Genomic DNA, 53532 nt, shown 5'->3' with positions numbered 1-53532 from the left:
ACCCCCGCCCAACGACTCGCCAAACTCCTCAAGCAAGCAGCCTGACCAGATGTTGCACTAACCGATTGACAATGCCCCGAAAACGCGCGCAATGGTTGCTGTCTCGAGGACCACGTCGACCACCGCCGATCGGTGGACTAACCGTGGACGAACGTAACCGTCTCGTCGAGCGGCGCCCGGCCCGTTCGTGCGTAACCGACGGCAGGGTCCTCATACCCGATCGACATGCCACAGAAGAGGATCAGCCCGTCGGGGGGTGAGAGGATCTCCGCGACGGTCTTGCGATACACCGACCACGCCATCTGGGGGCAACTATGCAGCCCTTCGGCGCGGAGCAGCAGCATGACGGTCTGCAAATACATACCGACGTCAGCCCATTGGGGCCGGCCAAGGTCGCGGTCGATGTAGCAAAACAGGGCGGCGGGCGCGCCAAAACAGTCCCAATTCGCGGAAGCTGCCCTCTGACGCGCCTCCCAATCCTCGCGTTCAATGCCGAGTGCGCTGTAGCGCTCATGGCCGAAAGCGGATCGACGTTCGCGATAGGGGGATTTCAGGTCGGTCGGGTACATCTCGTACTCCCGCTCGTCCCATGGGTCGCGAGCGGCGACACGTGCGCCGGCGCGCTTTTTGAGCTCGGCCAGCGGCGCGCCCGTCACCACGTAGGAGTTCCACGACTGGAGGTTTGATCCGGACGGCGCCCACGCGGCGGCGGACAGCACGCGCTCCAGCACCTCCCTCGACACGGGCTGGTCGGTGAACCCGCGCACGGCTCGTCGGGTTGTGACTGCGTCGTATACGTCCATGGCCTCTTCCCCTGGTCGCCGTGCTCATTGCCAACCAAACCAGAGACCCAACGGGAGTGTTGCTTCGGCACTACATCCAGGCCGAATGTTAAGGCAGCGAGCCGCGATTGGTTTTCATGCCAGGACGGCCGGCATCGTTTCCCAGCCGCGAACTGTCGATGTCGTGGTCATCCGTGCCCGAGACATATCGATGTCCCACTCCGGGAAGCGGTTGAGCACCTCGTCGAGCGCTACGCGGCCCTCCATCCGGGCTAGCGACGCTCCCAGGCAGTAATGCACGCCAACACCGAAGCCGACATGGGCTCCCGCCTTGCGGTGAATGTCGAAGACGTCGCCGTCGGCTGGGAACTGCCGGTGGTCACGGTTTGCAGCACCGGCGAGCAACATCATGATGCTGCCGCCCGGCACGTGTTGTCCGTAGTACCGCACATCGCGCGTGAGGGTGCGCGCGATGTGTGGCGCGGGAGGCTCGAAGCGCAGCAGCTCCTCGATGGCGCCCGCAATCAGGCTGCGATCGGCGACCAGCTCCCGGCGCTGCTCGGGGTGCTCGGCCAAAACCTTTCCGGCCCAACCGATTAGCCGGGTCGTCGTCTCGGCGCCGCCGGCGGCGACCAGCGTGATGCAAATCAGCAGTTCCTCACGGGTCAGGCCCCGTCTCGTGCCGTCGAGGTCGGTGAATTCGACGCCGAGCAATTCGGTGACAACGTCGTCGGAGGGATGTTCAGCTCGCCAATCGAGGTAGTCGGCGAACAACTGCCCTGTTTCCAGCCCGGCGGACGCTGCTTTCATTTGCCCGCCGGCCTCGGTGTTGACGTGACCTTCGGCGAGGTCGAAGACCTCCTGCCGCATCTCATCGGGAATTCCCAGTAGCCTGCACACGACTCGCACCGGCATCTCGGCGCCCAGATTGGTGATGAAATCAAACTCCCCGGTGCCAACGAACGGATCGAGGCTCTCGGCACAGAATTGCCGTGCGGTGGCCTCGACCTCACGCATTTTGCGTGGCGTGAACATGCGAGAAAGGCTCTGGCGATAGATGTCGTGCAGCGGCGGGTCCTCCATGAGAAACACTCCGGGCGGAATCGGCATGTCGGCCTTGATCAACTCGAGAATGTTGCCCCGGGCAGAACTGAACGTCTCATGGTCATTCAGCGCTGCATGCACGTCGTCAAATCGGCTCAGCGCGTAGAAGTCGTGTTGTTCGTTGTAGGACAGCGGCGCCTCCTCGCGGAGCCGCTGAAACAGCGGATACGGGTCGGCGTTGAGTTCGACATCGTAGGGGTCGTAGGACAGTTCACTCGCAGTCTTGACACCCATAAACCTGCAACCCCTTCATCGGACGCGAACCGTGCTCATCCTGACGCCGCGCGGCAATTCGGTCAATCAAGCTGCGAGTCGCAGGCTGACACGGAGCGGCTACCTCTCCAACGAAGCGCCCCCGGCCAATTTGACCGGGGGTGCTTCGTTAGTTGGTGCTTCTAGTGATGGTGGTGGTGATGCCCGTGACCATGGCCGTGGTCGTCTTCCGCCTCCGCGGGCTTGTCGACGACGGCCGTCTCGGTGGTCAGCACCATCCGGGCCACCGACGCCGCGTTGACGACGGCGGAGCGGGTCACCTTGACCGGGTCGATGACACCGGCGCCGAGCAGGTCGCCGTAGGCGAGGGTCTCGGCGTTCAGCCCCTGCCCGACGGGCAGCTCGCTGACCTTGTTGACCGCGACCGAGCCGTCCAGCCCGGCGTTGGTGGCGATCCAGTACAGCGGCGCCGCCAACGCCTCGGAGAACACGTCGACCCCGAGCGCCTCGTCGCCGCTCAGCGTGCCGCGCAGTTCCTCGAGCGCCTTGCGGGCGTGGATGAGCGCCGTTCCGCCGCCCGCGACGATGCCCTCCTCGACCGCGGCCTTGGCGGCCGCGACGGCGTCCTCGACGCTTTCCTTGCGCTCCTTGAGCGCGGTCTCGGTGGCGGCACCGACCTTGATGACGGCCACGCCGCCGGCCAGCTTGGCCAGCCGCTCCTGCAGCTTCTCGCGGTCCCAATCCGAGTCGCTGTTCTCGATCTCGGCGCGCAGCTGCTTGATGCGGGCCTCGACCGCGTCCTTGGCGCCGCCGCCCTCGACGACGATGGTGTCGTCCTTACTGACCACCACGCGGCGGGCCGAGCCCAGCACGTCGGTGTCGACCTCGCGCAGCAGCAACCCGGCGTCGGGGTTGATCACCTGGCCGCCGGTGACCACCGCGAGGTCCTCGAGGAACGCCTTGCGGCGATCGCCGAAGAACGGCGCCTTGACCGCGACGGCCTTCAGCGTCTTGCGGATCGAGTTGACCACCAGGGTCGCCAGGGCCTCGCCCTCGATGTCCTCGGCGATGATCAGCAGCGGTTTGCCCGATTCGGCGATCTTCTCGAGCATCGGCAGCAGGTCGGGCAGCGAGCTGATCTTCTCCTGGTGCAGCAGGATCACCGGGTCGTCGAGCACGGCCTCCTGCGAGTCGAAGTCGGTCACGAAGTACGCCGACAGGAAGCCCTTGTCGAAGCCGACGCCCTCGGTGAACTCCAGCTCGGTGTTCAGGGTTGAGGATTCCTCGACGCTGACCACGCCGTCGGCGCCGACCTTGGTCATGGCCTCGCCCACCAGCTCGCCGATCTGCGGGTCGCGCGACGACACCGTCGCCACCTGCGCGATGCCCTCCTTGCCGGCCACCGGGGTGGCCTCCGCGAGCAACGCCTCCGACACCGCGTCGCCGGCCTTACCGATCCCGATACCGAGTTCGATGGGATTGGCGCCGGCGGCGACCATGCGCAGGCCGTCCTTGACCAGCGCCTGCGCCAGCACGGTCGCCGTGGTGGTGCCGTCACCGGCCACGTCGTTGGTCTTGGTGGCCACCGACTTGACCAGCTGGGCGCCCAGGTTCTCGAACGGGTCCTCCAGGTCGATCTCGCGCGCGACGGTGACGCCGTCGTTGGTCACCGCCGGCCCGCCGAATGCCTTGGCCAGCACCACATGCCGGCCGCGCGGGCCCAGCGTCACCCGGACCGCGTCGGCGAGTTTGTTCACGCCGGCCTCCATGGCGCGGCGCGCGGTTTCGTCGTACTCGATAACTTTGCTCATCAGGTTCCTTCGTCCCGAACGCATGCCGCCCCGGAAATCACCCGCGGTTGGATGCGGGGATCGCCGGGGCGGAACACGGTCCTTACTTGGATACGACAGCCAGCACGTCGCGGGCGGACAGGATCAGGTACTCCTCGCCGTTGTACTTGATCTCGGTGCCGCCGTACTTGCTGTAGATGACGGTGTCACCCTCCGAAACGTCCAGGGGGATCCGCTTCTCGCCGTCCTCGTCCCACCGGCCGGGGCCGACTGCGACGACGGTGCCTTCCTGCGGCTTCTCCTTGGCGGTGTCAGGAATGACCAGACCGGACGCGGTCGTGGTCTCGGCCTCGTTGGCCTGCACGAGAATCTTGTCCTCGAGTGGCTTGATGTTCACCTTCGCCACGATTGGAGCCCTCCACTAGTTAGATCGGGTCCGGGGCGTTCACCCCGGCCGGAGTTGGCGGTCGGTCCGGGGCAAGCCCCGAACCGCCCGAATTATCAGTTGATCCAGCATCCATCCGTTGCCCGAGCGCCGTCGTCGCGGGTGCCGGCGCAGGGCTTGGCCGATTGCCACCTAGCACTCTATACATGCGAGTGCTAGCACTCAAGGCCGCCCCGGTGCTTCTGCCGCATTGGGGTGTCCGCGCTGAGCGAACATCAGCTCACCTGTGCTTTTACCACCGGCAGGCCCGGGTCGCTGGGCACGTCCAGGGGCGACGGCGGCGCCCCCGCGGCCACCAGGTGCGCGGCGAAGGCGGCGATCATCGCGCCGTTGTCGGTGCACAGCCGCGGCCGGGGGATGCGCAGCGTCAGCCCCGCGGCCGCGCAGCGCTGCGTGGCGAGCTCCCGCAATCGCGAGTTCGCGGCCACTCCCCCGGCGATCAGCAGGGTCGAGACGCCCAGCGCGCTGGCCGCGCGCACCGCCTTTTTGGTGAGCACGTCGGCGACGGCCTCCTGGAAGCCGGCGGCGACGTCCGCGGTTGCGGCGTCGGGGTGGCTCTCCACGTGGCGGGCGACGGCGGTCTTGAGCCCGGAGAAGCTGAACGCGTACGCGTCGTCGGCCGGGCCGGTCATGCCGCGCGGGAACGTGATGGCGTCGCGGTCGCCGGTGCGGGCCAGGTCGTCGAGCACCTTGCCGCCCGGATAGCCCAGTCCCAGCAGCCGCGCCACCTTGTCGTAGGCCTCGCCGGCGGCGTCGTCGACGGTGCTGCCCAGCTCGACGATCGGTTCGCCGAGGGACCGCACGTGCAAGAGGTGGGTGTGGCCGCCGGACACCAGCAGCGCCACGCACTCGGGCAGCGGCCCGTGTTCGTAGACGTCGGCGGCCAGGTGCCCGCCCAGGTGGTTGACGGCGTAGAACGGCACGTCCCAGGCGGCCGCGTACGCCTTGGCCGCGGCGACTCCCACCAACAGGGCGCCGGCCAGCCCGGGCCCGATGGTGGCCGCGATGACGTCGGGCTTGTCGAGGCCGGCGGCCGCCAGCGCGCGGCGCATGGCGGGGCCCAGCGCCTCGAGGTGCGCGCGGGAGGCGATCTCGGGGACGACGCCGCCGAAGCGCACGTGTTCGTCGACGCTGGACGCGACCTCGTCGGCGAGCAGCGTGACGGTGCCGTCATCGCCGAGGCGGGCGATGCCGACTCCCGTTTCGTCGCAGGAGGTTTCGATGGCCAAGATGATCGTCATAGCGCTTCCCGCCGCATCGTATAGGCGTCGGCGCCGCTGACCCGGTAGTAGCGGCGGCGCAGGCCGATCTGCTCGAACCCGGTGCTGCGGTACAGCGCGATGGCCGCCTCGTTGTCGGTGCGCACCTCGAGGTAGACGGCGCCGCCGTCGGCGAAGGCGAGCAGCTCGTCGAGCAACCGGCGGCCGATGCCCCGGCCCTGATAGGCCGGGTCCACCCCGATGGTGTGCACCTCGTACTCGAACGGCGGGGTGCGGCCCAGCCGCGAGATGCCGGCGTAGCCGACCAGCGCGCCGCCCGCGCGGGCGGCCACGTAGTGGTTGTGCTTGGCGGCCAGTTCGCGGTTGAACGCGACCGCGGGCCACGGGTCGTCGCCCGGGAACAGCAGCGCCTCCAGCTCGGCGCAGCGCCGCGCGTCGGCGGACGTCAGCGCGCCGATCGTCACAGGCTCGCTGCAGGCCATCACCGGGGGGCCGCCAGGGGTTTGGCGTCGGGGCGGCGGAGATAGAACGCGACGAGCGGCAGCGGGCGCTCCGACCAGTCGGGTACCGCCGCGACGAGCCCGGCCGGCGTCGGGTGGACGGGCCCGCAGACGGGCAGCCCGAACAGCGCCGCGTGGTCGGGCGAGCCGGCCACCGCCCGCGCCGGTCCGGGGTCGACCTCGGCGGGGGCGTCGACCCCCGGGCCGTCCGTGCGCACGCCGTCGCGGTAGCGGGCCCAGTAGACCTCGCGGCGGCGGGCGTCGGTGACCACCAGGACGTCGCCGCCGGTGCGCACCCCGATGGCGTCCAGGCTGCACACCCCGTGCACCGGGATGCCCAGCGCGTGGCCGTAGGCGGCGGCCGTCGCCATCCCGGCCCGCAGCCCGGTGAACGGGCCAGGTCCGCAACCGACGACGACGGCGTCGAGGTCGGCCATCGTCAGGGCGGCGTCGGCGAGGGCGGCCACAACGTTGGGCGTCAGCCGCTCGGCGTGGGCGCGGGCGTCGACGGTGACCCGCTCGGCCAGCACCTGATCGGGCAGCCGTACGACGCCGGCCGTCACGGCCGGGGTCGAAGTGTCCAGGGCGAGAATGAGAGTCACGGCCGACCCCATTCCCAGGTGGCGATCCGCACGTCGGAGTGGCTAACCCGTTCCAGCCGGATGTCGAGGTGCCGCTCGGCGAGGCGTTCGGCGAGCCCCTCGCCCCACTCGACGACGACGACCGCGTCGTCGAGCTCGGTGTCCAGGTCCAGGGAGTCGAGCTCACCCAGCAGGTCGGCGCGGCCCTGGTCGAGGAGCCGGTACATGTCGACGTGGATCATCGCCGGCGCGCCGGACCGCCGCGGCGGGTGCACCCGGGCCAGCACGTACGACGGCGACGTGACGGGCCCGTCGACGTCCATCGCCGCGGCAATCCCCTTGGCCAGCACCGTTTTTCCGGCGCCGAGCGGGCCGGAGAGCACCACGACGTCGCCGGCCCGCAGCTCCCGGCCGAGCCGCGAGCCCAACGCGACGGTGTCCTCGACGCGCTCGCACGTGGCCGTGCCGCCGGGCTCAACCATGGCGCCGCAACCGTTGCTTGAGTCGCCGGTACCGCAGCGTCCACTTGCCCGGCACGGAGCGGTGCACCAGCCGGACCAGCCCGTCGTTGATGGCCTCCGGCTTGTCCAGCAGCGCCAGGTGGCTTGCGCCGCTGACGATGACCAACTCGGAGCGCGGCAGCGAGGCCGCCATCTTCCGCGAGTATTCGTCCGGGGTGAGCAGGTCGTGGTCCCCGCACGCGACGAGGGTGGGCACCTTGAGCAGCGTCCACAGCCCGGCGGTTTCGTCGTGCTTTTCCAGGGCGTCGAGGAAGCCCACCATGGTGTCGATCGGGGTGCCGTTCATCATCCGTTGCGAGAACGCGTCCAGGCTCCGGCTGACCTGCAGGTCGCTGTAGGACGCGGCGCGCAGGATCGGTCCGATCAGCGAGCGCGACACGTTGCGGCCGCGGTGCATCAGCTTGGGCGCCGAGCGGGCGGTGAACCGAAACGCGTCCAGCGCGGGATTTTTCAGGATCTCGCCCAGCGGGGACCGGGTAACCCCTTCGGCCGCGGAGGAAATGATCGCGGCGCCGACGATCCGGCCGCCGTACTGCTCGGGGAACTGACGGGCGTGCGACAGCACCGTCATGCCACCCATCGAATGGCCGACCAGCACGACCACCCCGCGGGGGCCGACCTCGGTCAGCACGCTTTCCAGGTCCTCGCCCAGTTGGGTCAGCGTGTAGGTCTCGGGCTCGCCCGCGCCGGAGCGCCCGTGCCCGCGCTGGTCGTAGAACACCATCCGGACGGGCGCACCCAACCGGTTGGGCAGGCGGGTCCTCTGAAAATGGAAGGCGCCCATGCGCAGACAGAAGCCGTGGACGAAGACCATGGTCACGTGCGCGTCCACCGGCCCGGCCTCGCGGACCGCCAGCGGCACCCCGTCGGGGGTGGTCACCACGTAGGCGCGGTCGTGGTCGATCCGCTCGAAATCCTCGTCGGCATAAGGGTCTTCGAGGGCGGTGGCGCGCTGGGTCATCGACCGGCGGGCGGAGGCTCCGACGATGGTGGCGACGGCGGTCACCCCGGCGCCTCCCGCAAGCCAGGCCCTGCCCCGCTGGCGCCTGCGGGCCCTCTTAGCGCTCAACGGTTTCGGCCTCGCGATAGGTTCTGGTGATGCGCCCCCGGGGGCTGGTGACCACTTCGTAGTGGATGGTGCCGAGCAGGTCGGCCCACTCTTGGGCGGTGGGTTCGCCGCCGGTGCCGGGGCCGAACAGGATCGCCTCGTCGCCCTCGGCCACGTCGACCGGCCCGGGACCCAAGTCGACCATGAACTGGTCCATGCAAATCCGGCCGGCGCCGGGCCGCCGCCTGCCGTTGATCAGCACCTCGAGGCGCCCGCCCAGCGAGCGGAACACGCCGTCGGCGTAGCCGATCGGCAGCAGCGCCAGGGTGGTGTCGGTTTGCGCCGTCCAGGTATGGCCATAGGACACGCTCTCGCCGGCGCGAATCGACTTCACCAGCGCGACGGGGCATTTCACCGTCATCGCCGGAACCAGCCCCATGTCGCCGAGCCCGGGCACCGGGCTCAGGCCGTACACGGCGATGCCGGGCCGCACCAGGTCGAAGGCCAGGTCGGGCCGCGCCATGGTGGCCGCCGAATTCGCCAGGTGGGCGACCTCGAACCGCACGCCCTCGGTGCGCGCCAGCGTCAGCATGTCGGAAAGCCGTTGGGCCTGAACGTCGTTGATAGGGTTGTCGGGCTGGTCGGCGTACACCATGTGCGACATCAGCCCCCGCAGCCGGATGGCGTCCTCGGCGGCGGCGGCGCGCAGCGCGCTCAGCATCGCCGGATACCGCGCCGGGGCGACCCCGTTGCGGTTCAGCCCCGTGTCCACCTTGACGGTCACCGTGGCCGTCCGCCCGGTCCGGCGCACCGCGTCGGCCACCTCGTCGAGCTGGCGCACCGAGGACACGGCGACCTCCACATCGGCCAGCAGCGCCGCCGCGAAGTCGATGCCGGGCGGGTGCAGCCACGCCAGCACCGGCGCGGTGATGCCGGCGGCCCGCAGCGCCAGCGCCTCGTCGACGGTGGCGACGCCCAGCTCGGCCGCCCCGGCGGCCAGGGCGGCGCGGGCGACCCGCGTCGCGCCGTGGCCATAGCCGTCGGCCTTGACCACGGCCATCACCTGCGCGCCGCCGGCGTGCTCGCGCAGCACCCGCACGTTGTGCGCGATGGCGCCCAGGTCCACGACGGCCTCGGCGAGGACGCCGGGCGTCAGGGATATCGGCGTAGCGACCACGCCCGCCATTGTCCCAGAACCGTTCGGGCGCGCCGATCCACGAGCCGCACCTGTGTCAACGGACACACAGGGCGTCGAGCTGGGGCGCATCACCGCCCGTCAACCGGCGGTGCATGGCCCAGGCGATCCGGGAGGCCTGAACCTTCGCATGCTCGGCCACCGGCCCGCGATACATCTCGTCCACGGTCTCGTTCCATGCGGTGAGCCAGCGGACGAAGTGGTGACCGGCCAGCGGTATCCGGTCACCGACGCGCCGGTGTGCGTTCAGCGCGCTGCCCCGGTACAGCCCGGCGCGAAACAGCACCGTCTCCCAGAAATCGCACATCACCGGCAGGTGTGCTTCCAGACCCCTGGCCCGCACGTCGGCGAACGGTTCGCGGAGCACGTCGTCGGTCAGCACCCGCCCGTAGAAGCGGCGCAGCAGTTGCTCGACGTCGGCGCGGCAGGCCAAGTCAGTCATGGGCGATCACCCTGGCGACGCACAGTTCGGGCTCGACGAACGGCTCCAGTTCCGCGTCGACCTCGGCACCGGCCAGCAGACCCCGCAGCAGGCCCAGGTGCAGCGCACACCCGACCTCGGGGTGGGCCCTGGCCAGGTCGCGCACCGGGCAGGCGCGCAGGCGGATGGCCCGCTGCCGTCCGCGCGCGGTCCGGTCGACGTCGGGGGCGAACCCCATTCGGTCGAACACGTCGGCGACCATGGCCTCCGGTCGGTCGATCGATTCGCGGGCCTCGCTCGGTGAATGCGCGGCGATCCGCGCGGCCCAGCGTCGTCCCGCGCGTTCGGCGCGGCGCCGCCGCGTGTGCGTCGTGTCGCCCAGCTCGAGCGCCAGGATCTCGGCGAGGCTCTGATAGTCCAGCCGGTCGGCAACCGCGACGTACCCGGTGCGGGGACGACCGACGCCGCTGGGCGCGATGCGGGTCCGGGCGACGGCGCCCTCGTCGCACAACGCGTCCAGGTGGAAACGCACCGTGGTGACGTGCAGCCCGATCCGCTCGGCGAGCTCGGACGCGTCGACCGCACCGCCGCGTTCCCGCACCAACCGAAGCACCCGAGTGCGCGTCCCGCGCTCGCCGTCCCGCATGGAGTCCTCCTTTTAGAGGAGATTACTCCTTTTTATTAGGTTTCAGAGGCACGTGTGTTCATCGCCATACCCCTTAGTGCGCAAAGTGCTGGGCGTCGTAGTGCCCGCCGGGCTTGAGCTTGTCCAGCGACGCCAGCGCGCTGCGGGCGTCGTCGTGCAGCGCCCGGGCCAGGTCGGCGGAGAGTCCCTCGCGCACCACGATGCGCAGCACCGAGACGTCGGTGGCGTTGTCGGGCATGGTGTAGGCGGGCACCTGCCAGCCGTAGCCGCGCAACTCGTGCGAGACGTCGAACTCGGTGTAGCCGCGGTCCTTGGCCAGCCGGAAGCTGACCACCGGGATGGCCGAACCGTCGGAGATCAGCTCGCAATGTTCGCCGTCGCGCAGCTGCTCGCCCAGCCAGCGCGCGGTCGAGGACAGCGTCTGCATCACCTGCGTGTAGCCCTCGCGGCCCAGCCGCAGGAAGTTGTAGTACTGGCCGACCACCTGGTTGCCGGGGCGGGAGAAGTTCAGTGTGAAGGTCGGCATGTCGCCGCCCAGGTAGTTCACGTGGAACACCAGGTCTTCGGGCAGATACTCCTTGCTGCGCCAGACGACGAACCCGACGCCCGGGTAGGTCAGCCCGTACTTGTGGCCGCTGACGTTGATCGACACCACCCGCGGCAACCGGAAATCCCACTTCAGCTCGGGGTGCAGGAAGGGCACCACGAATCCCCCGCTGGCGGCGTCGACGTGCACCGGAACGTCCACGCCGCCGCCGGCGGCCAGCCTGTCCAGCGCCGCGCAGATGTCGGCGATCGGTTCGAGCTCGCCGGTGTAGGTGGTGCCGAGGATCGCCACCACCCCGATGGTGTCCTCGTCGACGGCGTCGAGGACCTGCTCGGGGGTGATGACGTAGCGACCCTCCTCCATCGGCAGATACCGCGGTTCGACGTCGAAGTAGCGGCAGAACTTCTCCCAGACCACCTGGACGTTGGAGCCCATCACCAGGTTGGGAGCGCGCTTCTCCCAACCCTTTCCGACCTTTTCGCGCCACCGCCACTTCATCGCGAGGCCGCCCAGCATCACCGCCTCGCTGGAACCGATCGTGGAAACGCCGCAGGCGCTGGACGGGTCCTGGTCGCTCAGCCCGTCGGCGTGAAACAGGTCGGCCACCATGCACACGCAGCGCTGCTCGATCGCCGCGGTGGCCGGGTATTCGTCCTTGTCGATCATGTTCTTGTCGAACGTCTCGGCCATCAGCTTGCCGGCCTCGGGATCCATCCACGTCGTCACGAACGTGGCCAGGTTGAGCCGCGAGCTGCCGTCGAGCATCAGCTCGTCGTGGATGAAGCGGTACGCGGCGTCCGGGTCCATCGACTCGTCGGGCAGCCGCAGCGCCGGTACGGGCGCGGTGAACAGGCGACCGGTGTAGGCGGGCGCGATCGAGTGGGCGGGCATGGACGGGTGTTGTGGCACTGGGGTTCCTTCCGTTGCTACAGGGCGGCCAGGGCGGCCCGGATGTGCGGGACGATCCGCGACGACGACGTCGGCGCCTCACCGGGGCCCGGGTCGGCGGCGGACAGCGCCGCCGCGCGCGCGTGCACGAAGGCCGCGGCCGCGGCGGCCTCGGCGGCCGGCAACCCCGACGCCAGCAGCGCGCCGATCATCCCGGACAGCACGTCGCCGGACCCGGCGGTGGCTGCCCAGGACTGGCCGGCGGGATTCAGGTACACCGGGCCGCCGGGGTCGGCGATGATCGTCACGTTCCCCTTGAGCAGTACCGTCGCGCCGAACGTGTCGGCCAGCTTGCGGCACGCGCCGACGCGGTCGTCCCCCGGCGGGTTGCCCGCCAAGCGCGCGAATTCACCGGCATGCGGGGTCAGCACCGTCGGCGCGCTGCGGTTGACGACCAGTTCGGGGTGGGCCGCCAGGATGGTCAGCGCGTCGGCGTCGACGATCACCGGCAGGTCGGTGTCCAGCGCGAACCACAGCGCCGCGGCCCCGGCCTCGTCGGTGCCCAATCCGGGCCCGACGACCCAGGACTGCACCCGCCCGGCCGCCGCCGGGGTGGGCGACGCGATCACCTCGGGCCACTGCGCCAGGACCTGCGTGTGCGCGCTGCCGGCGTAGCGAACCATGCCGGAATGGGCGGCGACGGCGGCGCCGGTGCACAGCACCGCCGCGCCGGGATAGGTCGACGAGCCGGCCATCACCCCGGTCACGCCCTGGGTGTATTTGTCGTCGTGCGGGCCGGGCACCGGCCAGCGCGCGAGCACGTCGGCGGCCTCGAAACCCAACACGTCGGTCTTCGGGAGGTCCAGGCCGATGTCGATCAATTCGACGCGCCCGCAATCGGCCAGCGCGTGCACGGGTTTGAGCCCGCCGAAGGTGACGGTCAGCGCGGCGCGCACCGCGGGGCCGGTGATGGCCCCGGTCGCCACGTCGATACCGCTGGGGATGTCGACGGCGACGACGGGGATGCCCGCGTTGTCCACCGCGGCGAACACCTCGGCCGCCGCCGGCCGCAGCGGACCCGAACCGGAGATGCCCACCACCCCGTCGATGACGAGATCGGTTGTCGGCGAGACGCTTTCGACGACGCGGCCGCCGGCCTTGCGGAACGCGGCCAGCGCCTTGCGGTGGGTTCGCTCGGGGTTGAGCAGCACCGCGTCGGCGGCCGCGCCGCGGCGGCGCGCGAAGGTCGCCGCCCACAGCGCGTCACCGCCGTTGTCCCCCGAGCCGACGACCGCGCACACCTGCCGCCCGGCGACCCCGCCCGCCCGGACGGTCAGCTCGGCGAGGATCTGCGTCGCCAGCCCGAACGCCGCGCGCCGCATCAGCGCGCCGTCGGGCAGGCTGGCCAACAGCGGAGCTTCGGCGTCGCGGATGGCGTCAACACTGTAGTAATGCCGCATCACCGCAAGCATTCCATGCCCTAGCCGCGCCGGGCGAACGCCTCGGTCAGCCAGCCGGTCATCGCCGCGGCCAGCGCCTCGTGGTTCTCGCGCTTGACGATCTCGTGGCCGTCGTCGGCGAACAACAGGTAGCGCACGTCGCGACCGGCCCGCCGCAGCGCCGCGACGATCTGCTCGGATTCGCTGACCGGGACGTTGGTGTCGCGCGCGCCGTGCACCACGAGCAGCGGCGCGGTCAGCGCGTCCACCCGGCGCAGCGGCGACAGCCGCTCGAGCAGTTCGCGGTCGTAGACCGGGTGCCCGTACTCCGGGTAGGCGGCGTCGGCGATCCACGGCTCGGTGTGGCGGTAGAACGTGGTCAGGTCGCTCATCCCGCAGATGGTGATGCCCGCGGCGAACAACTCAGGGTGGAACGTCATGGCCGCCATCGTGAGGTAGCCGCCGTAGGACCAGCCCGCGCAGGCGATTCGGCTCGGTTCGGCCACCGCGTTGTCCACCAGGAAGCGCACGCAGTCGGCGACGTCATCGATGGCCGCGAACCGCTTCTCCTTGTTGTCGGCGTGCACGAAGGTGCGGCCCAGCCCGCCCGAGCCGCGCACGTTCGGCGTCAGCACGCTGATTCCGGCGTTGAGCAACTCCGGGAAGATTTCGCTGTAATCGGGCCGGGCCTGCCCTTCCGGGCCGCCGTGCAGATACACCAAAGCGCCTGCGCGGGGGCCGGTTTCGGCCGCCCGGTACAGCCACGACTGCAGGTTCAGCCCGTCGCGCGCGGGGACCGTCTCCAGCGTCGGCCGCGCGGACCGGCCCCTGGCGAGCGGGCCGCGGCTGGGTTCGCGATCCACGAGTTGCCATTCGCCGGTGCGCGGGTCGACCAGCTCGACGGTGCGCGGCATCGCCGGACCCTGCACGGTCATCGCCACCAGCGATCCGCCGGCGCTCAGCGACAACTCGCCCGCGACGTCGCCCGGCAGCGGAATGGGATCGGCCAGCGTGTAGTCGGTGTGATCGAGGATCTGTAACTCGCTGCGGCCCTTCAGGTTCCACAGCAGTGCGACGGTGGACATGTCGGCGCTGACGGCGAACTCGTCGAGATCGCAGTCGGGGCGCTCGGCCACCACGAAGTAGCTCACGCCGTCCAGCGTCACGATCACCTCGAGCAGCCGGGCGTGTTCGCAGCCGTTGTCGCTGATGAGCAGCGCGCGGAAGTAGCCGTCGGCGCCCACGCCGGGGTTGTACAGCCTGGTCAGTTCGCCGGTCGGGCCGTAGCGCAGGCGGCGGGGATGGTGATCGTCGAGGATCGCGCCGTGGGCCGTCACCGACCCGGGATCCGAAGGCAACAGCGCGATTTCGGTGTTCCCGTGCAACATGACCATTTCCTGGTAGCCGCGCGGCCCGACCCGGATCAGGGACGCGCCCGCCCACGCGTCGACGAGCCGGGCGCCGGAGCGGCGGTCCAGCACGGTGCAGTCGCCGTCGGCCGGATCGATCAGGCACGACTGCCCTACCCCGTCCTCGCCCGTCAGGATGGCCGCGATCCGGGTGCCGTCCCACCCGATCAGCTCGGCGGTCCCGTCCTGTCCGCGGTCGGCGCGCCAGGCCATCCGGTCCTCGGGATCGGTGGTGACGACCCAGATCTGGCGGCGGGTGCCGCCCTCGGGGGCGACCTCGCAGGCCAGCCAGTGACCGTCGGCGGAGTGGATGACCCGCGAGACCGGGCCCCGCACCGGCAGTTCGACGTTGCGCGGCGCGCTGAACTGGCGGCCGTGCAGGAAGCGCTGCACCGCATGGGGATAGCCGCCGTCGTCGACGAGGTGGGCGAACGCGGTCGCGTCGGGTGACAGCGATGCGCCGTAGAGCGCGCGGACCCCCATCGCTACCCCTCGCGCGAACCGACGCGCCGGAAAGCGGCTCGCAGGTGCGCCGGGTTCAACGCCGGACGCTTGCGCTCGCGCGCCATCGGGTAGAAGCAGAGCCCGATGAGGATCGCGGCGAAGTGACCGATCGCGGTGAAATTCAGCTCGTGCCGGTTCATCGTCAGCAGCGGGAAACCGAAGATGACTAACAGCACGCCGAGATAACCCCAGCGCCACGGCCGCGCGATGTGATAGGTCAGCACGGCCATCACGCCGACCAGGAAATAGCTGACCCCGATGTCGCGGGCGTGCACCAGGCGCTCGGACGCCTCATGCTCCTCGATCGCGTAATACAGGATGCCCTCGCTGATGTAGGTCGCGAGAATGTGAGAGGTCAATCCCACCGTGAGCCAACGCAATTGGCCGAGCCAGTGCTCGGCCGGCGCGAGAAACAGGGTGAACAGCAGCAGGTAGGGCTCCAGGTTCTTGCCGTCGAGCCACAGCAGGCTGGAAAACAGCACGTCGAGCGGATCGGTTCCCAGCGCGTGAATGTTGGTCGAACGGTGCAGCAGCACCGAGTGCAGTTGGCGGCCGGGCAGTTCGTTCTGGATGATCGTCGTGATCGTCAGGACGATCAACCACGCGTAGGTCAGCGGCGCGGTGATGACGAAGCGCCACACCGCGTGCCAGATGCGCCGCAGCCGCGTGCCCACCGATGCGTTCGCCACAAGTTCAACTGTTGCATGCCCGGCGTTGCTACGCGACGGTTACCGGCTCGGGTTTCAGATGCCGCCACCAGCAGAAGATGTAGAGGAGCATCGCGTTCACGAGCGCGACGATCACCCACAACGTGACGGTGACGTCGACCCATGACCCGATGGGCGGCGCGTCGGGCAATGCGTTGCGCAGCGGCATGATCGCGAACAGCATCGCCGCATACCACGTCGTCATCGGCGGCTGAAATTTTCGCCGGTCCAGCGCCGTCAGCACGGCGACCGACAGACCGATCGCGGCGATCGCGACCATCATGGCGACGATGACGGCGGCGAAGGCCGCCGTGCTCGGAGACCGGCGCAATTCCACCCGGTAGGGCTTGGCGAGGGGCGCGGCGATATCCGATCTGCCGCTGACGGGTATGTCGACCCGCCAACCCGGAATGCGGTCGACGAAGGTGACCGACGCCCGTTGCGGCACCGGGGAATCGCCGCGGAACAGATCGACCGTGATCGGCCCGGAGTGGTAGTGATCGAAGGGCCAATCCGACGGGTCGCCCGTGATGGTCAGCGGGACGGGAGACATGCCCGGCACCGTGCCCTTCGCCCAGCTGCGCTTGGTGGGCGTCAGCGCGGAGTGGACGGCGACGGTGAGATCCTCGGTGAGGCCGCCGGTCTGCGGGTCGATGAGGTCAGGCCCCGGCGACACGGTGACGTTGCCGTTCAGCCCGCCCTTGACCGACTGGAGCTCCTGCAGATCGATTGTGACGGTGGTCCCGTCGGTCGCCGGCTGGCCCTGGGTGATTTGCCGGGGGCAGCCGCACCCGGACCTGGAATAGAGCCCGACCGTGACGGCGTAGGTCGCCACGAAGAGCACCACCAGGCCGATGATCAGCACCCTTCCGGGGCGCCCGCCGCGCTTCGCCGAACCTTCCGCCGACAACGTGCCTCCCCGTTCGCTCGCGTGACTTGACCGTCCGGAGATTGTACGGGCTATTCGACGGTGACGGACTTAGCCAGGTTTCGCGGCTTGTCGACGTCGTAGCCGCGGGCCTGCGCGACCGACGCGGCGAACACCTGCAGCGGAATGGTGGACAGCAGCGGTTGCAAAAGCGTTGACACCGAGGGGATTTCGATCAGGTGATCGGCGTAGGGGCGCACGGTGTCGTCGCCCTCTTCGGCGATCACGATGGTCACCGCCCCGCGCGTCTGGATCTCGCGGATGTTGGACAGCAGCTTGGCGTGCAGCATGGCCTGCCCCTTGGGCGAGGGCATCACGACGATGACGGGCAGGTCGTCTTCGATCAGCGCGATCGGGCCGTGCTTGAGCTCGCCGGCGGCGAAGCCCTCGGCGTGCATGTAGGCCAGTTCCTTGAGTTTCAGCGCGCCCTCCAGCGCCACCGGGTAGCCGACGTGGCGACCCAAAAACAGCACGGTCGAGGACTGGGCGAACCGGTGCGCCAGCGCGGCCACCGGCTCGATCATCCCGAGCACCCGGGCCACCAGGTCGGGCATCGCCTCCAGCTCGCGGTACTCGCGCTCGACCTCGTCGGGGTACTTGGTGCCGCGCGCCTGCGCCAGCGCCAGGCCGACGAGATAGTTGGCGGCGATCTGCGCCAGGAAGGTCTTGGTGGAGGCCACCCCGATCTCCGGGCCGGCGCGCGTGTAGAGCACCGCGTCGCACTCCCGCGGGATCTGCGAGCCGTTGGTGTTGCAGATCGCCAGCACCTTCGCCTTCTGCTCCTTGGCGTGGCGGACCGCTTCCAGGGTGTCGGCGGTCTCCCCGGACTGCGAGATGGCCACGACGAGGGTGCTGCGGTCCAGCACCGGGTCGCGGTAGCGGAACTCGCTGGCCAGCTCGACCTCCACCGGCAGCCGGGTCCAGTGCTCGATCGCGTACTTCGCGAGCAGCCCGGAGTGGTAGGCGGTGCCGCAGGCCACCACGAACACCTTGTCGATCTCGCGGAGTTCCTGGTCGGACAGGCGCTGCTCGTCCAGGACGATCCGGCCGTTGACGAAGTGCCCGAGCAGGGTGTCGGCCACCGCGGTGGGTTGCTCGGCGATCTCCTTGAGCATGAAGTAGGGGTAGCCGCCCTTCTCGGCGGCGGCCAGGTCCCAGTCGATATGAAATTCGCGGTACTCGACGTCGACGTTGCCGTGGAAGTCGGTGATGCGGTAGCCGTCCGCGTTGATCACGACGGCCTGGTCCTGGCCGAGTTCCACGGCGTTGCGGGTGTGTTCGATGAACGCCGCCACGTCGGAGCCGACGAACATCTCGCCGTCGCCGACCCCGATCACCAGCGGCGTGGAGCGACGGGCCGCCACGATGGTGCCCGGCTCGTCGGCGTTGGCGAACACCAGGGTGAAGTGGCCCTCGAGCCGGCGCAGCACCGCCAGCACCGAGCCGACGAAGTCACCCGCCTTCTCGCCGTGGCGGTAGGCCTGCGCCACCAGGTGCACCGCCACCTCGGTGTCGGTGTCGCTGGCGAACTCCACGCCCGCCGCCTCCAGCTCCAGGCGCAGGGCCGGGAAGTTCTCGATGATCCCGTTGTGGACGACGGCGATCCTGCCGGCGGCGTCGCGATGCGGGTGCGCGTTGCGGTCGGTGGGGCGGCCGTGGGTGGCCCAGCGGGTGTGGCCCAGGCCGGTGGTGCCCGCCTTCGACGCCGGCGCCATCTCGGCGATCGCCTCTTCCAGGTTGGCCAGCCGACCGGCGCGCCGCCGCACGGTGAGTTTGCCCTGGCCGTCGACCAGTGCGACTCCCGATGAGTCGTAGCCGCGGTACTCCATCCGGCGCAGCGCGTCCATGACGACCTCGCAGGCCGGGCGGTGCCCGACGTAGCCGACAATCCCGCACATCCTGAACAGGGTAGTGCAGGCATCGCGCCGGGCCCGCCGGCACGGCCCCGACCTGCGGATACCGCACTCCGGGCGCGCCAAGAAATCGTTGAGAATCCCTCCAGGCGCGGGTCGGAGGCTATAGCCATCGACACCAGGCACGGGAGGGACCGCGGCGATGCATTCATACCGCCTTCACGAACGATCGGCGTTCATTTCACCGGATGTATTCGTGTCGTTCCCATTGGCTTCGGTCACTCAGCAACCGTCCGACTTACACTTCGAAATGTCGGGTAACAGCTGGCGACATCCCGCGGCCAGCGGAAAGAACAACGGGGGTGACGCTCGGCCTCTACCGGCGAAGATGCCTGTAAACCAAGCGTTTAGCGCGACGAGGCACCGCCGAAAATCCGTCCGGTAATACCGGCCGACGCCAGTCGTTCAACTAGTCGTAAATATCTCGCAAATCATCAGCTAGCAAATGTTAATAACAGAAATCCGGTGCCGATAAACGGCCCGTAAAGATCTTTCAGGAGGGAATCATGACCGCTGTTCTGTTCGACGAAGTGGTGACCGTCGCGACCGCGCCGCGGCCGACCGTAGCGCCCGCCCCGAAGCGGACCCCCCGCCCGGCGGCCGTCGGGGGCGACCCGATGGTCGACGCGGCCTCTCGTTTGCTGAGCATCCCGCTGCGCCACCTGTACGCGGCGCTGTGGCGGGTGGGTGTCATCGAGGTCACGGCCTAGCGGCGCGATGCGCTAACGTCGACGGGTGGCCCGCACCCGGAAGCTCGTCGCCGCCCTCAGCCGCCGTGGCCCGCACCGGGTTTTGCGCGGTGACCTGGCGTTCGCCGGTTTGCCGGGCGTGGTGTACACGCCCGAGTCGGGGCTCAATCTGCCGGGCGTGGCGTTCGGCCACGACTGGCTCGCCGGCACCGACCGCTACGCGGGCCTGCTCGAGCACCTGGCGTCGTGGGGCATCGTGGCCGGGGCGCCTGACACCCAACGCGGCCTGGCGCCGTCGGTGCTGAACCTGGCCTTCGACCTGGGCACCGCCCTCGACATCGTCGCCGGGGTGCGGCTGGGGCCCGGCAACATCAGCGTGCATCCCGCCAAGCTCGGCGTCGTGGGCCACGGTTTCGGAGCCTCGGCCGCGGTGTTCGCGGCGGCCGGCATGCCCGACAAGCCCGCGGCCGTGGCGGCGCTCTTTCCGGCGGTCACCACTCCTCCGGCCGAGCAGCCCGCCGCGACGCTGAAGGTGCCCGGCTTGATCCTGACCGCGCCGGGGGATCCGAAATCGCTGAACTCCAACGCCCTGGCGCTGGACGCGGCGTGGGAGGCCGCGACGCTGCGCATCGTGCACAAGGCCGAACCCGGCGGCCTGGTCGAGGGCCGCCGGCTGGCCAAGGTGTTCGGGCTGGCCGGCCCCGACCGGCGGACGCAGCGCTCGGTTCGGGCGCTGCTGACCGGCTACCTGCTCTATGCGCTGGGCGGGGACAAGACCTACCGCGACTTCGCCGATCCGGACGCCAAGCTGCCCCGGACCGATCCGGTGGATCCCGAGGCCGAGCCGATCGCCCTCGAGGAGAAGGTTGTCGCGCTGCTGAAGTAGTAGCGGTCCCGCGAGTTGGGTAGTCGCTCGCCATGGCGACTGTGCGGGAACTGTATGACCGGTGGATCACCGAGCTCTGGGCCGGGCGCCCGATCGCGGCCGAGATCCTCACCGCGGACTTCGTCGGCCATTGGCCCGACCGAGACGTCCGTGGCCCGGACGAAGTTCAGCGGATCGTTCGCGAGACCCACGACATGCTGGCCGATCTGAGTTTCGCCGTTCAGCTCGGCCCCTTCTCGGAGGGGGACCTGGTGGCGGGACGCTGGGTGGGGCACGGCCGCGGTCCGGACGGCCCGGTGGCGTTCACGGGCAACGACATCCTGCGGCTCAGCGGCGACGGTCGACGGTTCGCCGAGTACTGGACGGGGACCTCGACGGGCTGACGCCCGGGTAGTAACGCGGCCGACCGCGGCGCACGGGCCGCCGTCGTGGTATCTGTCGTGGATGCGAATCGGGATCGCCCTGGACTACTCGGGCGGGTTTCACGAAGGCGTCGACCGCATCGTCGAACTCGAAAAGGCCGGCATCGACGTCGCCGTGGTGGCCGAGGCCTATTCCTTCGACGCCGTCAGCCAGCTCGGGTATCTGGCCGCCAAGACCAACACCGTCGAGCTGGCCTCGGGGGTGTTTCCCATCTACATCCGCACGCCGTCGCTGCTGGCGATGACGGCCGCGGGCCTGGATTTCGTGTCCGGCGGCCGGTTCCGCCTCGGCATCGGCACCTCCGGGCCCCAGGTGATGGAGGGGTTTCACGGCGTCGAGTTCGACGCCCCGCTGGGGCGGACCCGCGAGATCGTGGAGATCTGCCGGCAGGTGTGGCGCCGCGAGCGAGTGCAATACGCCGGCAAGCACTACCAGATCCCGCTGCCCGCCGACCGCGGCACCGGCCTGGGCAAGGCCCTGCAGCTCATCAATCACCCTGTGCGCGAACGCATTCCGATCTCCATCGCCGCGCTGGGCCCGAAGAACGTCGAGCTCACCGCCGAGATCGCCGAGGGCTGGCAGCCCGTCTTCTACCTGCCGGACAAGGCGCACCTGGTGTGGGGCGAGGCGCTGGCCGCCGGGTTCGCCAAACGCGACCCGGCGCTGGGGCCGCTCGACGTCATGGTGCACGCGTCGCTGGCCATCGGCGACAAGGTCGAGGAGCGACTGGCCTGGGTCAAGCCGCAGCTGGCCCTCTACCTGGGCGGCATGGGCGCCAAGGGCCGCAACTTCTACCACAACCTGGCCACCCGCTACGGCTTCGGCGAGGTCGCCGACCGCATCCAGGAGCTCTACCTGTCCGGCCGCAAGGGCGAGGCGATCGCCCTGGTGCCCGACGAGCTGGTGCGCGGGATGTCGCTCGTCGGCCCGCGCGGGTATGTCGCCGAACGCCTGGCCGCCTTCGCCGAGGCCGGCGTGACGACGCTGTTGGTGAGCCCGCTGGCCGCCGACGCGCGCGAAGGCGTGCGCTTCGTCGAGGACGTGCTCGCGCTGCGGCCCGCCTGAGCGCTCATCGCCCCGCCTGCGGAAGCTGGTCCGCGGCGATCTCGCACGGCGTTGCTGCCTCGGTTGCCGGGGCCGGCGGCGCGGCAGCGGCCGGCGGCTCGGCAACGGGCGCGGGCGGCTCGGCCACTGCCGCCGGCGGCTCGGCCGGGGCGGCCGGCGCGCCGACCGGGACCGCCTCCCCGGCGGGCTTGGCCACCGCGGTGTCCGGGGCCTTGTCGGCCTCCTTGACCTCGTCCGGCGCCTCGGGCTTGTCCTTGGTGTCGTCGACATCGTCGGGCTGGAACGGATCCTCGTCGCCGAAGGCGTCGGCGGCGCCGTCGGGGTCTGCTGCCGAACCCAGCAGGGAGCCCATCGCCTCGACGATCCGGTTGGCCAGCCCACCCAGACCGCCCGGGCCGCCGCCCACGTCGCCCGCGGACGTGGCCGGGGCGGCACCCAGGTCCGGTAGGGGCGGCGCGGCGATCGGCGCACTCGGCGCCGGCGTCGCCGCGGGTGGCGCCGGAGCCGGATCCGCCGGCCGCCCGGGGAACGCGGCGGGCGCGACCATCGCGGGCAGCGCGGACGGCCTTGCCGGGTGCGGCTGGTAGCCGGGCCCGAGATCGCCGGGCGCCTCGAAGCGCGCCGGCGGCGCGGCGGCCATCCTGTCGATGACCATGTCGTAGGACGTGTCCACCCCTTCGACCGTCGAACGCATCGTCGTCAGCCAGTCGCCGCGAATCTCGTTGTCCACGTAGGGCTGTATCTGCTCGCGGACCACGTTTTCGGCGCCGGCCCTATCCCCCACCCCGGTGGTGACCGTCGCGGCCGCCGCCAACCACGCCGGTTGCTGCGCCCGGGCGCCGTCGTCGATGGCGATGGCGGCGGCGACCTTCGAGTCGAGCAGGTACCACAGGTTGTCGCGCAACGACTCGCACCGCTGGGCCGCCGCGCGGACTTCCATGGCCACCGCGCTCGCGGCGTCGCAATGACGCTCCAGAAACCGAACCGCGGCGTCCCCGCCCGGGCCCGCCCATGCCGCGGCCAGGTCGGCGAGCTGCGCGCGCTGCAGCCGCAGCGCCTCCATCACCGCCGCGCCCGCCGCCCGCAGTTCGGTGCAGTCGCGATCGAGCGCGCGAAGGTCGAGGCCTTCTTCGCTGTCGTACCACTCGCGAATCCGCAAGGGATGCGACGTCATTTCGGGGTATTGGTAGCCGAGCGCGTGGCAGGCCCGCACGTAGGCCTGGGTGTGTTCGACGGCGGGCCGGCCCTCGGCGAGACGCTCGGCGACGTCCAGCCGTTCGGCCACGGTCACGCGATCCGCGCCGCGGCGTACAGTTCGGCGTCGGCATAGCGGTCGAGGCCGGCGCGCAGCGCGGCGGCGGTCTCGACCGTCGCCCGCGACCACTGCGTCACCTCCGCCGTCAATCGATCCAGTTGGACGCGCAGGGCGTCGCCGCGAGCGGTGTGCGCCCGGCCCGCGCTGGCGCCGCCAAAGGCCAACCGCGCCAAGTGATCTGCCACGGCGCGGTCAAGAAGTTCGGCGGCCGCACCCAGCTGGTCGGCGACCCTGTCTACCCCCGAGCTATCGAGTCTCATGCCTAGTCCGACGCCCGCCTGGGCGCCCGGGTTCCCGCACGGGCGGATCAGCGCGCCGCGCTCACCGCTTCCGCGACCGCGGTCGCGACCCGCTGCGCCGTGCCCTCCTCGGGCGCCTCCACCATGACCCGGATCATCGGCTCTGTTCCCGAGGGGCGCAACAGGATTCGCCCGGTGTCGCCCAGTTCGGCCTCCGCGTTTTCGACGGCGGTCTGCACCGACGGCGCCGCGGCGGCGGTGGCCTTGTCGGCGACCTTCACGTTGATCAGCACCTGCGGTAGCGACCGCATCACCGAGGCGAGGTGGGCCAGCGACGAGCCGGTCTGCACCATGCGCGTCATCAGCCGCAGCCCGGTGACGATGCCGTCGCCGGTGGAGCCGACCGCGGGCATCACGATGTGGCCGGACTGCTCCCCGCCGAGGCTGTAGTCGCCGGCGCGCAGCTCCTCGAGGACGTAGCGGTCGCCGACGCCGGTGGTGCGCACCGCGATGCCGGCCGAGCGCATCGCCAGGTGCAGCCCGAGGTTGCTCATCACGGTGGTCACCAGCGTGTCGGAGGCCAGCTCGCCGGCGTCCCGCATCGCCAGCGCGAGCACGACCATGATGTGGTCGCCGTCGACGAGGTCACCGTTGGCGTCGACGGCCAGGCAGCGGTCGGCGTCGCCGTCGTGCGCCAGGCCCAGGTCGGCCCGGTGCTCGAGGACCGCCGCCTTGAGCGAGTCCAGGTGGGTGGAGCCGCAGCCGTCGTTGATGTTGAGCCCGTTGGGCTCGGCGTTGATCGCGATCACCCGGGCGCCGGCGGCGCGGTACGCGCGCGGGGCCACCGACGACGCCGCGCCGTGGGCGCAGTCGACCACCACCGTCAGGCCGTCCAGCCGCAGCGTGCAGGCCTTGGACAGGTGGCGCAGGTAGCGGTCGGCGGCGTCCTCGGCGTCGATGCGGCGGCCGATGCCGGCGCCGACCGGGCGCAACCCCGGCCCGGCCGCGACCAATTCCTCGATCCGGTCCTCGGTGTCGTCGTCGAGCTTGCGGCCGCCGGGGCCGAAGATCTTGATGCCGTTGTCGGGCATCGGGTTGTGCGACGCCGAGATCATCACCCCGAAGTCGGCGTCATACGCACCGGTCAGGTACGCCACCGCAGGCGTGGGCAGCACACCGACCCGCAGCGCGTCGACGCCCTGGCTGGTCAGCCCGGCGATCACGGCGGCCTCCAGCATCTCGCCGCTCGCCCGGGGGTCGCGACCGATGACGGCGACCCGCCGGCCCGGCCGCTCGGAACTCGCCAGGTGCCGGGCCGCCGCGGCGCCCAGGGCCAGCGCCAGCTCGGCGGTCAACTCGCGATTGGCGACCCCGCGGACACCGTCGGTGCCGAATAGTCGACCCATGCGCTAAAACCTCTCACAGTTGCCGGTCGTTCACCTAACGTGCCCGTTCCTTTCTGACCGAAACCATGCGTGCGGGTGCGCAGACACGCCGCTGACTTGTCAAAAGTTGCCAAGTTGCGGCCAGAAAGAGACGCTGATCAGCGCTTGCTGTACTGAGGCGCCTTGCGCGCCTTCTTCAGCCCGTACTTCTTGCGCTCGGTGGCGCGCGGGTCACGCGTGAGGAAGCCGGCCTTCTTCAGGGCCGGCCGGTCCTCCGGCGAGGCCAGGATCAGCGCCCGGGCGATGCCCAGGCGCAGCGCGCCGGCCTGACCCGACGGGCCCCCGCCGTGCAGCAGGGCGAAGACGTCGAAGCTTTCCACCCGGTCGACGGTCACCAGCGGCGCCTTGATCAGCTGCTGGTGCACCTTGTTGGGGAAGTAGTCCTCCAGGCTGCGGCCGTTCAGGTCGAACTTGCCGGTGCCGGGCACGATGCGGACCCGCACCACGGCCTCCTTGCGGCGGCCGACGGTCTGGATGGGCCGCTCGAACACGAACGACTCGGCGGGGCGGGCGGCCGGAGCCTCGGCCGGGGTTTCAGGGGCCTCGGGGGTCTCGGTCACCTCCGGGGTCGCCGGGGTCTCTAATGCCTCGGTTGTTTCGGTCACTGGGCCACCTGCTTGATCTCGTACGGAACCGGCTGCTGGGCGGTGTGGGGATGCTCCGGGCCGGCGTAGACGCGAAGCTTGCGCTGGATCTGACGGCTGAGCTTGTTCTTGGGCAGCATGCCGACGATGGCCTTCTCCACGACGCGGGTCGGGTGCTTTTCCAGCAGCTCGCCGGTCGTGCGCTTGTGCAGACCGCCGGGATACCCCGAGTGGCGGTAGGCCAGCTTCTGCTTCAGTTTGTCGCCGGACAGGGCGACCTTCTCGGCGTTGATGACGATGACGAAGTCACCGCCGTCGACATTGGGCGCGAACGTCGGCTTGTGCTTGCCGCGCAGCAGGTTGGCCGCCGCGACGGCAAGGCGGCCAAGCACCACGTCCGTGGCGTCGATGACGTACCACGACCGCGTGGTGTCACCCGCCTTTGGCGCGTAGGTGGGCACAGCGCTTACCTTCTTCTTCTCGAGGTGGATCCCGGGTCGAGCCGGGTGCCGGTCAGGCGTTCGCGGTGGGGGTTGATCTCGGCGACCGACATTGACCCGAGGCCCCGGCGTACCGCACGCCAACCGAGCAGCTTACAGAGGCGCGTCCCCGCAGGTCAAAATGGGATCCGACGCTCAGCCCTCCTGGTAGGACCAGGCGCGCAGTTGCGTCGCGATCTCGCCGAGCTCGCGCACCGTGCCGGCGGCCGCCCGGACCACGAAGTCGAAGCGGTCGTCCTCCGGCGCGCTGATCCACTGTCCGTTGATGGCCAGGAAGGTGCGGCAGGCCGTCCAGGCGAGGCGTTTGTTCCCGTCGACCAGCGCGTGGTTGCGCAATAGGGAGTGCAGCAGGGCCGCGGCCTTCAGGTGCAGGTCGGGGTAGGCGTCCGCCCCGAACACCGAGGCGCGGGGACGCGCCAGCGCTGATTCCAGCAGGCCGTAGTCGGCGACGACGACGTCCCGGCCGACGCCCGCCCGGGCGACCTCCATCAGGTCTTCGAGACCCAGGTACTCGGTCACGCGTCCTTGAGGCGCTCCAGGACCTCGGCCTCCTCGCGCAGCACGCGGCGCAGCGCCCCGGCGACTTTGGTCTCATGCGCGCGCCGGGCGATGTACTCGTCGATGGCCGAGAGCACGACGGCCTGCATCGACCGCCCCTCCGCGGCGGCCTGGCGGCGCAGCGCCTCGGTCTGCTGGGCGCTGGTGCGCAGCGTCATTCCCATGCGCTGATGATACCGGTTTGATACCAACTGACTGTGTGGTCCCGGCGGCTCTCCACCGCCGGGACCACACAGGGGCCAGCAGAGCTACCGTGCCCAGACGCCGGCGGCCCGGCGGTCGGCGTTCGCCATCTCCTCCGCGCCGTCGCGGACCGCATTTCCGAGGTCGACGAGTATCTCGTTCAGCGCGGTGGCCGCCTGGTGCCACTTCAGCTGCTCGACCTGGTAGGCGGCCGCGGCCTCGCGGGTCCACAGCTCCCGCAGCGGGGCGATCTGCGAGCTCAGCTCGTCGAGCGCCGCGTTGAAACGGGCAGCCGTCGCGTGGATTTCCTGGCGGATCGAGTATTCGATTTCGCCGAAGTTGTAGGACAGGACCTGATCCACGGTCGATTTCTCCCTCACAGGTTTCCGCCGGCAGCCGCGATGCGCCGGGCGTGGTTCTCGCCGGCCTCCAGCAGCGCGGCCTCGTTGTGCCGGATTGTCTCGGCGATCGTGTGCAGGACGTGGTAGAGCCGCGTCGACTCGGCATTCCAGCGATCCACCACGTCTTTGAACCGCGCGACGGCGATCCCACCCCACACCGAGCGCGGCACGGTGTTCATGCGGCCGATGAACGCCTGCAGCATCGCCCGGATCTCGTCGTTGCGCGCGTCCGTCGTGGCCGCGACCGAGCGCATGAGGGCGAAGTCGGTGCTCAGTGTGTTCGCCATATCAGATTCGACCGCGAGGGAAGGCATTCGGTTCCGTCCGATTTGTCGGCTCAACCGATCGCGTGGGCGGACCGCACCGCCTGTTCACACGCACCCCGGACGGCCTCCTCGTGGGCGGGGCGGCTCTGGCATCCGACGCTGATCCGGACCGGCCCGTCGAGCAGCACGGTCCAGCGCACGTGGTGCGTGGCGCGCACTTCGCGATAGGTCACCGCCGGGCGGCCCGCGCTGCCTCCCGAGGGATTGAAGTCGACGAACACCCCGGCGGGCTCCGCGTCGATCGCGCGTTTCAACCGCTCGGCGGTTCCGCTCAGCGTTTCGCCGGGCACCGGCGACTGGGTGATGTGCAACGCCACTTCGGGATCCGACGGGGACGTGACCTGTAGCCGGGCCGACCCGGGCCCGGTGATCACCCGCTGCGCGGGCCAGTCTGCGGGCACGGTCAGCGCCACGCGGCCCTCGACCAGAAACGTCGTGGGCGCCATCGGCACCGCGGTCGGCGGCGAGGGGCTACGGCCACCGCTGGGCGCCCCGCCCGAGATCGCCAGCGGCAGGACCGTGAGCGCGAGGGCGGCCGCCGCGAGCCCGCCCGCCGTCCGCACCCGGTATCGAACGCCCCTGACTTCGCCGCCGGCCGCCGCTTCGGGCACGGCGTCCCCCAGCGAGGAAGCCGACCGGGCCAACCGTGCCAGCCGCGCGTCTCCGATCTCGACGGCTGCGGCACCGCTCCGGCGCACGGCGGCGGCGATCAACGCCGCGAGGGCCGGCGCGCCGGTCACCGCGCTCGGCGCGTCGATCAGGATCACCGCGGCAGCCGTGCGAGCGACGGCCGCCGCGACCTCCTCGGCAACCGAATGCGTCTGCCCGACAAGCGGTATCGCGGCGACCTCGGCGCCGCTGATCGCCACGAGTCGCTCGGCGATCTCCGCCACCACGACGGCCCCGGCGTCGGCTCGGGCCTCGGGCGCCCGGGCCAGCAGCCACGACCTGGGACGGGTCAGGGTGTCATGGCCGAGGGTCTTGGCGGCGCCGGCCACCCGGTCGACGCGCGCCGACGGCCACCACGACGGGTGCACGACGAGCAGGCCGTCGCCGTCGGCGCATTTCACCGACCGCAGCGCGGCGCGCCACAGCGAATCGACCGCGACCGGGCGGCCATCGAGCAGCGCCACCCGATCGTCCACCGCGGCCAGCGCCCCGCGCACGACCTCGCCAAGCTCCTCGTCGGCGGCTTCGCTTGTCCCGCAGCATAATCGGCGGATGGTGCCCGGGCCGGCCTCGAGGACCGACCGATGGCGCGTCATGGGGACGGGCTCCACGCCACCTGTACCAGCTGCCCGGCGCCGGCGCGCGTAGTCAGCACACCACGTCCGGGAGGCATCGACCGCGGGCGGCCGCCGCCCCACGGCGCGCCCTCGGCCGGGCACCCACTCATCATCAGCGCCATGCAGCCCAGGTCGCGCAGGCCCGCCAACACCGGCTCGAACAGCGCGCGCTCGGCGCCACCGCTGCGCCGAGCCAGCACCAGATGAAGTCCCAGATCCCGTGCGTACGGCAGATATTCGACGATGGCCGCGAGCGGGTTGCCCGCCGGTGTGGCCACCAGGTCGTAGTCATCCACCAGGACGTAGAGGTCGGGGCCCGACCACCAAGGGCCGGCGCGCAGCTGCGCCTGGCCGACATCGAGCGGCGGCATCCGGCGCCCCAGCGCCTCGAGCAGATCCGGTAGCAGCCGGCCCAACGCGGCAGGGGTCATGGCGTAGCCGCCGAGGTGTTCCGATTCGACGACGCCCAATAGGGTGCGGCGGAAATCGACGATGAGCAACTGGGCTTCGGCCGCGGTCTTCGTCCGCATGATCTCGCGACACAGGGTCCGCAGCGTGGCCGTCTTCCCACACTCGTTGTCCCCGAGGATCAGCAGGTGCGAGTGTTGACCGAAATCGACTGCTACCGGCGCCAATCGGCGTTCCTCCAGGCCGAGGAGGACCCGCGCACGCAGCTGCGCACCAGCCCGGCCGAGGACGGCGTCCGCGTCCACGCGCGGGGGGAGCAGCGGTATCGGCGGGGCGTCCGTTCCACCGTGACAGACCCGCTCGGTGGGCAGAGCGATGACCATGTGCAGGCCCTCGGGGGACAGGCCACGGCCTGGGCTGTCGAGGGGTACCTGCTGCGCGCGCTTGCGATCGATCTCGGAATCCGCCGGGTCGCCCAGCCGCAACTCGACGCGGGTGCCGATCTGATCCCGCAGCGAGGGCCTGATGTCGGCCCAACGCGATGCCGACAGCACCACGTGCACACCGAACGAAAGCCCCTGCACGGCAAGGGCGGCGATCGGTGCCTCGAGTTCTTCGAACTCGTGCCGCAGGGCCGCCCACCCGTCGACGACGAGGAACACGTCGGCGGGCGGCTCCCCGTCCGGCGCTGCGCGGCCTCGGAAGCCCTCCCGTTGGCGTACCAGGGATTCCATCTCGGCGACCACACGCCGCGCCAGCTCCGGGTCGGCCCGTCCGGCGACGGCGCCCACATGCGGCCAGGCGCACACCGAGCCCAGCGCGCCGCCACCGAAATCCAGGCAGTAAAACCGCACCCGTCCCGGGCCGTGGGCGGCCGCCAACGCCGTGATGAGCGTGCACAGTGCCGTCGACTTGCCCGATCGGGGCGCGCCGACGATCGCCACATTGCCCGCGGCTCCCGACAGCTCCACCAGCAGAGGCGTCCGGCACTGCTCGAACGGGCGGTCGACGATGCCGATCGGCGCGGCGAGGCCGTCCGCCGCCGGTCGGACGTCGCGCAGCAGCGTGTCCAGGGCGGGCGCCGCCCCCAGCGGGGGCAGCCAAACCTGGTGCGCCGGCGGCCCATATCCCGTCAGCCGGTCGAGGATGGATTCCAGGACGGTCCGCGTGGCCGAGCCGTCCCCGTCAGACATTTGCGCCACCGGGCCGGTCGGCCGGGTGCTGAAGATCCGGACCGACGTCGTCGGCGCGGGTGCCGGCACCCTGCCGGACACAAATGAGCCCTGAAAGCGAATCGGCTCGCCGCTGCTCGTGCGCAGAAAGCCCGCGCCGGGCGTGCTCGGCAAGTGGTATGCGTCAAGCGTTCCCAGCACCGCCCGTGATTCGGCGGCGGACAGGGTCTTCAGGCAGATCCGATAAGAGAGGTGGGCGTCCAGGCCGCGCAGCCTTCCCTCGTCGAGGCGCTGACTGGCCAGCAGCAGGTGAATGCCCAGCGACCGGCCGAGCCGGCCGATCGCCAGGAACATGTCGGCGAACTCGGGGTGCTGGCTGAGCATTTCGGAAAACTCGTCGACGATGATCAGCAACGTGGGCAGGGCATCCAAGCGGCAGCCCGCCCGTCGCGCGCGTTGGTAGTCCGCGACGCCCGCGCACCGCGCCGCCCGCAGCAGCCGTTGCCGACGGTCGATCTCACCGGCGAGCGCGTCGCGCATGCGCGCGACGAGCGGCGCCTCGTCGGCCAGGTTGGTGACGACGGCGGCGACGTGCGGAGCCCGCGCCAAGTCGAGAAACGTTGCGCCCCCTTTGAAGTCGATGAGCAGCAGGTTCAGCGCCGCCGGTGAGTTTCGGGCCATCATCCCCAACGCGATGGTGCGCAGCAGCTCCGATTTGCCCGAGCCGGTGGCGCCCACACAGAGCCCGTGCGGCCCCTGACCGTCTTCCGCCGCCTCTTTGATGTCCAGTTCCAGCGGCGTGCCGTCGAGCGCGGTTCCGATGGGGACACGCAGCCGATGGCGGTCGCCTTGGCGGCGCCACCACGCCGGCGGATCGAAATCGGCGAGGTTGCCGAGCCCCGCTGCGTCCCGCCAGGCGCCAGGCGCCGCCGGGCCGCTTTGATGCATCGCCAGTCGGCGGGCACACGTCAGCGCGTCCAGCATGTCCATCCGGTCGGGGCATTGCAGCGGTTCGGCTTCGCCACCGCGTCGGATCGTCACCGGCAGGCCCTCCCGGCCGGGGCCGACCTCGAGGAGCGTCGCACCGGCGATGGTGCCGGTCGCCGCGGGCGCACCGAGGTCGGCGACGACGATCGCATGGGATTTCAGGTCGGCGAGCGCGCACCGCACCTCCGCCGGACTTCGATACACCATCCGGGCGGAGCCCACCGCATCGGTGGCGGCCGGATGTCGATTGTGCGGCAACCACTTCAGCCAGTCCCAGTGCTCTCGATTCGCGTCGCCGACCGCCGCGACGATCAGCAACTGATCCGGCGGGTAGCGCACGGCGAGCTGGCAGATCATCGCGCGCAAGAGTCCGCGCACCGCGGTCTGGTCGCCGTCGATCGTCACCGTTCCGGGGCCGGGCAGGACGATGGCAACCGGCGCGTCCGCGACGGTCGAGTGTGCCCGAAGGAAGCGACGCAGGGCCGTCGCGGTGACGGGATCCGCGGGCTCATGGGGTGAAGGCTCCGGGGCCACCAGTCGCGCTGGCAGCGGCTGGCTCCCGACACCGACGCGGACGACGCAGAAGTCCGGGTCGGACGCACCGCCCTCCCACATTCGCGCGCCGCCGATCAAAGTCCACAGCGTGTCGGGGTCGGGATGAGCGCGGAGCAGCGAAAGGCGCTGTGCGGCGGCCATTTCGGTGACGGCCACACGGAGTCGGCTCAGGTACCGGAGGTAGTCCACGCGGTCGGCGTCGATTCCCCGCCCCTGCCGCTGGCGACGCCCGACGGCCGCCGACACCGCCAGGGAAACCAGCGTCATCGCCGGAAACGCCAGGAGCGTCGGATTGCGAGTGAGCGTCGACCCCGAGCCAAAAGCCGCCGCCATGATGCCGAGGCCCCCAACCGACACCACGACGGGCAGCCATCCGGGTGATCGTGGCGGTGGGAAACACGGCGGCGCATCGATCGCGATATCGGCGGCCCCGACCGTCGGCGGCGGCCGCCGCGACACCGGCGCGAAACCCTGACTCATCCCGGCCCCTCCCACCGTCGGGGCGACGGTATGCAGCGCCGAAATCGGTCGCAAGTCGCCTGTGGATAGCCGGATTCCGCGGGATCGGAAACCGGTTACCGTGCCGCTGACCCGACGAAAGGAGGCGCCGATGCCGGGGCCCGATCGGGGACTGCGGCGCGTGTCGGTTCACGACGGCAGCACCGCCGTCGACTTGGCCCTGCCCGCGGGCGTCCCGGTCGCCGTCCTGATGCCGTCGATCGTCGACATCCTCGACGGCCGCGACGAATGCGGTTCGGGCGAACCGGTGGCGAGGCGCTACCGGCTGTCCCGGCCGGGCGCGGCCGCGTTGAACACCTCGACAACCCTGGCGCAACAGGGTATCCGGGACGGTGAGGTGCTGGTCCTCACCGAGTCCGCCACGCCGCCGCCCGCTCCGCGTTGCGAGGACGTGGCGGAGGCGGTGTCCGCGACGCTGGACTCGACGGCCCGGCCGCGGAGCGGCTTGCGGCACCGGCAACCGGCCCGGCTGATCGGCGCGATCGCGGCGAGCGTCCTGACCGGCATCGGCGGGCTGACCCTCATCCACACCGCGTTCACCGCCAACGTCACCGGCGCCACCCTCGGCGTCACGGCGTCGGCCGGCTTGCTGGCCCTGCTCTGCGCGGGGGTTGCGCACCGCACGCATGGGGATGCATCCGCCGGGCTCGCGTTGAGCCTGATCGCCACCGCATTCGCCGCGGTCGCCGGCTACCTCGCGGTGCCCGGCGCCCCCGGTCTGCTCAACGTGGTGCTGGGCGCGATGGCGGCGGCCGTCACCTCGGTCTTGGCGCTGCGCCTGTCTGGCTGCGGCGCGGTCACATTGACCGCCCTCGCCTGCGTCGCGACGATGATCGCCGCCGCGGCATTCGTCGGGGTGATCACCGCCGCACCGCCGCACGTCATTGGCGCGGTATCCGCGCTGACGTCCCTGGGCCTGCTCGGCGTGGCGGCGCGGATATCGATCGCTCTGTCCGGGTTGTCGCCGCGACTGCCACCCGCACCGGACGTGGACGCCAGGGCGATCCGCGCCGACACGTGGTTGACGGGCCTGCTCGCCGCGTTCGCGTGCGGGGCCGGCCTGGGCGCGGTGGTCACCGTCCTCGCCGGGGCCCCGGGGCCGCCCCGCCTTGTTTTCGGCGCCCTCACGGGCGCGTCACTGTTGCTGCGCGCTCGTCGCGGCGACGGCGGAGTCGGCCCGGTGTTCGTCGCATGCGGAACCGGAGTCATCGCAACGACTTTCGCTATCCTCGCCGCCGGTGTGCCAAGTGGAGCATGGACGGCGGCGATGACGGCAGCGCTGGCCGCCGCAGCCATGTGCCTGGGCTTCGGGGCTTCGCCGTCACCCGTGCTGCGCCGCGTCGTCGACCTGCTGGAAACTCTGGTTCTGGTCGCGATGGTGCCGGCTACGTGCTGGGTTTGCGGCGTCTACGGCGCCGTCCGCGGATTGAATCTCACATGACCGCGTCGCGCGCCGCGCGGCTCGTGGCCGTGTCGGCACTGGTAGGGCTGCCTCACCTGGGGGCCCCGGCGGCGCATGCGGTTTCACCGCCGAGCATCGACGACAAGTGGCTGCCGGGGCCGGCCCTGCCGGCGCCACCGTGGCCGACCCTGCAACGCGAGATCTGCGCGACGATGACGACGGACGCGACACAGGGCGGCGAGCTCCCACGCCTGCGCGACCTGCCCCGGGTCTGGCGACTCACCCGCGGTGCGGGACAACGCGTCGCGGTCATCGACACCGGCGTCGCACCGCACCCCAGGCTGCCCGGCGTGGTGCCCGGCGGCGACTACGTATCGACCGGCGATGGCGCCCAGGATTGCGACGCGCACGGCACCCTGGTGGCCGGAATCATCGCCGCCGCAGCCGATTCCCCGTCCGGCGGCTCCGCCGGGGTCGCCCCCGAAGCCACCGTGATCAGCATCCGCCAGTCCAGTTCGAAATTCGCCCCCGCCGGCGACCGCTCGCGCGCGGCGGTCGGCGATGTGGACACCATGGCCAAGGCGGTCCGCACTGCCGCCGACCTCGGCGCGTCCGTGATCAACATCTCCTCGATCGCTTGCGTTCCGGTCGGCTCGACACTCGACGACCGGGCGCTGGGCGCCGCTGTGGCGTATGCGGTCGACGTCAAGAACGCCGTCGTCGTGGCCGCGGCCGGCAACAGCGGCGGCGCCGCCCAGTGCCCGCGTCAGCGGTCCGACGCGACCTGGCAGACGACCACAGTCGTGGTCAGTCCGGCCTGGTACGACGACTACGTGCTGACCGTCGGTTCGGTCAACTCCGACGGCGCGCCGTCCGACTTCACCCTGGCAGGCCCCTGGGTGGATGTGGCCGCCACCGGCGAGGGCGTGAGCGTGCTGGGCGCACAACCGGTTTCGGGCACCAGCTACGCGGCGCCGGTGGTCAGCGGGCTGGCCGCGCTGATCCGGTCGCGCTTCCCGGCGTTCACCGCGCGGCAGGTGATGCAACGCATCGAGTCAACCGCGCACCACCCACCGGCCGGATGGGATCCGCTCGTCGGCAACGGCACCATCGATGCGCTGGCCGCGGTCAGCACCGACACCAGTCTCCCCGAAACCACCAGGCCGACGACGGCACCCGTGCCGATCGTCGCGCCACCGACGGCGACACCGCCGGATCGACACGCCCGTGACGTCGCATTGCGGGGCGCCGCCGTCTGTCTTATCGCGCTGCTCGGACTCCTGGCGGCCGGACGGTTACGGGCCTCCGGTAACCGTGTCGCGGGCGACTGACGCGCCCTGCCTGCTCAGTTCCGGTCCCGACGGCAGGGCCGCCAGCACGGTCCACGGGGCGGGAATCGGCGCCGGCAATCCGAGGGCACGCTCCGCGTCGTCGTCGTGGATGGCGAACCGCACCCCGGTGTCCGTGACGAGGTAGCGCGTGCCGGTGCGGTTTCCGCCGCGCACGTAAGCGCTCCGGCCGGGTGGCAGGGATACCGCGTCCAGGGCGGGGCCACGGCCATCGGCTTGGGACAGGGCCACCGCGGTGCGGCCGGGCGACAGCGGCAGGCCGCCCCCGACGAAAAACGCGGTGTCGAAATCTCCGGCCGGCGCGGGTCGCGACATGACGCACAGCGTGCCGCCACCGTCGAGTTCCGGTGCGCGGTCGGGGAAATCGGCCACCGGCAGCACGTTGGCGACCGCTGCGGCGCGGATCGCGTCGGGTGCGACGGTGACGGCGTTGGCGGTGCCTTGCGAATCGCTGAAGCGCAGGAGGTCGGCGGCGACGCGCCCGATGCGCTGGACCCCGGCGGGCAGAACGACGTAATACTCGTCGGCGTCGCCACGCGCGATGCGCAGCACGCTGCCAACGGAAAACCCGGGCATCCCGATCGCGGCGGTGCCGAGCCCGCGAATCCGTGGGGCCCGTATTGCCGGAGCCTCGGGCGCCGCGTTGAGCAACGCCTGCGAGACGATTTGCGGCGCGCGACCGTCCAGCCGGAGCGCACGGACCACCGCGGCATTGGAGAGGTCCACCACCGCGCGTTGACCGTTGAAAAGGAGATAGGCCGGCGAGCCCGACGCCGGCGCAACAAGGAGCGCGTGGTCGGATGCCAGGGGGTGGACCGCGGATGCTCCGGCGGGCCCGACGACGACGGTCGTCGCGCCGCCCCCGTCCGTGTCGCAGATCGTCCACGCCGATTCGTCCGCGCGCAGCGGCGCGCCGATCAGCTGTGGCGCGCCCGGAATGCCGAGCAACGGACCGCGCTTGGTACGGGCCACATCGGACTCCCGGACCGGCTGGGGGTTCGCGGCCGTCCCCGCGATCAACCGCGCCGACGCCAGGTTCAGCACCGGGTGCCAGGCGTCGCCCACCCGCACGTACAGGGCGCCCGATTGGCGGTCCATGACGATCCGGGCCTGCCCGAGATCCGCCTGGGGCCGCAGCACGCCAAGGAACGCGCAGCCCGCCACCGCGATGGCCGCCAGGACGCACCCGGCCCCGAGTGCCGCCGACGGGGCCCGCAGCGGTCCGTCGGCATCAATGTCCCCGCCCAGCAACGCGCGCTCGAGGCGGCGCAGCAGGAATCGGTAGCCGCTGACCTGCAGCCGGGTCGTCGGCCGGCGCAGCTGCGAACGGTCCAAAATACCCTCGAAAAACTTGTGGAATCCGTCTCCCCGCTCCAGTTAAGCCGCAGGTAGAGCGCCGCCGCACCCGTTATCCACAGGCCGACGAATTTCGATTCGCGCTGGTTGCCGGTAATATTTCGGCGTGTCTTCCCACCGCATAGGTCGCTGGGTGGGCCCGGGGGTTTCCGCAGTGCTGACCGCCGCCGGCCTGCTCCTGTCCCCCACGGCGACGCCGGTCGCCTCCGCCTTCGACTGCCCGGATGTCGAGGTCATCTTCGCCCGCGGCACCAACGAACCGCCCGGCCTCGGCCGCGTCGGTGACGCCTTCGTGGACTCGCTGCGCCAGCAGACCGGCCTGAACATCCTGCCCTACGGGGTGAACTACGCGGCCAGCAAGCTGCAGCTGCACGGCGGCGACGGCGCCAACGACACCATCGACCGCGTCAAGAAGAGCGTCGAGACGTGCCCCAACACCAAGATCGTGCTGGGCGGTTACTCGCAGGGCGCCTCGGTGATGGACATCGTGGCCGGCGTTCCGATCGGCGGCATCAACTGGGGCAACTCCCTGCCGCCGCAGTACGCCGGCAACATCGTGGCCGTCGCTACCTTCGGCGACGTGGCCGACCGCGCCGGCGGCACGCTGCCGGCCCAGAGCGCGCTGCTCGGGTCCAAGGCGATCGACCTGTGCAACCCGCAGGACCCGATCTGCCACGCGGGCCAGGGCAACGAGTGGACCGGCCACACCGAGGGCTACGTCCCGGCGTACACCACGCAGGCGGCGGCCTTCGTCGCGTCCAGGCTGATGACCGGGACCAACCCGCAGGTGCCCGGCTACGGCCCGCAGTACGCACCGCAGGCACCGGGTTACGGGCCGCAGGCACCGGGAACCGTTCCGTCGGTGCCCGGTACCGTCCCGGCGCCGAACGCGCCGAACGCGCCGGCCACGGTGAATCCTCAAGCGCCGCTTGTCTAAATCGTTACCGGGGCTTGATTTTCGGCCCGTAGCCTCGTCGTGTGAGGCTGATCCGCTTGGGGCTGACCGTCGCATTCCTCGCGGCGGTCGCGCTTTTCGTCGTCCCGAAGCTGTTGCCGCTGGCCTCGGCGTCGTGCCCGGACGTCGAGGTGGTGTTCGCCCGGGGCACCGACGAGCCGCCGGGCGTCGGGAAGGTGGGCCAGGCCTTCGTCAACTCGTTGCGCCAGGACACCCGCAAAAGCGTTGGCGCGTACGCGGTTAACTACCCCGCCAACAAGGACTTCCTGGCCGCCGCCGACGGCGCGAACGACGCCAGCAACCACGTCCAGCAGATGGCCGGCAACTGCCCGAAGACCAAGATGGTGCTCGGCGGGTATTCACAGGGGGCCGCGGTCATCGACATCGTCACCGCCGCACCGCTTCCCGGCCTCGGCTTCCAAAAGCCGCTGCCCGCCGCGGCCGCCGATCACGTCGCCGCGGTCGCCCTGTTCGGGAACCCCTCGGCCCGGGCGGGCGGGCTGATGAGCGCGCTGACCCCGGACTTCGACGGCAAGACCATCGACCTGTGCAACACCGGCGACCCGATCTGCTCCAACGGCGGCAAGTGGAGCGCGCACCTGGGCTACGTGCCCGGATTGACCAACCAGGCCGCAACTTTCGTCGCCAGTCGCGTCTAGGCCCGATGGTGGCGACCCGCAGCGCCCGGCTACGCCGCGCTCGCGATCGCCACTAGCCCGGGGTGCGCAGATCGCGCGTGATCAAAATCCGCGCGGCCAGCTGGTCGTCGGGCGGGTAATCGACGCCGACCATCGTCAGCCCGTGCGCGGGCGCGGCGGCGAAGTCGCTGGATCGGTCCGTGGCGGAAAGCAATTCGCGGCACCAGGAGACCGGGCGCCGGTGCTCGCCGCCGCCCAGCAGCGCCCCGACCAGCGACCGCACCATCGACCAGCAGAACGCGTCGGCACTGACGTGCGCGGTGATCAGGTCGCCGTCCCGGGACCAGTCGAACCGCTGCAGGTCGCGGATGGTGGTGGCGTTCTCCCGCTGCCGGCAGAACGCCGCGAAGTCGTGCAGCCCCACCAGCTCCCGCGACGCGGTGGCCATCGCCTCGACGTCCAGGTCCCGGGGCCACGCGGTGACGTAGCGCGCCTGCTGCGGCTCCGCCCCGTAGGGCGCCGTCGACAACCGGTACTCGTAGTGGCGCCGCAGCGCCGAGAACCGGGCGTCGAAACCCGCTGGGGCCCGGGCGATGTCGAGCACCCGGACGTCGGTGGGCAAGAACCGGCCCAGGCGGCGCACCAGCGGCAGGAACTCCGGCTCGCTGCGTGGGGGCACCTCCCGCTTGCGGGGGAGTGCGCGCGGGTAGGCGTTCGGCAGCGCGTCGGCGGGCACGTCGACGTGGGCGACCTGCCCGGTGGCGTGGACCCCGGTGTCGGTGCGCCCGGCCGCGCGCAGCCGCACCGGAACGCGGAAGACCGTCGTCAGCGCCTCATCGAGGACGCCGGCGACGGTCCGCTGCCCGGCCTGGGCAGCCCAGCCCGCGAATTCCGTTCCGTCGTAGGCGATGTCGAGCCGCAGACGGACCTCAAAATCCGGGTGGTTAACTCTCGTCAGCCTCGTCGTTCGCCTCGGCGGCCTCGGCCTCGGCCCTGGCGGCCACGGCCTCGTCGTGCTTTTCCTCGGCGGCCGCCTCGGCCTCCGTGGCCTCGCCGGCGTCCGCCTCGGTCTCCGTGGCCTCGGCCTCGGCCGGCTCGGTGACGTCGACGACCTCCTCGGCCGTCGGGCCCTCCGCCGCCTCGGGCTCGACCGCCGCCTGCGGCGCGGCGGCCGCGGCGACGGGCGCGTCCACCTTCTTCGACGCCTTGACCCGGCGCGCCCGGTCGGCCTCCGACGTCACCGTCTTCTCCCGCACCAGTTCGATCACGGCCATCGGGGCGTTGTCGCCCTTGCGCGGTTCGACCTTGATGATGCGGGTGTAGCCGCCGTTGCGGTCGGCGAAGAACGGCCCGATCTCCGCGAACAAGGCGTGCACCACGTCCTTGTCGCGGATCTTCTTGAGGACCTCCCGACGGTTGTGCAGCGTGCCCTTCTTGGCGTGCGTGATCAGCTTCTCCGCGTACGGCCGCAGCGCACGGGCCTTCGGCTCGGTCGTCTTGATCCGGCCGTGCTCGAACAGCGACGTGGCCAGGTTGGCCAGCAGGGCCTTCTGGTGCGAAGACGACCCGCCGAGGCGAGGGCCCTTGGTGGGCTTGGGCATTGCACTATCTCCTCAGTGGGGCCGACCCCCGTATCAGGTAGGGCCGGGACGGACTTTGTGTTAGAGCTGTTCGGTTTCCGCGTAGTCCTGGTCGTCGTAGGCGGCCTCGGTGGACCAGGTGCCGGTGGCGACGTCGTAGCCGGCGACCTCCGACGGGTCGAAGGTCGGCGGGCTGTCCTTGAGCGACAGGCCCAGCTGGTGCAGCTTGACCTTCACCTCGTCGATGGACTTCTGGCCGAAGTTGCGGATGTCGAGCAGGTCGGACTCGGTGCGGCTGACCAGCTCGCCGACGGTGTGCACGCCCTCGCGCTTGAGGCAGTTGTAGGACCGCACGGTCAGGTCCAGGTCGTCGATCGGCAGCGCGAACGACGCGATGTGGTCGGCCTCGGCCGGCGACGGCCCGATCTCGATGCCCTCGGCCTCGACGTTGAGTTCGCGTGCCAGGCCGAACAATTCGACCAGCGTCTTGCCGGCCGAGGCCAGCGCGTCGCGCGGGGTGATCGAGCTCTTGGTCTCGACGTCCAGGATCAGCTTGTCGAAGTCGGTGCGCTGCTCGACGCGGGTCGCGTCCACCTTGTAGGTGACCTTGAGCACCGGCGAGTAGATGGAATCGACCGGGATGCGGCCGATTTCGGCGCCCGAGGCCCGGTTCTGCACCGCCGGCACGTAGCCGCGGCCGCGCTCGACGACGAGCTCGACCTCGAGCTTGCCCTTGTCGTTGAGGGTCGCGATGTGCATGTCGGGGTTGTGCACGGTCACGCCGGCGGGCGGCACGATGTCACCCGCGGTGACCTCGCCCGGGCCCTGCTTGCGCAGGTACATGGTGACCGGCTCGTCCTCCTCCGAGGACACGACCAGGCCCTTGAGGTTCAGGATGATGTCGGTGACGTCTTCCTTCACGCCGGGCACGGTGGTGAACTCGTGCAGCACGCCGTCGATGCGAATGCTGGTGACGGCCGCGCCGGGGATCGACGACAGCAGCGTGCGCCGCAGCGAATTGCCCAGGGTGTAACCGAATCCCGGCTCCAACGGCTCGATGACGAACTGGGACCGGGTGTCGGTGAGGACGTCCTCGGACAGTGTGGGTCGCTGTGAGATCAGCATGGTGTTTCTTCTTCTCCTTCTCGGCACCCGCTATTTGATGCCGGTCAGACCTGAACCAGGTTGGCCCAGGGGGTCTTTACTTCGAGTAGTACTCGACGATCAGCTGCTCGGTCAGCGGCACGTCGATCTGCGCGCGCTCGGGCAGTTGGTGGATGAGGATGCGCTGGCGCTCCCCCACGACCTGCAGCCAGCTCGGGATCGGGCGGTCGCCCGCGGTCTCCCGCGCGATCTGGAACGGCACCGTGTTCAGCGAGCCGTCCCGCACGTCGACGATGTCGTACTGCGACACCCGGTAGCTGGGGACGTCCACCTTCACGCCGTTGACGGAAAAGTGGCCGTGGCTCACCAGCTGGCGGGCCATCCGTCGGGTGCGCGCCAGGCCGGCGCGGTAGACGACGTTGTCCAGCCGGCTCTCGAGGATGCGCAGCAGCTCCTCACCGGTCTTGCCGGGCTGCCGCACGGCCTCTTCGTAGTAGCGGCGGAACTGCTTTTCCATCACGCCGTAGGTGAAGCGGGCCTTCTGCTTCTCCTGCAGCTGCAGCAGGTACTCGCTCTCCTTGATCCGCGCGCGGCCGTGCTGGCCGGGCGGGTAGGGGCGCTTCTCGAACGCCTGGTCGCCGCCGACGAGGTCGGTGCGCAGCCGGCGCGATTTGCGGGTGATGGGTCCGGTGTAACGAGCCATGATTCTGCTAGACCCTTCTGCGCTTCGGCGGACGGCAACCGTTGTGGGGCTGCGGGGTGACGTCGGAGATCGCTCCGACCTCCAGGCCCGCCGCCTGCAGCGACCGGATCGCGGTCTCGCGGCCCGAGCCCGGGCCCTTGACGAACACGTCGACCTTGCGCACGCCGTGCTCCTGGGCCTTGCGCGCGGCGTTCTCCGCGGCCAGCTGGGCGGCGAACGGGGTCGACTTGCGCGAGCCCTTGAAGCCGACGTGGCCCGACGACGCCCAGGCGATGACGTTGCCCTGCGGGTCGGTGATGGTCACGATCGTGTTGTTGAACGTGCTCTTGATGTGCGCGGCGCCGTGCGGAATATTCTTCTTTTCCCGCTTCCGGGTCTTGTGCTGCCCCTTCTTGGGGGCCGAGCCGCTCGCCTTCTTCGGTGGCATTCGGTTACCTGGCCTTCTTCTTGCCCGCGATGGTGCGCTTCGGGCCCTTGCGGGTGCGCGCATTGGTCTTGGTCCGCTGGCCGCGCACCGGCAGGCCGCGGCGGTGCCGCAGGCCCTGGTAGCAGCCGATCTCGATCTTGCGGCGGATGTCGGCCTGCACCTCGCGGCGCAGGTCACCCTCCACCTTGAGGTTGGCCTCGATGTAGTCACGCAGGTGGGTCACCTGGTCATCGGTGAGGTCCCGGGTACGCAGGTCCTTGTCGATGCCGGTGGCGGCCAGGATTTCGTTGGCGCGGGTGCGGCCGACGCCGAAGATGTACGTCAGCGCGATCTCCATCCGCTTGTCGCGCGGGAGATCGACGCCTACTAGTCGAGCCATAGGTGGCGTTTCCTCTTTTTTCTAGGCGGAGGTCTGATCCCAGCCCGCTCCCGCTTCAGTGTTTGAGGCGGGGCCCGGCCTCCGTCCGGGCGTGGATGAACGGCGAATCCGCTCAGTGGTGCTGGGAGGTCTGCATTCAGTTGTCGAAACGCAGGGTGTCAGCCCTGGCGCTGCTTGTGGCGCGGATCGGGGCAGATCACCATGACCCGCCCATGCCGACGGATCACCCTGCACTTGTCACAGATTGGCTTGACGCTCGGGTTCACCTTCACGGCTGGTCGATCCTGTTCTGTCTTCTCGTCGGTGGTCGGTTCGGGCTTCTCGTCACTTGTACCGGTACACGATGCGGCCCCGGGACAGGTCGTAGGGAGACAACTCCACCACCACCCGGTCCTCGGGCAGGATGCGGATGTAGTGCTGCCGCATCTTGCCGCTGATGTGGGCGAGCACCTTGTGGCCGTTTTCCAGCTCAATGCGGAACATCGCATTGGGCAGGGGCTCGACCACGCGGCCCTCGACCTCGATGGCACCGTCCTTCTTGGCCATACTTGTCAGCAATCCTCGTCATTCGTTTCGTTCGCGTCAGCGCCCGGATCGGCGCGACATACACACCGACTTCGAAACGTGAGCCGGTGACAGGAAATTCCTAGGGACTGGGCACACAAAAAGCCGGCGCGGAAACCGCACCGTTGGTCCACGATACCTGGTAAGGGGCCCTTACCCAAATCGCCGTCAGAGAAATCCGGCCCTTCTGCACGACCTGCCAAACCCGGCCTGACAAGGGCATACTTGACGCCGATGAGCAGCCCCACAGACTCCGCGGTGCAAGCGCGCAAACCCGTCCTGCTGACCGTCGACGACGATCCCTCGGTATCCCGCGCCGTCGCCCGCGACCTGCGCCGCCACTACGGCGACCGCCACCGCATCGTGCGGGCCGAATCGGGCCCCGACGCCCTGGAGACGCTCAAGGAGCTCAAGCTGCGCGGCGAGACGGTCGCGGTGCTCATCGCCGACTACCGCATGCCGCAGATGAGCGGCATCGAATTCCTCGAGCAGGCCATGGACCTGTACCCGGCGGCGCGGCGGGTGTTGCTCACCGCCTACGCCGACACCCACGCCGCCATCGACGCGATCAACGTCGTCGACCTCGACCACTACCTGCTCAAACCGTGGGACCCGCCGCAGGAGAAGTTCTACCCGGTCATCGACGGGCTGCTGGACGCGTGGCGTACGGCGCCGGAGCGCCCCATCCCGCACACCAAGGTGATCGGGCACCGCTGGTCGGAGCGGTCCTGGCAGGTGCGCGACTTTTTGGCCCGCAACGGGCTGCACTACTCGTGGTTCATGGCCGACGACCCCGACGGCGAGCGGTTGCTCAAGGCCGCCGGCGCGGATTGCCTGCGGCTTCCGGTCGTCGTCACCGAGCGCGGCGACACCCTCGTCGAACCGACCGACGCGCAGCTGGCCGACACCCTGGGCCTCACCACGACGCCGTCGCAGGAGTTCTACGACCTGATCGTCATCGGCGGCGGGCCCGCGGGCCTGGCCGCCGCCGTCTACGGCGCGTCCGAGGGACTCCGCACGGTGCTGATCGAACGCACCGCGACGGGCGGCCAGGCCGGCCAGAGCTCACGCATCGAGAACTACCTCGGCTTCCCCGACGGGGTGTCGGGGGGCCAGTTGGCCGAGCGCGCGCGGCGGCAGGCCGAGAAGTTCGGGGCGGAACTCATCACCGCCCGCACCGCGACGGCGCTGGAGGTCAACGGCGCCAAGCGCACCGTGCGATTCGCCGACGGCGGCTCCATCGACGCGCACGCGGTCATCCTGGCCACCGGCGTCGCCTACCGCCAGCTGCCCGCCGAGGGCTGCGGCGAGTTGACCGGCCGCGGCGTCTACTACGGGGCGGCGGTCTCCGTCGCCTCCGAGTGCGCGGGCGAGGAGGTCTACGTCGTCGGCGGGGCCAACTCCGCCGGGCAGGCCGCGATGTACCTGTCCCGCGAGGCCAAGTCGGTCACCATCGTGGTGCGCGGCCCGTCGCTCGAGGCCTCGATGTCGTACTACCTGATCCAGCAGATCGAGCAGCGACCGAACATCACGGTGCGCACCTGCACCGAGGTGCGCCGCGCCGTCGGGGACGACCACCTACAGCGCCTGACCCTGGTCGACAACAGGACGGGGGACACCGAGGACGTCACCTGCGCGCGGATGTTCATCTTCATCGGGGCGGCGCCGCGCACCGACTGGCTGGACGGGGTGGTCGCCCGCGACGACCATGGCTTCGTCCTCACCGGACCGGACCTGCGCAACGTGTGCGGCTGGGCGCTGGACCGGCCGCCGCACCACCTGGAGACCAGCGTCCCCGGCGTGTTCGCCACCGGCGACGTCCGGGCGGAGTCCGCCAAGCGCGTCGCCGCCGCCGTCGGCGAGGGATCGATGGCGGTGATGCTGGTGCACCGCTACCTCGCCGAATCATGACCGAGACGCCGTGTCAGCCCGGCGAGCTGCGCAGCCTGTTCCTGTTCGAAGCCCTCTCCGACGAGCAGCTCGAAGCGTTGTGCGCCAGCGGGCACATCGAGCACTACCAGCCCGGCCCGATCTGTGTCGAGGGCGAACCGGCCACCTGCCTGTACGTCCTGATCGAGGGCGAACTGGCGATGTCGAAGCTCTCGGGCGGCCAGGAGATCGAGACCAACCGGACCTCACAGCGGGGGGTGTATGCGGGCGCCTGGCGGGCCTTCACCGGCAACCTGCAACACCAGAGCTACGACGCGACGGTGTACGTCACCAAGCCGTCGAAGTTCTTCGTGCTCGACGCGCCGGCGTTCGCCCGCTTCATGCAAGACCAGTTCCCCATGGCGGTCCACCTGCTCGACGGGATGGCGGTCGGCCTCGAGCGCACCCGGCGGATCATCGACAACCGGGAGAAGCTGCTCGCGCTCGGCCAGCTGTCCGCCGGTCTGACACACCAGCTGAACAACCCGGCCGCCGCCACCGTCCGCGCCGCCTCGGAGCTGCGGCAGCGGGTCGCCGGGATGCGCCAGAAACTCGCCATGCTCGCCGACGGGACCGTCACCCCGGAGGCGCTGCGGGCGCTGGTGCGGTTGCAGGAAGAGGTCGCGGACCAGGTGGCCAAGTCGGCCTCGGCGAACCTGACGGCGATCGAGACGGCCGACCTCGAGGACGCCGTCGGCGAATGGCTGGAAGACCATGGTGTCGAGGGCGGTTGGGACATCGCGCCGACGTTCGTCGAGGGCGGCATCGACACCGGCTGGCTGGAACGCATCGCCGCGGCGACCGAGGAGCTCGGCGCCTCGACCTCGCTGGAGAAGGCCATCCGCTGGCTGACCTACACCGTCGAGGGCGAGCTGCTGCTGAACCAGATCCTGGAGGCCAGTAAGCGGATCTCGGCGCTGGTCGCCGACGCCAAGCAGTATTCGCAGATGGACCGCGCCCCCTTCCAGGTGGCCGACGTCCACGAGCTGCTGCACAGCACGCTCACGATGTTCGCCGACCGGTTGGGCCCGCATCCAAGCAGCGACGCCAAAGTCCAGGTGGTCAAGGAATTCGACAAATCGCTCCCCCAAATCCCTTGCTACCCAGGCGATCTCAACCAGGTGTGGACCAACATCATCGATAACGCGCTCGCCGCGATGCGCGACGGTGGCGGCACCCTGACCATCCGGACCGGCCGGCAGGGCAACATGGCCCGAATCGAAATCTGCGACACCGGGCCGGGGATCCCCGACGACGTGCGCGAGCGCATCTTCGAACCGTTCTTCACCACCAAACCGTTCGGGGAAGGCACGGGCCTGGGGCTGGACCTCGCGTTCAACATCGTCGTCAAGAACCATCGGGGCGACCTGCGCGTGGAATCGGTTCCGGGCGACACGCGGTTCATCGTGCTGCTTCCGCTGGACGCGCCGACGGCCCAGGAGCCGGATCTTCCGGAATAGGGGCGTCGCGGCGCGGGTTGGGGACGACCATTCCCTATCGCTGCGGCAGCGCCACGATCTTGTTGTTGTGGCCGGCTACGTAGACCGTGCCGTCGACGCCAACCGCGAGACCCCAGGGATAGTCCAGGCTGGCGAACGGCAGGACGACCTGCTCGCTCGAGCCCGGCGAAAGCTTCAGGACCCGGTTGTGCGCGCTGTCGGTGACATACACCGCACCGCGAGTGCCCACCGTCACCCCGCCGGGAGTGGAGAGGCCGCTGAAGGGCAACGTGCTCTGGACGGTCGAGCCGCGGGCCAGCGCCAGGACCCTGTTGTTCCCGCCATCGGCGACATAGATCGTTCCGTCGTCGGCGACCACCAAACCGGTGGGGGAGTTGAGACCGGTGAAGGGTAGGACGCTTTCCGTGCTCGAGTGGGCGGGAAGGGCGACCACCCGATTCTTTTCGGTGTCGGTGACGTAGACGGTGTGGGCGCGGTCCACGGTCAGGCCGGTCGGGTTGCCGAGGTCGTTGAACGGCAGCTGAAATTGTTTCTTCGAGCCGGCGGCGAGCACCACCACCCGCTTGTTGCCGGCGTCGTTGACGTACACGGCGCCGGTGTCGTCCGTCGTCACGCCGGTCGGAAAGCTCAGGCCGTCGAACGGCAGCAAGGTTTGCTCGGTCGAACCCGCGGCCAAGGCCAGCACCCGATTGTGCAGAGTGTCGGCGACGTACACGGTGCCGCCGCTGTCCACGGTCACCCCTTCGGGCTCGCGCAAGCCGCTGAAGGGCAAGGCCGTCTCCGGGGGGCCGCCCACGTGCTCGCTGACGGCAACCAGAGCAAGCACTACGGCAACGACGGCGAGCAGGGCGGCTACCGAGATGCGCAAGGATCTGCTCACCCACCACGGCCGAGACGGCGCGACCCGTGAAGACGCCGCAGGCGCGCTCGTCGGGGACAGCCCGTCGACGGGGTTGGCGGGGTTTGCGGGGTCTTCCGTGGCGGCGTTGCGCGGGGCCGCGAGTGGCTCAACCGGGGGCGGCGAGCTCGGCGTGGAGAGGGCCTCGCGGGCGGCTCTCGCCAGCTCCGGAGCGGTGTCATAACGGTCGCTCGGCCTCTTGGCCATGCCCTTGGCGATAACCGCGTCGAAGCCGCGCGGCAGCGCCGGGTTGAAGTCCGACGGCCGTGGCGGCGGGGCGACCACGTGGTTGCCGATCTGTTGCTCCAGGGTGTAGCCGCCGATCGCGTGCTCTGCGGTCAAGCACTCATAAAGAACGCAGGCCAACGCATAAACGTCCGAGCGGGCGTCGACCGCGGGGGCGTCGGCGTCTTCGGTTTTGAACCGTTCGGGGGCCATGTAGCGGAAGGTCCCCACCATGCCACCCGTCGTCGTCAGACCCCGCCCGTCGGCGGTGAGGACGAGCCCGAAGTCGATCAGGTAGGCGTAGTCCTCGTCGTCGAGCAGGATGTTCGACGGTTTCACGTCGCGGTGCAACAGGCCGACCTGGTGTGCCGTGTGCAACGCCTTGGCGATCTGCTCGATGACGTGCACCGCCCGCGCCGGCGTCAGCGGCCCGCTGTCCAGGACGGACTGCAGATCTTTGCCGTCGATCAGCCGCATGTCCAGGAATAGCCGCCCATCGATTTCCCCGTGGGTGTGGATCGGGACGATGTGCGGACTGTTCAATCGGGCAACCGCGTGGGCCTCGCGTCGGAACCGACGCTGGAATACCTCGTCGCGGGAAATGTCGGCAGACAATATTTTGAGCGCGACAATGCGATCGATGACGGTGTCGTAAGCCCGCCACACCAAGCCCATGCCGCCACGACCCAGCACTTCGATGAGCTGGTAGCGCCCGAACGAAATTTCCTGCAGAACGCCTCCCGGAACGCCGTTTCAGCACCATAACGCGCCCTCGACAATGGTGGCAGGTATTTGGCGGGGCTGCTGCGCGGCCCCGGCGGGCGCGGGCACGCCGTGCATCCGGCCCGGAATAGGGCAGGGCGGCCGGCGGGTTGGGACAACCATGACCAAACCCAACCTCGGCCGGTTCGGCTCCTTCGGACGCGGCGTGACGCCCCAGCAAGCCAAAGAAATCGAATCCCTGGGTTACGGGGCCGTCTGGGTGGGCGGTTCCCCGCCCGCCGAGCTGGCCTGGGTCGAGCCCCTGCTCGAGGCCACGACGACGCTGCAGGTGGCCACCGGCATCGTGAACATCTGGACGGCGGCCGCCGGGCCGGTGGCCGAGTCGTTCCACCGCATCGACAAGGCCTACCCGGGCCGCTTTTTGCTGGGCATCGGCGTCGGCCATCCCGAGGCGCACACCGAGTACCGCAAGCCCTTCGACGCGCTGGCCGGATACCTGGACCAGCTCGACGAGTACGGCGTGCCAGCGGACCGGCGCGTGGTGGCGGCCCTGGGCCCGCGGGTGCTGAAGCTGTCGGCCGAACGCGCCGCCGGCGCCCACCCCTACCTGACCACCCCCGAGCACACCGCGCAGGCCCGCGAGCTGATCGGCCCGTCGGCGTTCCTGGCGCCCGAACACAAGGTGGTGCTGACCACCGACCCCGAAAAGGCCCGTGCGGTGGGCCGCAAGGCGCTCGACATCTATTTCAACCTGGCCAATTACCGCAACAACTGGAAGCGGCTGGGCTACTCCGACGACGAAGTCGTGCGACCGGGCAGCGACCGGCTGGTCGATTCGGTAGTGGCCTACGGCACCCCCGAGCAGATCGCCGCGCGGCTGAAAGAGCACCTCGACGCGGGCGCCGACCACGTCCCCGTGCAGGTCCTCACGAAGGATGAAAACCTGGTGTCGGCGCTGGCCGAATTGGCGGGGCCGCTCGGACTGGGCTGACCGACTTCGAAGGGGGCACCGATGACCGAGGCAGCGGCACTCAAACCCGACCTGGGGCGGTTCGGCGTATTCCTGGCCACCCGCTCGATCACGCCCGATCTGGCCGGCCGGATCGAAGCGCTCGGGTACGGCGCGGTGTGGGTCGGCGGGTCGCCGGACGCGGACCTGACCTGGGTGGACCCGGCCCTGGCGCAGACCGAGTCGTTGCAGCTGGCCACCGGGATCGTCAACATCTGGTCGGCGCCGGCGCCGGCGGTCGCCGAGTCCTACGCGCGCATCGAGGCCGCCCACCCGGGCCGGTTCCTGCTCGGCGTCGGGGTGGGGCACCGGGACCGCACCGAGGAGTACGTCAAGCCGTACGACGCCCTGGTCGGCTACCTCGACGCGCTCGACGCCGCGATGGTGCCGACCAGCCGCCGGGTGCTCGCGGCGCTCGGGCCGCGCGTGCTGGCGCTGGCCGCGGAACGCAGCGCTGGTGCCCACCCGTATCTGACCACGCCGGAGCACACGGCCAAGGCGCGCGAGCAGGTGGGCAAGTCGGTCTTCCTGGCGCCCGAGCACAAGGTGGTGCTGACCACCGACCCCGACGAGGCCCGCGCGATCGGCCGCCAAACGGCCGACCGCTACCTCGGGCTCAGTAACTACGTCAACAACTGGCTGCGACTCGGGTTCACTGAGGACGACGTGCGCAAGCCCGGCAGCGACAAGCTGATCGACGCGGTGGTGGCGTACGGCACCCCGGAGGCCATCGCGCGGCGCCTGGGTGAACATCGCGAAGCCGGGGCCGACCACGTGGCGGTCCAGGTGCTGGGCGCCCCGAACGACGAGGCGGTGGTGTCGGCGTTGCGCGAGCTGGCCGGGCCATTAGGGCTAACTGCCCCAAACTGATCATCCGGCTCGGTTAGGGTGTGTGACCATGCGATTGCTGGTCACCGGTGGAGCCGGCTTCATCGGCGCGAATTTCGTGCACAGCACGGTGCGGGATCATCCCGAGGATTCCGTGACGGTGCTCGACGCCTTTACCTATGCCGGGCGGCGCGAGTCGCTGGCCGACGTCGAGGACGCCATCACTTTGGTCAAGGGCGACATCGCCGATGCGGCGCTGGTCGCCGCGCTGGTCGCCGAGTCCGACGCGGTCGTACACTTCGCCGCCGAGACCCACGTCGACAACTCCCTCGAAGACCCGTGGACGACCCTGCAGACCAACGTGGTCGGGACCTACGCGATCCTGCAGGCGGTGCGCCGCCACGATGTCCGGCTGCACCACGTCTCCACCGACGAGGTCTACGGCGATCTGGAGCTCGACGAGCCCAGCCGGTTCACCGAGTCGACGCCCTACAACCCGTCGAGCCCCTACTCGGCGACCAAGGCCGCCAGCGACCTGCTGGTCCGGGCCTGGGTGCGGTCCTACGGCGTGCGCGCGACGATCTCCAACTGCTCGAACAACTACGGGCCGTATCAGCACGTCGAGAAGTTCATCCCGCGCCAGATCACCAACGTGCTCACCGGTCGCCGCCCCAAGCTGTACGGCGCGGGCGCCAACGTTCGGGACTGGATCCACGTCGACGACCACAACAGCGCGGTCCGGCGAATCCTGGAAAAGGGTGAGAACGGCCGGACCTACCTCATCGCCGCCGAGGGCGAGCGCGACAACCTGACGGTCATGCGCGCGATCCTGCAGGCGCTGGGCCGCGACCCCGACGACTTCGACCACGTCACCGACCGCGCCGGCCACGACCTGCGGTACGCGATCGACCCGACGACGCTGTACAACGAATTGGGTTGGACGCCAAAGCATGCCAACTTCGAGGAGGGCCTGCGCGCCACCGTCGAGTGGTATCGCGACAACGAGTCGTGGTGGCGGCCCCTCAAGGAGGCCACCGAGGGCCGCTACGAAGAACGGGGCCAGTGACATGGGAGTGCGCGAGCTCAAAGTCCCCGGCGCCTGGGAGATCACTCCGAAGATCCACGGCGATTCCCGCGGCATGTTTTTCGAATGGCTCACCGACCGCGCGTTCACCGAGTTCGCCGGCCATCGGCTCGACGTCCGGCAGGCCAACTGTTCGGTGTCGTCGGCCGGCGTGCTGCGCGGTGTGCACTTCGCACAGGTGCCACCGAGCCAGGCGAAATACGTGACGTGCGTGTCCGGTTCGGTCTTCGACGTCGTCGTCGACACCCGCGTCGGCTCGCCGACTTTCGGCCAGTGGGACTCCGTCCTGCTCGACGACAAGGACCGCCGGACGGTCTACATCTCCGAGGGCCTCGGGCACGGGTTCCTTGCGCTGCAAGATAATTCGACGATCGTGTACCTGTGTTCGTCGGAATACAACCCGCAGCGCGAACACACCATCTGCGCGACTGACCCGGCGCTGGCGATCGACTGGCCGCTGGTCGACGGCGCCGCCCCCACGCTGTCCGACCGCGACGCCGCGGCGCCCAGCTTCGAGGAAGTGCGCGCGGCCGGTCTCCTGCCCACCTGGGACGAGACGCAGCAGTTCGTCGCCGGGCTGCGCGATACGTAACGACCGATGAAGCGTCGGGTGCTGCTCATCGCCGCCGCCGCGGCCGTCGCCACGGGCCTGGGCGGCTGCGCCAAACCCGACAACGCTTTGAGCACAACATCTTCCAGCGCGACCCCCGCCGGCACTGCGCCCACGACCGGCCCCGTGCGGGTCACCATCGGCGGCCGGCCGGAAAACCTCAGCGGCCCGGTGGTGTGCGGCACGAACAACGGCAAGTTCTCCATCGCGGTCGGCGACATGGCCACCGGCATCATCGTCGGGCTGGAGCCCGACGCGTCGGTGGTCCACGGCGCCGGGCTCGGCACGGTCGACGGGGTGGTCTTGAGCTTCACCGAGGGTGTGCCCGGCGAAAACGCCACCGCCACCAAGACGGACAACACGTACAAGATCACCGGCATGGCCAGCGGCACCGACAACGCGGGCGCGCAGGTGCACAAGCCTTTCGAAGTCACCATCACCTGCCCGTAGCCGAGTATCCTGCCCCAATGGCGTCGAGCTTCTCGGGCAAGACCGCATTCGTCACCGGCGGGGCGTCCGGCATCGGCGCCGCCCTGGCCGCCAACTTGGCCGGCGCGGGCGCCGAGGTCTGGATCGCCGATCGCCAACTCGAGGCGGCGCAACAGCTGGCGCAACGCCTGAGCGACGGCGGCGCGACGGCGCACGCGATCGAGCTCGATGTGCGCGGCTACCCGGCCTTCGAAAGCGCCGTCACACAAGCGGTGCGGCAATCCGGGCGCATCGACTACCTGTTCAACAACGCAGGCATCGGCGTGGGCGGCGAGGTCGACTCGTACACGCTCGACGATTGGAACGACGTGTTGGACGTGAACCTGCACGGCGCGGTGCACGGGATCCAAGCGGTGTATCCGATCATGATCCGGCAGCGCTCGGGCCACATCGTGAACACGGCCTCGATGGCCGGCCTGCTCGCCTCGCCGGGTGCCGTGAGCTACACCGCCGCCAAGCACGCCGTCGTCGCGATGTCGAGGGCGCTGCGGGTGGAGGCCGAGCGCCATGGCGTGTCGGTGTCGGTGGTGTGCCCCGGCGCGATCCGGACCCCGATCCTCACCGGCGGCAAGTACGGACGCATGACAAAGACCGGCGCGGGCGACGAGGCGCTGCTCAAGTTCTGGGAGCCGATGCGCCCGATGGCACCCGAAAAGTTCGCCGAGCGGGTCCTTCGGGCCGTGTCGCGCCGCGACGCGATCATCATCGTGCCGGGCTGGTGGAAGGCATTGTGGTATCTGGAACGGCTCTCGCCGGCCGCATCGACATGGAACGCGAGGCTCGCACTCAAGCGCCTGCGGGCGATGGATTCCCGTAGCTCCGAGACCTGACCGAATAACGGTTGAAAACAAGCACTTTCGCCGACCAATGGCGTTACGATCACGCTTGTCGCTGTAGTCGGGCCGCGACCGCTTCACGTGAGCTATTGCTCGGAGGGGTCGGATGTCGTTTGTACTTGCGGTTCCGGATGTAATGGCCGATGCGGCAACGCGTTTGGCGAGCATCGGCTCGGCGATCAGCGCCGCCCAGGCCGCGGCGGCCGCACCCACGACGGGGGTGCTGGCGGCCGCCGGTGATGAGGTGTCCAGAGCCGTCGCGGCGGTGTTTTCGGGGTACGCCGCGGCATATCAGGCGCTGGGTGCTCAGGCGGCGTCATTGCACGCCCGGATGGTGCAGGCGCTCAACGCGAGTGCGGGCGCCTATTTGGGCGCCGACGCCGCCAACGCGTCGCCGCTGCAGACCCTCCAGGACGACGTGCTGGGGCTGATCAACGCGCCGACCAACGCGCTATTCGGGCGTCCGCTGATCGGTGACGGCGCCAACGGGACGACGAACGCCCAAGGGATCGGGACGCCCGGCGGCGCCGGCGGATTCCTGGCCGGCAACGGCGGCAACGGCGGCAACAGCACCGCCGTCGGCGCGCCCGGCGGGGCGGGCGGGCCTGCCGGCCTGTGGGTGGCCGTCGGGAACGGCGGGGC

Annotated in this window: 56 protein-coding genes; 17 read left to right on the top strand and 39 right to left on the bottom strand. The window is 70.2% G+C overall.

Annotation, left to right across the window (positions count from 1 at the left end):
* Window positions 1-137: 137 nt before the first annotated feature.
* The 18 genes from A5673_RS03570 to glmS all read right to left on the bottom strand — a co-directional run bounded on the left by A5673_RS03570 (window position 138) and on the right by glmS (window position 18786).
* On the bottom strand, window positions 138-803 hold the full coding sequence (locus A5673_RS03570; RefSeq protein ID WP_068227165.1) for a nitroreductase: 666 nt from the start codon (window positions 801-803) through the stop codon (window positions 138-140).
* A gap of 114 nt (window positions 804-917) precedes the next feature.
* Complete coding sequence (locus A5673_RS03565; protein WP_068227163.1) at window positions 918-2120, bottom strand: cytochrome P450; 1203 nt, start codon at window positions 2118-2120, stop codon at window positions 918-920.
* Window positions 2121-2281: 161 nt separating this feature from the next.
* A complete protein-coding gene (gene groL / locus A5673_RS03560; RefSeq protein WP_068227161.1) occupies window positions 2282-3910 on the bottom strand; it encodes a chaperonin GroEL in 1629 nt (542 codons plus the stop codon).
* 82 nt (window positions 3911-3992) lie between these two features.
* Window positions 3993-4295 carry a co-chaperone GroES gene (gene groES, locus A5673_RS03555; protein WP_007167930.1) on the bottom strand — a complete coding sequence of 101 codons (303 nt, stop codon included), beginning with the start codon at window positions 4293-4295 and terminating at the stop codon, window positions 3993-3995.
* Window positions 4296-4549: 254 nt separating this feature from the next.
* Window positions 4550-5575, bottom strand: coding sequence for a tRNA (adenosine(37)-N6)-threonylcarbamoyltransferase complex transferase subunit TsaD (tsaD, locus tag A5673_RS03550; protein ID WP_068227159.1), 1026 nt, complete (start codon window positions 5573-5575; stop codon window positions 4550-4552).
* Window positions 5572-6039: a ribosomal protein S18-alanine N-acetyltransferase gene (rimI, locus tag A5673_RS03545; RefSeq protein ID WP_156747818.1), complete on the bottom strand. Its 468-nt coding sequence runs from the start codon at window positions 6037-6039 to the stop codon at window positions 5572-5574. Before rimI ends, tsaD begins: the two co-directional genes overlap by 4 nt.
* Window positions 6036-6668 (bottom strand): tRNA (adenosine(37)-N6)-threonylcarbamoyltransferase complex dimerization subunit type 1 TsaB, encoded by a 633-nt coding sequence (gene tsaB, locus A5673_RS03540; RefSeq protein ID WP_068227155.1) that lies wholly within the window; start codon window positions 6666-6668, stop codon window positions 6036-6038. The genes rimI and tsaB overlap by 4 nt, the downstream gene beginning before the upstream one ends.
* The gene (tsaE, locus tag A5673_RS03535) at window positions 6653-7117 is read right to left on the bottom strand and encodes a tRNA (adenosine(37)-N6)-threonylcarbamoyltransferase complex ATPase subunit type 1 TsaE (protein WP_068227153.1); all 465 of its coding nucleotides are present in this window, start codon (window positions 7115-7117) and stop codon (window positions 6653-6655) included. Before tsaE ends, tsaB begins: the two co-directional genes overlap by 16 nt.
* Window positions 7110-8162: an alpha/beta fold hydrolase gene (locus tag A5673_RS03530; protein ID WP_197518281.1), complete on the bottom strand. Its 1053-nt coding sequence runs from the start codon at window positions 8160-8162 to the stop codon at window positions 7110-7112. Before A5673_RS03530 ends, tsaE begins: the two co-directional genes overlap by 8 nt.
* Before the next feature lie 52 nt (window positions 8163-8214).
* The gene (alr, locus tag A5673_RS03525) at window positions 8215-9381 is read right to left on the bottom strand and encodes an alanine racemase (RefSeq protein WP_197518280.1); all 1167 of its coding nucleotides are present in this window, start codon (window positions 9379-9381) and stop codon (window positions 8215-8217) included.
* A 55-nt stretch (window positions 9382-9436) separates the two neighbouring features.
* Window positions 9437-9841, bottom strand: a complete 405-nt coding sequence (locus A5673_RS03520; protein WP_068227148.1) for a group III truncated hemoglobin — start codon at window positions 9839-9841, stop codon at window positions 9437-9439.
* Window positions 9834-10466: a metalloregulator ArsR/SmtB family transcription factor gene (locus A5673_RS03515; RefSeq protein ID WP_068227146.1), complete on the bottom strand. Its 633-nt coding sequence runs from the start codon at window positions 10464-10466 to the stop codon at window positions 9834-9836. Before A5673_RS03515 ends, A5673_RS03520 begins: the two co-directional genes overlap by 8 nt.
* Window positions 10467-10539: 73 nt before the next feature.
* A complete protein-coding gene (locus A5673_RS03510) occupies window positions 10540-11904 on the bottom strand; it encodes a glutamate decarboxylase (RefSeq protein ID WP_156747819.1) in 1365 nt (454 codons plus the stop codon).
* 35 nt (window positions 11905-11939) lie between these two features.
* Window positions 11940-13361 carry a bifunctional ADP-dependent NAD(P)H-hydrate dehydratase/NAD(P)H-hydrate epimerase gene (locus tag A5673_RS03505; RefSeq protein ID WP_068227178.1) on the bottom strand — a complete coding sequence of 474 codons (1422 nt, stop codon included), beginning with the start codon at window positions 13359-13361 and terminating at the stop codon, window positions 11940-11942.
* 20 nt (window positions 13362-13381) lie between these two features.
* The gene (locus A5673_RS03500) at window positions 13382-15232 is read right to left on the bottom strand and encodes a S9 family peptidase (protein ID WP_068227141.1); all 1851 of its coding nucleotides are present in this window, start codon (window positions 15230-15232) and stop codon (window positions 13382-13384) included.
* 2 nt (window positions 15233-15234) lie between these two features.
* A complete protein-coding gene (locus A5673_RS03495; protein WP_156747816.1) occupies window positions 15235-15942 on the bottom strand; it encodes a rhomboid-like protein in 708 nt (235 codons plus the stop codon).
* A 28-nt stretch (window positions 15943-15970) separates the two neighbouring features.
* Complete coding sequence (locus tag A5673_RS03490) at window positions 15971-16870, bottom strand: DUF4436 domain-containing protein (RefSeq protein WP_231970846.1); 900 nt, start codon at window positions 16868-16870, stop codon at window positions 15971-15973.
* 50 nt (window positions 16871-16920) lie between these two features.
* On the bottom strand, window positions 16921-18786 hold the full coding sequence (glmS, locus tag A5673_RS03485) for a glutamine--fructose-6-phosphate transaminase (isomerizing) (protein ID WP_068227139.1): 1866 nt from the start codon (window positions 18784-18786) through the stop codon (window positions 16921-16923).
* 521 nt (window positions 18787-19307) lie between these two features.
* On the opposite strand from glmS, the gene A5673_RS03480 reads away from it, so the two are divergent.
* The 4 genes from A5673_RS03480 to A5673_RS03465 all read left to right on the top strand — a co-directional run bounded on the left by A5673_RS03480 (window position 19308) and on the right by A5673_RS03465 (window position 21864).
* Window positions 19308-19511 carry an Rv1535 family protein gene (locus A5673_RS03480; protein ID WP_068227138.1) on the top strand — a complete coding sequence of 68 codons (204 nt, stop codon included), beginning with the start codon at window positions 19308-19310 and terminating at the stop codon, window positions 19509-19511.
* Window positions 19512-19536: 25 nt separating this feature from the next.
* Window positions 19537-20376 (top strand): dienelactone hydrolase family protein, encoded by an 840-nt coding sequence (locus A5673_RS03475; protein WP_068227135.1) that lies wholly within the window; start codon window positions 19537-19539, stop codon window positions 20374-20376.
* A gap of 32 nt (window positions 20377-20408) precedes the next feature.
* Window positions 20409-20759 carry a nuclear transport factor 2 family protein gene (locus A5673_RS03470; protein ID WP_068227133.1) on the top strand — a complete coding sequence of 117 codons (351 nt, stop codon included), beginning with the start codon at window positions 20409-20411 and terminating at the stop codon, window positions 20757-20759.
* Between the two features lie 61 nt (window positions 20760-20820).
* On the top strand, window positions 20821-21864 hold the full coding sequence (locus A5673_RS03465) for an LLM class F420-dependent oxidoreductase (RefSeq protein WP_068227131.1): 1044 nt from the start codon (window positions 20821-20823) through the stop codon (window positions 21862-21864).
* 4 nt (window positions 21865-21868) lie between these two features.
* Here the strand turns inward: A5673_RS03465 and A5673_RS03460 are convergent, their stop codons facing one another.
* The 11 genes from A5673_RS03460 to eccCa form a co-directional block, all read right to left on the bottom strand.
* Window positions 21869-23149, bottom strand: a complete 1281-nt coding sequence (locus tag A5673_RS03460; RefSeq protein ID WP_068227172.1) for a hypothetical protein — start codon at window positions 23147-23149, stop codon at window positions 21869-21871.
* A gap of 2 nt (window positions 23150-23151) precedes the next feature.
* Window positions 23152-23439: a hypothetical protein gene (locus A5673_RS03455; protein WP_068227129.1), complete on the bottom strand. Its 288-nt coding sequence runs from the start codon at window positions 23437-23439 to the stop codon at window positions 23152-23154.
* A gap of 47 nt (window positions 23440-23486) precedes the next feature.
* Window positions 23487-24824 (bottom strand): phosphoglucosamine mutase, encoded by a 1338-nt coding sequence (glmM, locus tag A5673_RS03450; RefSeq protein WP_068227127.1) that lies wholly within the window; start codon window positions 24822-24824, stop codon window positions 23487-23489.
* A gap of 137 nt (window positions 24825-24961) precedes the next feature.
* Window positions 24962-25423, bottom strand: coding sequence for a 30S ribosomal protein S9 (rpsI, locus tag A5673_RS03445; protein WP_082958523.1), 462 nt, complete (start codon window positions 25421-25423; stop codon window positions 24962-24964).
* Window positions 25424-25464: 41 nt separating this feature from the next.
* On the bottom strand, window positions 25465-25908 hold the full coding sequence (gene rplM / locus A5673_RS03440) for a 50S ribosomal protein L13 (RefSeq protein WP_068227125.1): 444 nt from the start codon (window positions 25906-25908) through the stop codon (window positions 25465-25467).
* 174 nt (window positions 25909-26082) lie between these two features.
* The gene (locus A5673_RS03435; protein ID WP_068227122.1) at window positions 26083-26466 is read right to left on the bottom strand and encodes a type II toxin-antitoxin system death-on-curing family toxin; all 384 of its coding nucleotides are present in this window, start codon (window positions 26464-26466) and stop codon (window positions 26083-26085) included.
* Window positions 26463-26669, bottom strand: coding sequence for a CopG family transcriptional regulator (locus A5673_RS03430; RefSeq protein WP_068227120.1), 207 nt, complete (start codon window positions 26667-26669; stop codon window positions 26463-26465). The genes A5673_RS03435 and A5673_RS03430 overlap by 4 nt, the downstream gene beginning before the upstream one ends.
* Before the next feature lie 84 nt (window positions 26670-26753).
* Window positions 26754-27050, bottom strand: a complete 297-nt coding sequence (locus A5673_RS03425; protein ID WP_068227118.1) for a WXG100 family type VII secretion target — start codon at window positions 27048-27050, stop codon at window positions 26754-26756.
* Window positions 27051-27064: 14 nt separating this feature from the next.
* Window positions 27065-27376: a WXG100 family type VII secretion target gene (locus tag A5673_RS03420; RefSeq protein WP_156747814.1), complete on the bottom strand. Its 312-nt coding sequence runs from the start codon at window positions 27374-27376 to the stop codon at window positions 27065-27067.
* 50 nt (window positions 27377-27426) lie between these two features.
* Window positions 27427-28680 (bottom strand): type VII secretion-associated protein, encoded by a 1254-nt coding sequence (locus tag A5673_RS03415; protein WP_068227171.1) that lies wholly within the window; start codon window positions 28678-28680, stop codon window positions 27427-27429.
* Window positions 28677-32303, bottom strand: a complete 3627-nt coding sequence (gene eccCa / locus A5673_RS03410) for a type VII secretion protein EccCa (RefSeq protein ID WP_068227114.1) — start codon at window positions 32301-32303, stop codon at window positions 28677-28679. The genes A5673_RS03415 and eccCa overlap by 4 nt, the downstream gene beginning before the upstream one ends.
* 130 nt (window positions 32304-32433) lie before the next feature.
* Here eccCa and eccD point away from each other — a divergent pair, with 130 nt between their 5' ends.
* Both eccD and mycP read left to right on the top strand, forming a co-directional pair.
* Window positions 32434-33783: a type VII secretion integral membrane protein EccD gene (gene eccD, locus A5673_RS03405; protein WP_068227167.1), complete on the top strand. Its 1350-nt coding sequence runs from the start codon at window positions 32434-32436 to the stop codon at window positions 33781-33783.
* A complete protein-coding gene (gene mycP / locus A5673_RS03400; protein WP_068227111.1) occupies window positions 33780-35075 on the top strand; it encodes a type VII secretion-associated serine protease mycosin in 1296 nt (431 codons plus the stop codon). Before eccD ends, mycP begins: the two co-directional genes overlap by 4 nt.
* Here mycP and eccB read toward each other — a convergent pair.
* Window positions 35040-36428 (bottom strand): type VII secretion protein EccB, encoded by a 1389-nt coding sequence (gene eccB / locus A5673_RS03395; protein ID WP_304442554.1) that lies wholly within the window; start codon window positions 36426-36428, stop codon window positions 35040-35042. The two genes, mycP and eccB, sit on opposite strands and share 36 nt — an antisense overlap.
* Window positions 36429-36555: 127 nt before the next feature.
* Between eccB and A5673_RS03390 the strand changes: the two genes are divergently transcribed.
* Window positions 36556-37386, top strand: coding sequence for a cutinase family protein (locus A5673_RS03390; RefSeq protein ID WP_068227109.1), 831 nt, complete (start codon window positions 36556-36558; stop codon window positions 37384-37386).
* A 56-nt stretch (window positions 37387-37442) separates the two neighbouring features.
* Window positions 37443-38063 carry a cutinase family protein gene (locus tag A5673_RS03385; protein ID WP_082958522.1) on the top strand — a complete coding sequence of 207 codons (621 nt, stop codon included), beginning with the start codon at window positions 37443-37445 and terminating at the stop codon, window positions 38061-38063.
* Between the two features lie 52 nt (window positions 38064-38115).
* Here A5673_RS03385 and truA read toward each other — a convergent pair whose 3' ends face one another.
* The 8 genes from truA to infA all read right to left on the bottom strand — a co-directional run bounded on the left by truA (window position 38116) and on the right by infA (window position 42781).
* A complete protein-coding gene (gene truA, locus A5673_RS03380) occupies window positions 38116-39000 on the bottom strand; it encodes a tRNA pseudouridine(38-40) synthase TruA (RefSeq protein WP_082958521.1) in 885 nt (294 codons plus the stop codon).
* Entirely contained in the window at window positions 38987-39643 is a 657-nt protein-coding gene (gene rplQ / locus A5673_RS03375) for a 50S ribosomal protein L17 (RefSeq protein ID WP_068227103.1), read from the bottom strand. Before rplQ ends, truA begins: the two co-directional genes overlap by 14 nt.
* 60 nt (window positions 39644-39703) lie before the next feature.
* Complete coding sequence (locus tag A5673_RS03370; protein ID WP_068227101.1) at window positions 39704-40747, bottom strand: DNA-directed RNA polymerase subunit alpha; 1044 nt, start codon at window positions 40745-40747, stop codon at window positions 39704-39706.
* Window positions 40748-40823: 76 nt separating this feature from the next.
* The gene (gene rpsD, locus A5673_RS03365; protein WP_066907573.1) at window positions 40824-41429 is read right to left on the bottom strand and encodes a 30S ribosomal protein S4; all 606 of its coding nucleotides are present in this window, start codon (window positions 41427-41429) and stop codon (window positions 40824-40826) included.
* Window positions 41430-41436: 7 nt separating this feature from the next.
* Window positions 41437-41856 carry a 30S ribosomal protein S11 gene (gene rpsK, locus A5673_RS03360; RefSeq protein WP_067873528.1) on the bottom strand — a complete coding sequence of 140 codons (420 nt, stop codon included), beginning with the start codon at window positions 41854-41856 and terminating at the stop codon, window positions 41437-41439.
* Window positions 41857-41860: 4 nt separating this feature from the next.
* Window positions 41861-42235, bottom strand: a complete 375-nt coding sequence (gene rpsM, locus A5673_RS03355) for a 30S ribosomal protein S13 (protein WP_066907568.1) — start codon at window positions 42233-42235, stop codon at window positions 41861-41863.
* Window positions 42236-42393: 158 nt separating this feature from the next.
* Window positions 42394-42507 (bottom strand): 50S ribosomal protein L36, encoded by a 114-nt coding sequence (rpmJ, locus tag A5673_RS28095; RefSeq protein WP_003919293.1) that lies wholly within the window; start codon window positions 42505-42507, stop codon window positions 42394-42396.
* Between the two features lie 52 nt (window positions 42508-42559).
* The gene (infA, locus tag A5673_RS03350) at window positions 42560-42781 is read right to left on the bottom strand and encodes a translation initiation factor IF-1 (RefSeq protein WP_003418601.1); all 222 of its coding nucleotides are present in this window, start codon (window positions 42779-42781) and stop codon (window positions 42560-42562) included.
* Window positions 42782-43033: 252 nt separating this feature from the next.
* Between infA and A5673_RS03345 the strand changes: the two genes are divergently transcribed.
* On the top strand, window positions 43034-44710 hold the full coding sequence (locus A5673_RS03345; protein ID WP_068227099.1) for an FAD-dependent oxidoreductase: 1677 nt from the start codon (window positions 43034-43036) through the stop codon (window positions 44708-44710).
* Window positions 44707-46188 carry an ATP-binding protein gene (locus A5673_RS03340; RefSeq protein ID WP_068227097.1) on the top strand — a complete coding sequence of 494 codons (1482 nt, stop codon included), beginning with the start codon at window positions 44707-44709 and terminating at the stop codon, window positions 46186-46188. The genes A5673_RS03345 and A5673_RS03340 overlap by 4 nt, the downstream gene beginning before the upstream one ends.
* A 34-nt stretch (window positions 46189-46222) precedes the next feature.
* Here the strand turns inward: A5673_RS03340 and A5673_RS03335 are convergent, their stop codons facing one another.
* Complete coding sequence (locus A5673_RS03335) at window positions 46223-48010, bottom strand: serine/threonine-protein kinase PknD (protein WP_255396623.1); 1788 nt, start codon at window positions 48008-48010, stop codon at window positions 46223-46225.
* A gap of 184 nt (window positions 48011-48194) precedes the next feature.
* On the opposite strand from A5673_RS03335, the gene A5673_RS03330 reads away from it, so the two are divergent.
* The 7 genes from A5673_RS03330 to A5673_RS03300 form a co-directional block, all read left to right on the top strand.
* A complete protein-coding gene (locus A5673_RS03330) occupies window positions 48195-49025 on the top strand; it encodes an LLM class F420-dependent oxidoreductase (RefSeq protein WP_068227093.1) in 831 nt (276 codons plus the stop codon).
* A 21-nt stretch (window positions 49026-49046) separates the two neighbouring features.
* Window positions 49047-49913: an LLM class F420-dependent oxidoreductase gene (locus tag A5673_RS03325; protein WP_068227091.1), complete on the top strand. Its 867-nt coding sequence runs from the start codon at window positions 49047-49049 to the stop codon at window positions 49911-49913.
* Window positions 49914-49941: 28 nt separating this feature from the next.
* A complete protein-coding gene (gene rfbB / locus A5673_RS03320) occupies window positions 49942-50937 on the top strand; it encodes a dTDP-glucose 4,6-dehydratase (protein WP_068227089.1) in 996 nt (331 codons plus the stop codon).
* 1 nt (window position 50938) lies between these two features.
* Window positions 50939-51547, top strand: coding sequence for a dTDP-4-dehydrorhamnose 3,5-epimerase (gene rfbC, locus A5673_RS03315; protein ID WP_068227087.1), 609 nt, complete (start codon window positions 50939-50941; stop codon window positions 51545-51547).
* A gap of 6 nt (window positions 51548-51553) precedes the next feature.
* Window positions 51554-52015 carry a lipoprotein LpqH gene (locus A5673_RS03310; protein ID WP_068227086.1) on the top strand — a complete coding sequence of 154 codons (462 nt, stop codon included), beginning with the start codon at window positions 51554-51556 and terminating at the stop codon, window positions 52013-52015.
* Window positions 52016-52032: 17 nt separating this feature from the next.
* Window positions 52033-52884: an SDR family oxidoreductase gene (locus A5673_RS03305; RefSeq protein ID WP_068227084.1), complete on the top strand. Its 852-nt coding sequence runs from the start codon at window positions 52033-52035 to the stop codon at window positions 52882-52884.
* Window positions 52885-52996: 112 nt separating this feature from the next.
* Window positions 52997-53532: PE family protein (locus A5673_RS03300; RefSeq protein WP_156747813.1), on the top strand; the 536-nt coding region annotated here is incomplete at its 3' end.

It is taken from the genome of Mycobacterium sp. E3198, assembly GCF_001667015.1.
Lineage (GTDB): Bacteria > Actinomycetota > Actinomycetes > Mycobacteriales > Mycobacteriaceae > Mycobacterium.
Note: the sequence above shows the minus strand (reverse complement) of the source record. Positions and strands in the feature narration are given on the sequence as shown.

What these genes read in the sequence shown, in the direction of transcription:
- A5673_RS03370 (WP_068227101.1), bottom strand. Translation starts at nt 40,747, where the DNA reads ATGCTGATCTCACAGCGACCCACACTGTCCGAGGACGTCCTCACCGAC.
- glmM (WP_068227127.1), bottom strand. Translation starts at nt 24,824, where the DNA reads ATGGGTCGACTATTCGGCACCGACGGTGTCCGCGGGGTCGCCAATCGC.
- eccCa (WP_068227114.1), bottom strand. Translation starts at nt 32,303, where the DNA reads ATGAGTCAGGGTTTCGCGCCGGTGTCGCGGCGGCCGCCGCCGACGGTC.
- A5673_RS03415 (WP_068227171.1), bottom strand. Translation starts at nt 28,680, where the DNA reads ATGACGCGCCATCGGTCGGTCCTCGAGGCCGGCCCGGGCACCATCCGC.
- A5673_RS03505 (WP_068227178.1), bottom strand. Translation starts at nt 13,361, where the DNA reads ATGCGGCATTACTACAGTGTTGACGCCATCCGCGACGCCGAAGCTCCG.
- A5673_RS03520 (WP_068227148.1), bottom strand. Translation starts at nt 9,841, where the DNA reads ATGACTGACTTGGCCTGCCGCGCCGACGTCGAGCAACTGCTGCGCCGC.
- A5673_RS03515 (WP_068227146.1), bottom strand. Translation starts at nt 10,466, where the DNA reads ATGCGGGACGGCGAGCGCGGGACGCGCACTCGGGTGCTTCGGTTGGTG.
- eccD (WP_068227167.1), top strand. Translation starts at nt 32,434, where the DNA reads ATGCCGGGGCCCGATCGGGGACTGCGGCGCGTGTCGGTTCACGACGGC.
- A5673_RS03500 (WP_068227141.1), bottom strand. Translation starts at nt 15,232, where the DNA reads ATGGGGGTCCGCGCGCTCTACGGCGCATCGCTGTCACCCGACGCGACC.
- tsaE (WP_068227153.1), bottom strand. Translation starts at nt 7,117, where the DNA reads ATGGTTGAGCCCGGCGGCACGGCCACGTGCGAGCGCGTCGAGGACACC.
- A5673_RS03420 (WP_156747814.1), bottom strand. Translation starts at nt 27,376, where the DNA reads ATGGCGAACACACTGAGCACCGACTTCGCCCTCATGCGCTCGGTCGCG.
- A5673_RS03465 (WP_068227131.1), top strand. Translation starts at nt 20,821, where the DNA reads ATGCGAATCGGGATCGCCCTGGACTACTCGGGCGGGTTTCACGAAGGC.
- A5673_RS03565 (WP_068227163.1), bottom strand. Translation starts at nt 2,120, where the DNA reads ATGGGTGTCAAGACTGCGAGTGAACTGTCCTACGACCCCTACGATGTC.
- A5673_RS03570 (WP_068227165.1), bottom strand. Translation starts at nt 803, where the DNA reads ATGGACGTATACGACGCAGTCACAACCCGACGAGCCGTGCGCGGGTTC.
- infA (WP_003418601.1), bottom strand. Translation starts at nt 42,781, where the DNA reads ATGGCCAAGAAGGACGGTGCCATCGAGGTCGAGGGCCGCGTGGTCGAG.
- glmS (WP_068227139.1), bottom strand. Translation starts at nt 18,786, where the DNA reads ATGTGCGGGATTGTCGGCTACGTCGGGCACCGCCCGGCCTGCGAGGTC.
- mycP (WP_068227111.1), top strand. Translation starts at nt 33,780, where the DNA reads ATGACCGCGTCGCGCGCCGCGCGGCTCGTGGCCGTGTCGGCACTGGTA.
- groL (WP_068227161.1), bottom strand. Translation starts at nt 3,910, where the DNA reads ATGAGCAAAGTTATCGAGTACGACGAAACCGCGCGCCGCGCCATGGAG.
- A5673_RS03470 (WP_068227133.1), top strand. Translation starts at nt 20,409, where the DNA reads ATGGCGACTGTGCGGGAACTGTATGACCGGTGGATCACCGAGCTCTGG.
- rpsM (WP_066907568.1), bottom strand. Translation starts at nt 42,235, where the DNA reads ATGGCTCGACTAGTAGGCGTCGATCTCCCGCGCGACAAGCGGATGGAG.
- A5673_RS03455 (WP_068227129.1), bottom strand. Translation starts at nt 23,439, where the DNA reads ATGAGACTCGATAGCTCGGGGGTAGACAGGGTCGCCGACCAGCTGGGT.
- A5673_RS03325 (WP_068227091.1), top strand. Translation starts at nt 49,047, where the DNA reads ATGACCGAGGCAGCGGCACTCAAACCCGACCTGGGGCGGTTCGGCGTA.
- A5673_RS03330 (WP_068227093.1), top strand. Translation starts at nt 48,195, where the DNA reads ATGACCAAACCCAACCTCGGCCGGTTCGGCTCCTTCGGACGCGGCGTG.
- rplQ (WP_068227103.1), bottom strand. Translation starts at nt 39,643, where the DNA reads ATGCCCAAGCCCACCAAGGGCCCTCGCCTCGGCGGGTCGTCTTCGCAC.
- A5673_RS03510 (WP_156747819.1), bottom strand. Translation starts at nt 11,904, where the DNA reads ATGCCCGCCCACTCGATCGCGCCCGCCTACACCGGTCGCCTGTTCACC.
- rpsD (WP_066907573.1), bottom strand. Translation starts at nt 41,429, where the DNA reads ATGGCTCGTTACACCGGACCCATCACCCGCAAATCGCGCCGGCTGCGC.
- tsaD (WP_068227159.1), bottom strand. Translation starts at nt 5,575, where the DNA reads ATGACGATCATCTTGGCCATCGAAACCTCCTGCGACGAAACGGGAGTC.
- rfbC (WP_068227087.1), top strand. Translation starts at nt 50,939, where the DNA reads ATGGGAGTGCGCGAGCTCAAAGTCCCCGGCGCCTGGGAGATCACTCCG.
- A5673_RS03430 (WP_068227120.1), bottom strand. Translation starts at nt 26,669, where the DNA reads ATGGGAATGACGCTGCGCACCAGCGCCCAGCAGACCGAGGCGCTGCGC.
- A5673_RS03340 (WP_068227097.1), top strand. Translation starts at nt 44,707, where the DNA reads ATGACCGAGACGCCGTGTCAGCCCGGCGAGCTGCGCAGCCTGTTCCTG.
- rfbB (WP_068227089.1), top strand. Translation starts at nt 49,942, where the DNA reads ATGCGATTGCTGGTCACCGGTGGAGCCGGCTTCATCGGCGCGAATTTC.
- tsaB (WP_068227155.1), bottom strand. Translation starts at nt 6,668, where the DNA reads ATGGGGTCGGCCGTGACTCTCATTCTCGCCCTGGACACTTCGACCCCG.
- A5673_RS03310 (WP_068227086.1), top strand. Translation starts at nt 51,554, where the DNA reads ATGAAGCGTCGGGTGCTGCTCATCGCCGCCGCCGCGGCCGTCGCCACG.
- rpsK (WP_067873528.1), bottom strand. Translation starts at nt 41,856, where the DNA reads ATGCCACCGAAGAAGGCGAGCGGCTCGGCCCCCAAGAAGGGGCAGCAC.
- A5673_RS03480 (WP_068227138.1), top strand. Translation starts at nt 19,308, where the DNA reads ATGACCGCTGTTCTGTTCGACGAAGTGGTGACCGTCGCGACCGCGCCG.
- A5673_RS03345 (WP_068227099.1), top strand. Translation starts at nt 43,034, where the DNA reads ATGAGCAGCCCCACAGACTCCGCGGTGCAAGCGCGCAAACCCGTCCTG.
- A5673_RS03305 (WP_068227084.1), top strand. Translation starts at nt 52,033, where the DNA reads ATGGCGTCGAGCTTCTCGGGCAAGACCGCATTCGTCACCGGCGGGGCG.